Source organism: Klebsiella sp. HMSC09D12, assembly GCF_001808475.1.
Taxonomy (GTDB): domain Bacteria; phylum Pseudomonadota; class Gammaproteobacteria; order Enterobacterales; family Enterobacteriaceae; genus Klebsiella; species Klebsiella oxytoca.
Map to the genome: position 1 here is coordinate 159,057 of NZ_KV793483.1, position 57,503 is coordinate 216,559.

The 57,503-nt window shown below is 56.2% G+C and carries 54 protein-coding genes (1 of these 54 only partly in view); 23 read left to right on the plus strand and 31 right to left on the minus strand.

The window, feature by feature from the left end; all coding sequences use genetic code 11:
• Positions 1–64 precede the first annotated feature (64 nt).
• Positions 65–967: a LysR substrate-binding domain-containing protein gene (locus HMPREF3178_RS15805; protein WP_004100304.1), complete on the minus strand. Its 903-nt coding sequence runs from the start codon at positions 965–967 to the stop codon at positions 65–67.
• 382 nt (positions 968–1,349) lie between these two features.
• Entirely contained in the window at positions 1,350–2,042 is a 693-nt protein-coding gene (locus tag HMPREF3178_RS15810) for a helix-turn-helix transcriptional regulator (protein ID WP_029496853.1), read from the minus strand.
• A gap of 378 nt (positions 2,043–2,420) precedes the next feature.
• On the opposite strand from HMPREF3178_RS15810, the gene otnK reads away from it, so the two are divergent.
• Genes otnK through HMPREF3178_RS15850 form a run of 8 tightly spaced genes read left to right on the plus strand, consistent with a single transcriptional unit; the run spans position 2,421 to position 9,172 of the window.
• Positions 2,421–3,677 (plus strand): 3-oxo-tetronate kinase, encoded by a 1,257-nt coding sequence (gene otnK / locus HMPREF3178_RS15815; protein WP_017146327.1) that lies wholly within the window; start codon positions 2,421–2,423, stop codon positions 3,675–3,677.
• A complete protein-coding gene (locus HMPREF3178_RS15820) occupies positions 3,674–4,318 on the plus strand; it encodes a 3-oxo-tetronate 4-phosphate decarboxylase (protein WP_017146328.1) in 645 nt (214 codons plus the stop codon). Before otnK ends, HMPREF3178_RS15820 begins: the two co-directional genes overlap by 4 nt.
• Before the next feature lie 6 nt (positions 4,319–4,324).
• Positions 4,325–5,134: a DeoR/GlpR family DNA-binding transcription regulator gene (locus tag HMPREF3178_RS15825; protein WP_017146329.1), complete on the plus strand. Its 810-nt coding sequence runs from the start codon at positions 4,325–4,327 to the stop codon at positions 5,132–5,134.
• Complete coding sequence (locus HMPREF3178_RS15830; protein WP_017146330.1) at positions 5,115–5,897, plus strand: hydroxypyruvate isomerase family protein; 783 nt, start codon at positions 5,115–5,117, stop codon at positions 5,895–5,897. Before HMPREF3178_RS15825 ends, HMPREF3178_RS15830 begins: the two co-directional genes overlap by 20 nt.
• Before the next feature lie 22 nt (positions 5,898–5,919).
• Complete coding sequence (locus tag HMPREF3178_RS15835; RefSeq protein ID WP_004100292.1) at positions 5,920–6,732, plus strand: beta-keto acid cleavage family enzyme; 813 nt, start codon at positions 5,920–5,922, stop codon at positions 6,730–6,732.
• Positions 6,733–6,753: 21 nt separating this feature from the next.
• Positions 6,754–8,097, plus strand: coding sequence for a bile acid:sodium symporter family protein (locus HMPREF3178_RS15840; RefSeq protein WP_070585303.1), 1,344 nt, complete (start codon positions 6,754–6,756; stop codon positions 8,095–8,097).
• Between the two features lie 5 nt (positions 8,098–8,102).
• Complete coding sequence (locus HMPREF3178_RS15845; protein ID WP_017146331.1) at positions 8,103–8,522, plus strand: GlcG/HbpS family heme-binding protein; 420 nt, start codon at positions 8,103–8,105, stop codon at positions 8,520–8,522.
• Entirely contained in the window at positions 8,519–9,172 is a 654-nt protein-coding gene (locus HMPREF3178_RS15850; RefSeq protein ID WP_017146332.1) for an aspartate/glutamate racemase family protein, read from the plus strand. The genes HMPREF3178_RS15845 and HMPREF3178_RS15850 overlap by 4 nt, the downstream gene beginning before the upstream one ends.
• Before the next feature lie 97 nt (positions 9,173–9,269).
• Here HMPREF3178_RS15850 and sucD read toward each other — a convergent pair whose 3' ends face one another.
• The 8 genes from sucD to sdhC form a co-directional block, all read right to left on the minus strand.
• The gene (gene sucD / locus HMPREF3178_RS15855) at positions 9,270–10,139 is read right to left on the minus strand and encodes a succinate--CoA ligase subunit alpha (RefSeq protein WP_004100288.1); all 870 of its coding nucleotides are present in this window, start codon (positions 10,137–10,139) and stop codon (positions 9,270–9,272) included.
• Positions 10,139–11,305, minus strand: a complete 1,167-nt coding sequence (gene sucC / locus HMPREF3178_RS15860) for an ADP-forming succinate--CoA ligase subunit beta (protein ID WP_004100286.1) — start codon at positions 11,303–11,305, stop codon at positions 10,139–10,141. The genes sucD and sucC overlap by 1 nt, the downstream gene beginning before the upstream one ends.
• A gap of 103 nt (positions 11,306–11,408) precedes the next feature.
• Positions 11,409–12,629: a 2-oxoglutarate dehydrogenase complex dihydrolipoyllysine-residue succinyltransferase gene (odhB, locus tag HMPREF3178_RS15865; protein WP_004100284.1), complete on the minus strand. Its 1,221-nt coding sequence runs from the start codon at positions 12,627–12,629 to the stop codon at positions 11,409–11,411.
• 14 nt (positions 12,630–12,643) lie between these two features.
• A complete protein-coding gene (sucA, locus tag HMPREF3178_RS15870; protein WP_004100282.1) occupies positions 12,644–15,451 on the minus strand; it encodes a 2-oxoglutarate dehydrogenase E1 component in 2,808 nt (935 codons plus the stop codon).
• 380 nt (positions 15,452–15,831) lie between these two features.
• Positions 15,832–16,548 carry a succinate dehydrogenase iron-sulfur subunit SdhB gene (sdhB, locus tag HMPREF3178_RS15875; protein ID WP_004100281.1) on the minus strand — a complete coding sequence of 239 codons (717 nt, stop codon included), beginning with the start codon at positions 16,546–16,548 and terminating at the stop codon, positions 15,832–15,834.
• A gap of 15 nt (positions 16,549–16,563) precedes the next feature.
• Positions 16,564–18,330 carry a succinate dehydrogenase flavoprotein subunit gene (gene sdhA / locus HMPREF3178_RS15880; RefSeq protein ID WP_017146333.1) on the minus strand — a complete coding sequence of 589 codons (1,767 nt, stop codon included), beginning with the start codon at positions 18,328–18,330 and terminating at the stop codon, positions 16,564–16,566.
• Positions 18,330–18,677, minus strand: a complete 348-nt coding sequence (gene sdhD / locus HMPREF3178_RS15885) for a succinate dehydrogenase membrane anchor subunit (RefSeq protein ID WP_004100278.1) — start codon at positions 18,675–18,677, stop codon at positions 18,330–18,332. The genes sdhA and sdhD overlap by 1 nt, the downstream gene beginning before the upstream one ends.
• A complete protein-coding gene (gene sdhC / locus HMPREF3178_RS15890) occupies positions 18,671–19,075 on the minus strand; it encodes a succinate dehydrogenase cytochrome b556 subunit (RefSeq protein WP_004100277.1) in 405 nt (134 codons plus the stop codon). The genes sdhD and sdhC overlap by 7 nt, the downstream gene beginning before the upstream one ends.
• Before the next feature lie 640 nt (positions 19,076–19,715).
• Between sdhC and gltA the strand changes: the two genes are divergently transcribed.
• The gene (gltA, locus tag HMPREF3178_RS15895) at positions 19,716–20,999 is read left to right on the plus strand and encodes a citrate synthase (RefSeq protein ID WP_004100276.1); all 1,284 of its coding nucleotides are present in this window, start codon (positions 19,716–19,718) and stop codon (positions 20,997–20,999) included.
• 45 nt (positions 21,000–21,044) lie between these two features.
• On the opposite strand, the gene nei is transcribed toward gltA, so the two are convergent.
• The 8 genes from nei to HMPREF3178_RS15935 all read right to left on the minus strand — a co-directional run bounded on the left by nei (position 21,045) and on the right by HMPREF3178_RS15935 (position 27,367).
• Positions 21,045–21,836, minus strand: a complete 792-nt coding sequence (nei, locus tag HMPREF3178_RS15900) for an endonuclease VIII (RefSeq protein ID WP_017146334.1) — start codon at positions 21,834–21,836, stop codon at positions 21,045–21,047.
• A 15-nt stretch (positions 21,837–21,851) separates the two neighbouring features.
• The gene (pcp, locus tag HMPREF3178_RS15905) at positions 21,852–22,496 is read right to left on the minus strand and encodes a pyroglutamyl-peptidase I (protein WP_017146335.1); all 645 of its coding nucleotides are present in this window, start codon (positions 22,494–22,496) and stop codon (positions 21,852–21,854) included.
• A 9-nt stretch (positions 22,497–22,505) separates the two neighbouring features.
• Positions 22,506–23,501 (minus strand): DUF979 domain-containing protein, encoded by a 996-nt coding sequence (locus HMPREF3178_RS15910; RefSeq protein WP_017146336.1) that lies wholly within the window; start codon positions 23,499–23,501, stop codon positions 22,506–22,508.
• The gene (locus HMPREF3178_RS15915; RefSeq protein ID WP_004100271.1) at positions 23,498–24,223 is read right to left on the minus strand and encodes a DUF969 domain-containing protein; all 726 of its coding nucleotides are present in this window, start codon (positions 24,221–24,223) and stop codon (positions 23,498–23,500) included. The genes HMPREF3178_RS15910 and HMPREF3178_RS15915 overlap by 4 nt, the downstream gene beginning before the upstream one ends.
• A 66-nt stretch (positions 24,224–24,289) precedes the next feature.
• Positions 24,290–25,036 (minus strand): 5-oxoprolinase subunit PxpA, encoded by a 747-nt coding sequence (gene pxpA, locus HMPREF3178_RS15920; protein ID WP_004100269.1) that lies wholly within the window; start codon positions 25,034–25,036, stop codon positions 24,290–24,292.
• Positions 25,026–25,958, minus strand: coding sequence for a 5-oxoprolinase subunit PxpC (gene pxpC, locus HMPREF3178_RS15925; protein WP_004100268.1), 933 nt, complete (start codon positions 25,956–25,958; stop codon positions 25,026–25,028). Before pxpC ends, pxpA begins: the two co-directional genes overlap by 11 nt.
• The gene (gene pxpB / locus HMPREF3178_RS15930) at positions 25,952–26,608 is read right to left on the minus strand and encodes a 5-oxoprolinase subunit PxpB (protein ID WP_004100266.1); all 657 of its coding nucleotides are present in this window, start codon (positions 26,606–26,608) and stop codon (positions 25,952–25,954) included. Before pxpB ends, pxpC begins: the two co-directional genes overlap by 7 nt.
• A 15-nt stretch (positions 26,609–26,623) precedes the next feature.
• Positions 26,624–27,367: a type 2 GTP cyclohydrolase I gene (locus tag HMPREF3178_RS15935; RefSeq protein WP_004100265.1), complete on the minus strand. Its 744-nt coding sequence runs from the start codon at positions 27,365–27,367 to the stop codon at positions 26,624–26,626.
• A 270-nt stretch (positions 27,368–27,637) separates the two neighbouring features.
• On the opposite strand from HMPREF3178_RS15935, the gene dtpD reads away from it, so the two are divergent.
• The gene (gene dtpD / locus HMPREF3178_RS15940) at positions 27,638–29,119 is read left to right on the plus strand and encodes a dipeptide permease DtpD (RefSeq protein ID WP_004100264.1); all 1,482 of its coding nucleotides are present in this window, start codon (positions 27,638–27,640) and stop codon (positions 29,117–29,119) included.
• Here dtpD and phrB read toward each other — a convergent pair.
• Both phrB and HMPREF3178_RS15950 read right to left on the minus strand, forming a co-directional pair.
• A complete protein-coding gene (gene phrB, locus HMPREF3178_RS15945) occupies positions 29,088–30,530 on the minus strand; it encodes a deoxyribodipyrimidine photo-lyase (protein WP_017146337.1) in 1,443 nt (480 codons plus the stop codon). The genes dtpD and phrB overlap by 32 nt on opposite strands.
• 254 nt (positions 30,531–30,784) lie before the next feature.
• On the minus strand, positions 30,785–30,991 hold the full coding sequence (locus tag HMPREF3178_RS15950) for a DUF2517 family protein (protein ID WP_004100261.1): 207 nt from the start codon (positions 30,989–30,991) through the stop codon (positions 30,785–30,787).
• A 310-nt stretch (positions 30,992–31,301) separates the two neighbouring features.
• Between HMPREF3178_RS15950 and kdpF the strand changes: the two genes are divergently transcribed.
• From kdpF to kdpE, 6 genes are read left to right on the plus strand one after another with little or no spacing between them, the layout of a single operon-like run.
• Positions 31,302–31,391, plus strand: coding sequence for a K(+)-transporting ATPase subunit F (gene kdpF, locus HMPREF3178_RS30030; protein ID WP_016807944.1), 90 nt, complete (start codon positions 31,302–31,304; stop codon positions 31,389–31,391).
• A complete protein-coding gene (gene kdpA, locus HMPREF3178_RS15960; RefSeq protein WP_017146338.1) occupies positions 31,391–33,070 on the plus strand; it encodes a potassium-transporting ATPase subunit KdpA in 1,680 nt (559 codons plus the stop codon). Before kdpF ends, kdpA begins: the two co-directional genes overlap by 1 nt.
• 21 nt (positions 33,071–33,091) lie before the next feature.
• Complete coding sequence (gene kdpB / locus HMPREF3178_RS15965; RefSeq protein WP_017146339.1) at positions 33,092–35,140, plus strand: potassium-transporting ATPase subunit KdpB; 2,049 nt, start codon at positions 33,092–33,094, stop codon at positions 35,138–35,140.
• Positions 35,141–35,150: 10 nt separating this feature from the next.
• Complete coding sequence (gene kdpC / locus HMPREF3178_RS15970; RefSeq protein ID WP_016807942.1) at positions 35,151–35,726, plus strand: potassium-transporting ATPase subunit KdpC; 576 nt, start codon at positions 35,151–35,153, stop codon at positions 35,724–35,726.
• A 1-nt stretch (position 35,727) separates the two neighbouring features.
• Positions 35,728–38,415, plus strand: coding sequence for a two-component system sensor histidine kinase KdpD (gene kdpD / locus HMPREF3178_RS15975; protein WP_016807941.1), 2,688 nt, complete (start codon positions 35,728–35,730; stop codon positions 38,413–38,415).
• Positions 38,412–39,089, plus strand: coding sequence for a two-component system response regulator KdpE (gene kdpE / locus HMPREF3178_RS15980; protein ID WP_004100256.1), 678 nt, complete (start codon positions 38,412–38,414; stop codon positions 39,087–39,089). The genes kdpD and kdpE overlap by 4 nt, the downstream gene beginning before the upstream one ends.
• Before the next feature lie 156 nt (positions 39,090–39,245).
• Here kdpE and araD read toward each other — a convergent pair whose 3' ends face one another.
• From araD to seqA, 11 genes are all read right to left on the minus strand, one after another.
• Entirely contained in the window at positions 39,246–39,941 is a 696-nt protein-coding gene (gene araD, locus HMPREF3178_RS15985; RefSeq protein ID WP_004100255.1) for an L-ribulose-5-phosphate 4-epimerase, read from the minus strand.
• Positions 39,931–40,830, minus strand: a complete 900-nt coding sequence (locus HMPREF3178_RS15990; protein WP_004100254.1) for an L-ribulose-5-phosphate 3-epimerase — start codon at positions 40,828–40,830, stop codon at positions 39,931–39,933. Before HMPREF3178_RS15990 ends, araD begins: the two co-directional genes overlap by 11 nt.
• Entirely contained in the window at positions 40,827–42,305 is a 1,479-nt protein-coding gene (locus tag HMPREF3178_RS15995) for an FGGY-family carbohydrate kinase (RefSeq protein WP_017146340.1), read from the minus strand. Before HMPREF3178_RS15995 ends, HMPREF3178_RS15990 begins: the two co-directional genes overlap by 4 nt.
• 27 nt (positions 42,306–42,332) lie before the next feature.
• The gene (locus HMPREF3178_RS16000) at positions 42,333–43,319 is read right to left on the minus strand and encodes an ABC transporter permease (RefSeq protein ID WP_004100252.1); all 987 of its coding nucleotides are present in this window, start codon (positions 43,317–43,319) and stop codon (positions 42,333–42,335) included.
• 10 nt (positions 43,320–43,329) lie between these two features.
• Entirely contained in the window at positions 43,330–44,814 is a 1,485-nt protein-coding gene (locus HMPREF3178_RS16005; RefSeq protein WP_004100251.1) for a sugar ABC transporter ATP-binding protein, read from the minus strand.
• A gap of 105 nt (positions 44,815–44,919) precedes the next feature.
• On the minus strand, positions 44,920–45,786 hold the full coding sequence (locus HMPREF3178_RS16010) for an ABC transporter substrate-binding protein (protein ID WP_049595825.1): 867 nt from the start codon (positions 45,784–45,786) through the stop codon (positions 44,920–44,922).
• 282 nt (positions 45,787–46,068) lie between these two features.
• Complete coding sequence (locus tag HMPREF3178_RS16015) at positions 46,069–47,142, minus strand: erythritol/L-threitol dehydrogenase (RefSeq protein WP_004111420.1); 1,074 nt, start codon at positions 47,140–47,142, stop codon at positions 46,069–46,071.
• A gap of 114 nt (positions 47,143–47,256) precedes the next feature.
• On the minus strand, positions 47,257–48,054 hold the full coding sequence (locus tag HMPREF3178_RS16020) for a DeoR/GlpR family DNA-binding transcription regulator (RefSeq protein ID WP_017146343.1): 798 nt from the start codon (positions 48,052–48,054) through the stop codon (positions 47,257–47,259).
• Between the two features lie 321 nt (positions 48,055–48,375).
• On the minus strand, positions 48,376–48,795 hold the full coding sequence (locus HMPREF3178_RS16025; protein ID WP_004100239.1) for a hypothetical protein: 420 nt from the start codon (positions 48,793–48,795) through the stop codon (positions 48,376–48,378).
• A 56-nt stretch (positions 48,796–48,851) separates the two neighbouring features.
• Positions 48,852–50,492: a phosphoglucomutase (alpha-D-glucose-1,6-bisphosphate-dependent) gene (gene pgm / locus HMPREF3178_RS16030; RefSeq protein ID WP_017146344.1), complete on the minus strand. Its 1,641-nt coding sequence runs from the start codon at positions 50,490–50,492 to the stop codon at positions 48,852–48,854.
• 32 nt (positions 50,493–50,524) lie between these two features.
• Positions 50,525–51,073 carry a replication initiation negative regulator SeqA gene (gene seqA, locus HMPREF3178_RS16035; RefSeq protein ID WP_004111417.1) on the minus strand — a complete coding sequence of 183 codons (549 nt, stop codon included), beginning with the start codon at positions 51,071–51,073 and terminating at the stop codon, positions 50,525–50,527.
• Positions 51,074–51,257: 184 nt separating this feature from the next.
• On the opposite strand from seqA, the gene ybfF reads away from it, so the two are divergent.
• The 7 genes from ybfF to tcuB form a co-directional block, all read left to right on the plus strand.
• Positions 51,258–52,031, plus strand: a complete 774-nt coding sequence (gene ybfF / locus HMPREF3178_RS16040) for an esterase (protein ID WP_004100236.1) — start codon at positions 51,258–51,260, stop codon at positions 52,029–52,031.
• A gap of 133 nt (positions 52,032–52,164) precedes the next feature.
• Positions 52,165–52,458 carry a LexA regulated protein gene (gene ybfE / locus HMPREF3178_RS16045; RefSeq protein ID WP_004100235.1) on the plus strand — a complete coding sequence of 98 codons (294 nt, stop codon included), beginning with the start codon at positions 52,165–52,167 and terminating at the stop codon, positions 52,456–52,458.
• Positions 52,459–52,607: 149 nt separating this feature from the next.
• Positions 52,608–53,138, plus strand: a complete 531-nt coding sequence (fldA, locus tag HMPREF3178_RS16050) for a flavodoxin FldA (protein ID WP_004100234.1) — start codon at positions 52,608–52,610, stop codon at positions 53,136–53,138.
• A 291-nt stretch (positions 53,139–53,429) separates the two neighbouring features.
• Complete coding sequence (gene fur, locus HMPREF3178_RS16055; protein ID WP_004100233.1) at positions 53,430–53,882, plus strand: ferric iron uptake transcriptional regulator; 453 nt, start codon at positions 53,430–53,432, stop codon at positions 53,880–53,882.
• Between the two features lie 127 nt (positions 53,883–54,009).
• Positions 54,010–54,936, plus strand: coding sequence for a tricarballylate utilization LysR family transcriptional regulator TcuR (gene tcuR, locus HMPREF3178_RS16060; RefSeq protein WP_004111412.1), 927 nt, complete (start codon positions 54,010–54,012; stop codon positions 54,934–54,936).
• Between the two features lie 97 nt (positions 54,937–55,033).
• A complete protein-coding gene (tcuA, locus tag HMPREF3178_RS16065; RefSeq protein WP_017146345.1) occupies positions 55,034–56,437 on the plus strand; it encodes an FAD-dependent tricarballylate dehydrogenase TcuA in 1,404 nt (467 codons plus the stop codon).
• Positions 56,424–57,503 carry the 5' portion of a tricarballylate utilization 4Fe-4S protein TcuB gene (tcuB, locus tag HMPREF3178_RS16070; RefSeq protein WP_004111410.1) on the plus strand. The gene runs 60 nt beyond the window's last position, so only the first 1,080 of its 1,140 coding nucleotides appear in the window; the start codon lies at positions 56,424–56,426; the stop codon falls past the right edge of the window. Before tcuA ends, tcuB begins: the two co-directional genes overlap by 14 nt.

A 57,503-nucleotide genomic window follows, 5' to 3' on the forward strand; every position in this document is an offset into this window, starting at 1 on the left:
ACGCGCCTTGCCCGGGCTACGGGTTCACCGCCGTTTGCGGGCCAGAAGCCCGGGTAAAGCGCCGTCAGGCAGCCGACACCACCGATTTTTGCAGCAGCCAGTCGCGAAATACCTGCAAATGACGGGATTCCGTTTTATCCTCCTGCCACGTCATAATAAACCGGTTACCGGTACGAATCGGCACATCGCAGGGGATCACCATCTCACCGCTATCCAGGTCATGCTGAATGGCAAAACGCGGCAGTAGCGCGACTCCCAGATTTGAACGCACTGCCGCAATCAGCATCGAGAGCAGATCGAAACGTGGACCGATGTTGATCTGCGGGCTGGTGATATTCGACAGCGCAAACCACTCCTGCCAGCCGTGAATCCGCGTGCTTTGATGCAGCAGCGGAAATTCGCCCAGCAGCTCCTCCACCGCCAGCTTTTGCCCGGGTTCCGACAGCAGTCCGCAGCCGCACACCGGCAAAATTTCCTCTTCAAACAGATACTCCACTTCAGACCACGGCGAGCAAAAATCCTCGCGCATAATGGCGGCATCGTACTCGCGGCTCAGAAAATCACTCATGCTGGCCAGCGAATGAATATTAACGATGATGTCAGGATTTAATTTATTAAACTCGCGCAGGTTGGGGATCAGCCAGTGGGTGCTAAAGGTGGGATTAACGGCCAGTTCAAGAACCTGCACCGTCGGTTGCCAGGTCATAATCGAATTGGTATCACGCTCCAGTTTGTTCAACGTTTCTTTAACGATAGACAAATAATGCTTGCCGGCCTCATTTAAAAAAATCCTTTTTTTAGCATGATTAAATAATGACGTATGGAGGAAATCCTCCAGCGCCGTGACCTGTCGGAACACGGCGCTTTGTGTTAAAGCCAACTCTTCCGCTGCCCGGGTATAACTTTCATGGCGAGCCACAACCTCAAAAGTCACCAGTAATTCAGTTTTCGGTATTTTTCCTCTCATAACGTCTTCCATTTACGGCGTGCAAAAATTGTTTAATAGATAAAAAAAGCGCGCAAGGACATCAGGTTAGCCCCCGGTGTTATATTTTATTTTACCGTCAGGTGTCATTGATCTATTCCATGATTAATGCATACTATCACTGATCAAATAATAACCAATGATACCCAGGCGCTACAATAAAGACAATTTAAACAACGTGATTGCTGCACAATTAAAAGCATTAAGTTGTCAATATTTTTTCACGTTAACTTGTTTATTAGCGAAGACATGAAGAGAGCCAATGGGAATTAATTACCTGGCCATGGGCATAATTGAAAAATTCCGCGATCGGGCACACATTATGAATGCTCCAGGAAAAATCTGTATTAGCCTGAATTCGAGGCTAACCGATGCGAGGTGAAGATCTCCAGAGGTTCCGTTCGCGGAACGACTGGGGGGTCGTGCGGTGAGCAGCGCGGAACACCCGGCAAAAGTAGCTGGTTTGCGCAAACTGAAGCTTACGCGCCACGCTGTCTATGGAATTAGCCGGGTCCCCGAGCAGCTCTCCGGCACGCTGCATTTTCTTCTGATTGACCCACACCTTAAAATTTACGCCCTGACGCTTTTTAAAAAAACGGCTGAAGTAGTTAGCGCTGAGACAAACATGGGCGGCAACAGATTCCAGAGACAGCTCATCATATAAATGTTCATCAATATAGCGCAGCGCAGCCGCCAGTTTTATTTCATGCGGCGATTTTTGCGCATAATAAAAAGTGCTCTTTTGTCGCGCCTGTCTCGCACCTTCCTCCTCTGCTTCTTCCATCGCTGAGTAATGACTAACGATGAAATGCAGTAGCCTTATCGCCGCCGAGCGATGATTATTATCGGTTGCTGCTCGATGGTCAAAAATAATATACCCGCATATTTCATTGCTCTGAACCAGCGGTAGGGAAAAGAACTCTGCCCCTGCATAGCAATCGGGCAAGCGACCGTCGGTTACCTTAATAACTGTCGCCGTCAGCCCCGTTGCCCGCGAAAAAACATCTGTTAACGAACTAAAAAAAACGATGCCATTATCCCTTTTATTTTCCGCCATCTTATTCTCCGTAAGCTTTTGCAAGCGGTTAATATGCAAAATATTATGGATAAAAAGGATGATGACTGACGCAAAAAATAATCTCATTTAAACAGATGAATATGATCAAAATGCACAACCGTTACGCCGGTTCAGGAGGACGATGCCTGAGAGCTGCCCGCGCTCAGGCGGCCAGCGTTCTCAAACTTTAACGAATCTTCACAGAAAACTGTGAGCACAAATTTCTGACCGACAAATGATTAATTATTATATTTCATACAGTTATAAAAATACCATGCGTTTTCGTGATGTTGTTGTTTGTGAGAATCATCATGTGAATGTGAAATGCCCTCCTGAATAATAGGTTCAATGTGAAAACAACTTGAACGGAGTGGATCCATGGCCGTCACTACAGGCGTTATCGCCGACGATTTTACCGGCGCAACGGATATAGCAAGCTTTATGGCTGAACAGGGCTGGCGAGTCGCGCTGCTGCCCGGCATGCCCGATATCACTCAGTGCTGGAACGAAGAGGTTGACGCTATCGTCATCTCGTTGAAGAGCCGCGCTTTACCGGCAGAACAGGCCGTCGCCCAGTCCCTGGCCTGCGCCCGCTGGCTAAGACAAAACGCCGGCGTCCGCCAGCTCTATTTCAAGTATTGCTCAACCTTTGATTCCACGCCGGCGGGCAACATCGGCCCGGTAAGCGATGCGCTGATGAACGACATTCAGGCCCCACTAATCGTTCACTGCCCCGCTCTGCCGCAAAACGGGCGCACGGTGGTCCACGGCCATCTGTTTGTGAACGGGGTGCTGCTTAACGAATCCGGTATGGAAAAACATCCGCTAAATCCGATGACCGATGCCAGCGTACCGCGCCTGCTGGCCGCGCAGACGGCCAGCCCGGTTGGGCACATTGCTCTCAATACGATTCGCAGCGGTGTGGAAGCGGTCACTTACGCCTTAGAACGCTATCAGATTGAAGGAACGCGCCATGTGATTGTCGATACGCTGGACGACACCGATCTCCATACCCTGGCTCAGGCGCTGCAGGAGTATCCGCTGCTGGCCGGAGGTTCCGGTCTCGGCGGCGCGCTGGCCGCTAACGCTGGTGGTCATCCTGTTGCGTCGCCGCACCGCTTTCCCTCTCCCGCCAGAGCAGTCGTGTTCTCCGGCAGCTGTTCGACGATGAGCAACCGCCAGGTCAACCGCTATAAAGCCCAGGCGGCATCCTGTTTGCTTGACGTTGCCCGCTGCCTGTCGGATACCGAAAGCTACAGCGACGAGCTGTCTACCTGGGCGATGGCGCATATCAACGACCCGCTCGCGCCGCTACTTTATGCCACCCAGCCGCCAGAGGCGCTACAGCGCATTCAGCAGGAATACGGCGAACAGGCCGCCAGTCGGGCAATCGAACGCACTTTCGCCCGGCTGAGCGCCAAACTTCTGGCCGCAGGCGTCAACACCTTTATTGTCGCTGGCGGAGAAACCTCCGGCACCGTCGTGGAAGCGCTACAGGTGAAGCGCCTGGCCGTCGGCAGAGCGATCGCGCCGGGCGTACCTTGGGTCTTCTCCTCCGGCCTGGCGCTGGCCCTGAAGTCAGGCAACTTTGGCGACGAAGATTTCTTTTTTACGACCCAGGAGTATCCATCATGAATCCGGTGAGTGAACACCAACTCCGCGAACAGCTGGTCCACTATGGGCGCTCGCTGTTTATGCGCGGCTACAGCAGCGGCGGTTCCGGCAATCTCAGCGTGAAGCTGCCGGACGGCGGCTATCTGGTGACCCCAACCAATTCCTGTCTGGGTGAACTGCAGGCCGCCACCCTGAGTCGACTGGATGCCGATGGCGTGCATCTCAGCGGCGATAAGCCGTCAAAAGAGGTCCCTATGCATCTGGCGTGGTACCGCCACCGGCCTTCCTGCGGGGCCGTAGTACATCTGCACTCTCCGTGGCTGACCGCGCTCTCCTGTCTACCGTGCGCCACGCCGGAAAACTGCCTGCCGCCGCTAACGCCGTACTACGTGATGCGCGTCGGACGGCTGCCGCTGCTGCCCTATTTCAAACCCGGACACGAGGGCATTGCCAGCGCGCTCAGTGACATCGCCGCAGACCATACGGCGGCGCTACTGGCCAACCACGGGCCGGTAGTGAGCGGTCGCTCGCTGCGCGAGGCGGTGTTTAACGCCGAAGAACTGGAAGACAGCGCCCGTATCTGGCTGACCTTAAAACCGCTCGGCTATGTCCCGCTCTCAGAAGCAGCGGTGGCCGAACTCGAACAATCCCGACCGGCCTGAGGTGCGATGATGATCCCGGAACAACGGCGCGACTTTATTTACCGCTACGTGCATGAAAAAAACGCCGCCTCCTTCAATGAACTGGCGGAGCTGATGAGCGTGTCGCATATGACGGTACGCCGCGACATTCAGTTGCTGGAAGAAGAAGGCAAGGTTATCGCCATTAACGGCGGCGTAAAGCTCAATAACCTGCTTAAATCCGAGCTGCCGTGGCGAGAGAAAGCGGAGTTGCATCATGAAGTAAAACGCAAAATGGGCCAGCTGGCGGCGATGCTCATCGAGCCGGGTCAAACGCTCTACCTCGATGCCGGCACCTCGTTGTTTGAAGTGGCGAAAGCGGTGGCCGCCAGCCGCTGTTTTAACCTGACGGTCGTCACCAACGACTTTTCCATCAGCCACTACCTGATGGATATGCCGCATATCACGCTCTATCACACCGGCGGCCTGGTGGACCAGCGCAACCGCTCAAGCATTGGTAAAAGCGCCGCCAGCTTTCTTCGCACCATTAATATTGACGTGGCGTTTCTGAGCTCCTCTTCGTGGGATACCGAACGCGGGATGTCAACGCCGAGCGAAGGGAAAGCCTCGGTCAAGGAGGCGGTGCTCACCGTTTCCCGGCGTCGGGTACTGGTCTGCGATAGCAGTAAATTTGGCAAATACGGCATGTTCCATATCTGCGGGCTGGAGCAATTGACCGATATTGTTTCTGATAACCGGCTACCGGAGGATGCGCAACACACTATTGCCAGCCAGGGGGTGAAACTGCATCTGGTAGATAGCCGGGAGGGAGCGCATCATGCTGAAGCTCGCGGCTAACCTCGACTGGCTATTTACCGATTTACCGATAGCGGCCCGTTTCCAGGCGGCAAAAGCGGCCGGTTTTCACGGTATTGAAGGGCTATTTCTCTGGCAACACCCGCTGGAACAGCTGCAGGCGGCACAGCGGCAAACGTCTCTACCGCTGGTGCTGATGAACGCTCCGGCAGGCAACTGGTCTCAGGGTGAACGCGGGCTGGCAGCGCTACCCGGGCGCGAAGAGGAGTTTCACCGCAGTCTGGAGCGGGCTCGTCATTATGCCACGGCGTTGGGCTGCCGCCGGGTTCACGTTATGGCGGGCTTGCGCTGCGACGCTCTGACGCATCAGGCCCAGCTTGAGCTCTTGCGCAACAGGCTGCGTATCGCCTGCGATGTGCTGGCTGTTGCGGGAATAGACGTGCTGATTGAACCATTAAACTCGCAGGATATGCCCGGCTATTTTATTGATAGCTTTCCGCTGGCCGCAGCAATCATTGACCAGGTCGCCAGGAACAATATCGGTTTACAGTTTGATATTTATCATTGCCAGAAAATTCACGGCAACGTCGCCAAAAATATTGAACGCTACTTTACGCTTATCAAACATATTCAAATTGCTTCCGTTCCTTATCGCCATGAACCTGGGACCGGCGAATTAAATGAAGCATGGTTATTCGATTTTATTAAAAAAATGAACTACAGGGGCTGGATTGGTTGTGAATATCAACCCTCAACATCAGGCCCCGAATCATTACGCTGGATAACGCCTTACCTGGAATTTTAATCTCTCTGTACCGGAGGAAAATATGTCGGATACCGTTATTATCTCGCTGGCACCCGTTGCCGCGGATTGCCCTCGAGTCATACCCGAAGAACTGGCGCAGGAAATACTCGCCAGCGTAGAATATGGCGCGGCGATTGTTCATCTGCACGTCCGTGATAAGCAGGGGCGTCTGACGCCGGACACCGTCGATTTTCAGGCCACAATCGACCCTGTGATGCGCCACTCAAACCTGATAATTCAGGCCTCTACCGGCGGCGTCTCTTCGCTGTCCATCGCCGAACGCTGCGCGCCCCTGGCCTGCTCAGGAGTGGAGATGGCGTCGCTTAACGTCGGCTCCGTTAACCTTGGCGATGCCGTTTACTTTAATCCCGGCCCGGACGTCGAATATTGTGCAAGACAAATCATCGCGCATAACATAATTCCCGAGTTTGAAGTTTTCGAAATTGGCATGATTAATAATATCCTTGCTCTGCAGGAAAATATAAAATTCAAAACCCCGATGCTGTTTAATATTGTACTGGGGCATCGCGGCACTACCCCCGCCACGATTGATACATTAATTGCCATGCGCAGCATGCTCCCCCGCGAGGCCTTATGGGGAATAACGCATTTTGGCAGAAAGAATTTCGACATTATCGCTGCCGCAGTCGCCATGGGCGCCAGCGAGGTTCGAATTGGCTTTGAGGATAGCTATTATTTAAGCGCGGAAGAAAAAGCCCAGAATAACCATCAGCAGGTCGCCAAACTCGCCACCCTGATTCGCAGCATGGATAAGAAAGTCGCCACGCCCGACATTGCGCGGCAAATGTTATCTATTCCCCCCCGGCAGCAATAACAACAGAAAGGACATTTCGCTATGACTATGACCACTGTTATTCACAAAACCGGTCTCGGCGTCAGCATCGCCGGTGCCGCCCTGGTGGCGGTTGGCGCGCTGATGCATTCACCCGCGCTCTGGCAGCCTGGGCTGGTGATGTTCACCGCCGGTTTTGCGGCGGGAGCAGGATACTGGCCGGGGTTACGCAGCTATCAGTTTACCTTGTGGATCATCGCCGGTTTCGTTGCCGCGATGACCTGGTCTACGGATCTGATCGTCTGGGGCGGCTTTAACATCACCCATAAATGGATCGTTTTCCTGGTCATCCAGGCCACTATGTTCAGCATGGGCACCAAGCTGACGATCCAGGATTTTATCGATGTCGCCAAAATGCCATGGGCGGTGTTTATCGGTACCTTCTGCCATTTTGTCATTATGCCCCTGCTCGGCCTGACCATTACCCTGGTCTTCAACTTTCCGCCGGAAGTCGCGGTGGGCATCCTGCTGATTGGCGCGTGTCCCAGCGGCCTCTCTTCGACGGTGATGGTTTACATCGCCAACGCTAACCTGGCGCTGGCGGTATCGATAGCGGAAGTATCAACCCTGGCGGCCACGGTGATGACGCCGCTGTGGGTTAACCTGCTGGCGGGCTCGATGATCGATATTCAGCTGACCGCAATGGTGATGGACGTGGTGAAAATCGTGCTCATCCCGATCGGCGCGGCGATCTTACACGACTACCTGAAAACCTACGCCAGTATACGCGGCCGCCGTATTGTGCAGGGACTGGCCGGGCTCGGCGCCCTGTGGCTGCTGTATATGAGCGCCGGAGGCTGGAACACGCTGTTCGCCAGCGCCGGCGCCGAAGCGCAAATGTACGCCGTGGTTGTCAACTTCGTGGCTGGCGGTCTCGTCTGGGCGCTGTTTTACAACTGGCTGTATGGTCGCGTTGAAGGTATTAAGAAAATCATGCCGACTATCTCGATGATAGGGATTATTTTCTTCACGACCACCGCCGCCGCTGCGGGACGCGACAACCTGGTGCAGGTCGGCTTCCTGCTCTGTTTCGCCATGCTGATGCATAACCTCGGCGGTTTCCTGATTGGCTATCTGATGAGTCGCTGGATCTTTCGCATGGACGTACAGTCCGCCCGTACCGTGGCCTTTGAAGTCGGACTGCAAAACGGCGGAATGGCGTCGGGGCTTGCCGCCGCGATGGGCAAGCTGGCAACAGTGGGCCTTGCTTCCGCGGTGATGACTCCGCTTGGCAACGTCAGCGGCTCGCTGCTGGCGAACTACTGGCGCAAAAAGGACGCCCGACAGGCGCAGGCCGCCGCGAACAACCCCGCTCAAACCGTTTCTGAACATCTTTCAAAAGGATAATCACCATGACGACTATCACTCTGGAACAGGCTTTACGCGCCGTAGCGTTCGCGCTTGACCTCGCTGACTCCTGCTATGCAAAGCGCCCGCTAAGCGTAGCGGTGTGCGACGCCAGCGGGGAGCTGCTCAGCTTCGCGCGGATGGACAATGCCAAATTGTTAACCATTGAACTTACCCAGCGCAAGGCGCATACCAGCAGTCGCCTCGGCTGTACCACGCAGGCATTTTTACAGCGCCTGCAAAAAGAGCAGCTGGACATCAGTTACTTTGCCGATCCGCATTTTACCGCCCTGCCCGGCGGGGTCCCGCTTCTGTACGACGGTAAATGTCTCGGCGCCGTCGCGGTAGGCGGGCTATCGGCACAGGAAGATCACGACGCGGCGCTGGCCGTCGCAGAAAATTTGCTTAAGGAGATAGCCCAATGAAAAAGATCGCTATGCTGCACACCAGTTCAGCGACGCTCGCGATGATGCAGCAGCTGATTGCCGATATCATGCCGGAAGTGGAAGTCATGCATCTGGTGGAAGAATCCATGATCAAGCAGGTAATGAAGGCCGGAGGGGTAACGCCGAATATTGCCGCCCGCATCGCCGACTACGTGCATATTGCCGAAAAAGCGGACTGCGATATTTTCATTACCGCCTGCTCTTCTATTGGCACGGCGGTGGAACAGTGCCAGTTTCTGACGCCGCTTCAGCTCGCCCGTATTGACAACGCGATGGTCGAAGAAGCGATTGAAAAAGGCGAGCGTATCGCCGTGCTGGCAACCGTAGCGACCACGCTAAAGCCGACGCTGGATTACGTCCAGCGCAAAGTACAGGAGAGCGGTAAGCCGCGCGCCATTACCCCCATATTAATGGAAGAGGCATTCCACGCGCTGCTGGCAGGCGATATGGATACCCATGACCGAATCGTCAGTGAAGGGCTACAAAGCGCGTTTAGCCAGGCGGATGTAGTGATGCTGGCGCAAGCCTCAATGGCCCGGGTATTGCAGCAGCTCCCTGCCCCGCCGGTACCGGTCATGACCTCACCAGAAAGCGGGATTCGCTGGCTGAAAGCGCTGGCGGAGAGCTGAGTTACGGGCAAAAAAAAGGCCATCATCAGATGGCCAACCATGTCGAAACTGGACCAGCCCTTGACCATGCAGAAAGTCAGGGCTGTTTTTTTACTTATTACTTAATGACGGTTTTCAGCGCTTCGCCGATATCGGCCAGGCTGCGAACGGTTTTCACGCCAGCGGCTTCCAGAGCGGCGAATTTTTCATCCGCCGTCCCTTTACCACCCGCAATGATGGCACCCGCGTGCCCCATACGTTTGCCTTTCGGCGCGGTCACGCCGGCGATGTAGCCGACAACCGGTTTGGTCACGTGATCTTTGATGTAAGCGGCCGCTTCTTCTTCCGCGCTACCGCCGATCTCACCGATCATCACAATCGCTTCGGTCTGCGGATCTTCCTGGAACAGTTTCAGGATATCGATGAAGTTGGATCCCGGAATCGGGTCGCCGCCGATGCCCACGCAGGTGGACTGACCAAAGCCGTAGTCGGTGGTCTGCTTAACCGCTTCATAGGTCAGGGTACCGGAACGGGAAACGATGCCCACTTTACCCGGCTGGTGAATGTGGCCCGGCATGATGCCGATTTTGCATTCGCCCGGAGTGATCACGCCCGGGCAGTTCGGCCCGATCATGCGCACGCCCGCTTCGTCGAGCTTCACTTTCACGGTCAGCATATCCAGCGTCGGGATACCTTCGGTGATGGTGATAATCAGCTTAATGCCAGCATCGATAGCTTCCAGAATAGAATCTTTGCAGAACGGCGCCGGAACGTAGATGACGGATGCGGTTGCGCCGGTGGCTTCGACCGCTTCGCGAACGGTATTGAATACCGGCAGGCCCAGATGCGTGGTGCCGCCTTTGCCCGGGGTGACGCCGCCGACCATTTGCGTACCGTAAGCGATGGCTTGTTCAGAGTGGAATGTGCCCTGGCTACCGGTGAAACCCTGGCAGATAACCTTGGTGTCTTTATTAATTAAAACGGACATTATTTCCCCTCCACTGCGGCAACAACCTGCTGAGCTGCATCCGTCAGACTTTTCGCTGCAATAATATTCAGGCCGCTGTCAGCCAGTTTCTTCGCGCCCAGTTCGGCGTTGTTACCTTCCAGACGTACGACTACCGGTACGTTAACGCCCACTTCGGCAACCGCGCCGATGATGCCGTCGGCAATCAGGTCGCAGCGTACAATACCGCCGAAGATGTTAACCAGAACCGCTTTTACGTTGTCATCAGAGAGGATGATTTTGAACGCTTCAGTAACGCGCTCTTTGGTTGCGCCGCCGCCAACGTCAAGGAAGTTAGCCGGTTCGCCGCCGTGCAGCTTAACGATGTCCATGGTACCCATCGCCAGGCCCGCGCCGTTAACCATGCAACCAATGTTGCCGTCCAGCGCGACGTAGTTCAGCTCCCACTGCGCAGCCTGCGCTTCGCGCGGATCTTCCTGCGACTGGTCGCGCATTTCGCGCAGATCCGGCTGGCGGAACAGCGCGTTGCCGTCAGCGCCCAGCTTGCCGTCGAGGCAGATCAGATCGCCCTGTTTGGTGATAACCAGCGGGTTGATCTCGATCAGCGCCAGGTCACGCTCAAGGAAAATGGTCGCCAGGCCCATGAAAATTTTAGTGAACTGCTGAACCTGTTTACCTTCCAGACCCAGTTTAAACGCCAGTTCACGACCCTGGTAAGGCATCGGGCCCGCCAGCGGATCGAGGGCGATCTTATGGATCAGATGCGGAGTCTCTTCCGCCACTTTTTCGATTTCCACGCCGCCTTCGGTGGAGGCCATGAAGACCACGCGACGGGAGCTGCGGTCAACTACCGCGCCCAGGTATAGCTCTTTATCGATATCGGTCGCGGCTTCAACCAGAATCTGGTTAACCGGCTGGCCGTTCGCATCTGTTTGATAGGTGACGAGGCGTTTGCCCAGCCAGTGCTCAGCAAATGCGCGAATGTCTTCTTTGCTTTTTACTACCTTCACACCGCCCGCTTTACCGCGGCCACCAGCGTGAACCTGACATTTCACTACCCACGGACCCGCGCCGATTTTAGAAGCGGCTTCTTCTGCTTCACGCGGAGTAGTACAGGCATAACCCACCGGCGCCGGTAAGCCATAGCGGGCAAAAAGTTGTTTTGCCTGATATTCATGTAAGTTCATGTGTTCAGTCCATCCTTCAGGGAATAATTATCTTTAAACCTGTAGGCCTGATAACGGCGCCAGGGCGCGTTATCCGGCCTACGGTAGGTAATACTCTTGCTGACTACACGTCCAGCAGCAGACGAGTCGGGTCTTCCAGCAGCTCTTTAATCGCTACCAGGTAGCCTACCGATTCACGTCCGTCGATCAGACGGTGGTCGTAGGAGAGCGCCAGGTACATCATCGGCAGAATTTCTACCTTACCATTCACCGCCATCGGGCGATCTTTAATGGCATGCATACCCAGAATCGCGCTCTGCGGCGGGTTGATGATCGGCGTGGACATCAGTGAACCGAATACGCCGCCGTTGGTAATGGTGAAGTTACCGCCGGTCAGATCGTCTACGGTCAGCTTGCCGTCGCGGCCTTTTACTGCCAGCTCTTTAATTTTCTTCTCGATATCCGCCATGCCCAGCAGGTCGACATCGCGCAGAACCGGCGTTACCAGGCCGCGCGGCGTAGAGACCGCCATGCTGACGTCGAAGTAGTTGTGGTACACCACGTCATCGCCATCGATAGAGGCGTTCACTTCCGGGTAGCGCTTCAGCGCTTCCACTACCGCCTTCACGTAGAAGGACATAAAGCCCAGACGGATACCGTGACGTTTTTCAAACGCTTCGCCGTACTGCTTACGCAGATCCATAATCGGCTTCATGTTGACTTCGTTGAAAGTCGTCAGCATGGCGGTAGAATTTTTCGCTTCCAGCAGACGCTCGGCAACGCGCTTGCGCAGACGGGTCATCGGCACGCGTTTTTCAGAGCGATTGCCCAGCTGTGGAGCCGGAGCAGCGGCTGGCGCTGCGGCCGGGGCCTCCGCCTTCGCTGGCGCTTTCGCCAGGTGTTTCTCAACGTCTTCGCGGGTCAGACGGCCGCCAACGCCGGTGCCTTTAATGGCTGCCGCGTCGAGACTGTGTTCCGCCAGCAGACGGCGGATTGCCGGGCTCAGCGCATCGTTATTTTGCTCTTCCAGAGAAGCCTGCTGACGCTGGGCCGGAGTCGACTCTTTAGCATCAGCTTTCGCACCGGACTCTTTGCCCGCGCTGTTACCTTCGCGCAGGCGGCCGAGGATCTGACGGGAAAGCACGGTGGCGCCTTCGTCTTCAATCACCGCGTCCAGAATGCCATCCGCTGAAGCCGGTACTTCCAGTACCACTTTGTCAGTTTCGATTTCTACCAGCACTTCGTCACGAACAACCGCATCGCCCGGTTTTTTATGCCAGGTGGCAACCGTTGCGTCAGCTACGGACTCAGGCAGGTCGGGAACCAGAATATCTACGCTACTCATTATGTATCCTTTAATTAATCGACGTTCAGCGCGTCATTGACCAGATCTTGTTGCTGTTTCTGGTGAACGGACAGGTATCCTACCGCCGGAGAGGCGGAGGCCGGGCGGCCTGCATAACGCAGAGAGGCCCCAAACGGAATCACTTCACGGAAGTGATGCTGGCTGCAGTACCACGCGCCCTGGTTGAGCGGTTCTTCCTGGCACCAGACAAAATCATGCACGTGCGCATAAGGCTTCAGCGCTTCCTGTACCGCCTGATGCGGGAACGGATAGAGCTGCTCTATGCGAACGATAGCGACATCTTTTTGCTCGTTTTTACGACGCTGTTCCAGCAGGTCGTAGTAAACCTTACCAGAGCACAGCACAACCCGCTTCACTGCTTTCGGATCGAGCTGGTCGATTTCACCGATCGCTGGCTGGAAAGTGCCGTTAGCCAGTTCGTCCATGCTTGATACCGCCAGCGGGTGACGTAGCAGCGATTTCGGCGACATCACGATCAGCGGACGACGCATGCCGCGCAGCGCCTGGCGACGAAGCATATGGTAAACCTGCGCCGGGGTGGACGGTACGCAAACCTGCATATTCTGCTCAGCGCAGAGCTGCAGATAGCGCTCCAGACGCGCGGAGGAGTGCTCCGGGCCCTGGCCTTCGTAGCCGTGCGGCAGCAGCATCACCAGGCCGCACATACGGCCCCATTTCTGCTCGCCGGAGCTGATGAACTGGTCGATGACCACCTGCGCGCCGTTGGCGAAGTCGCCGAACTGCGCTTCCCAGATGGTCAGGGTGCGCGGCTCAGCGGTGGCGTAGCCGTATTCAAACGCCAGCACTGCTTCTTCCGACAGCACGGAGTCCCAGACTTTAAAATGGCCCTGGCCGTTGTGCACGTGCTGCAGCGGCGTATAGGTTGAGCCATTTTTCTGGTTGTGAATCACCGCATGGCGGTGGAAGAAGGTTCCGCGCCCGGAGTCTTCGCCGGACAGACGCACCGAAATGCCTTCATCGACCAGCGTGGCGTAGGCGAGGTTTTCCGCGCCGCCCCAGTCAAACATCTTCTCGCCGGCGGCCATAAGCTGACGATCGCCGTAGATTTTCGCCACGCGCGACTGCATTTCAACGGCTTCCGGCACCGTACTGATGCGTTTTGCCAGCTCCTGCAGACGCTTAGGTTCAACTTTGTCTGGATAGCTCTCATCCCACTCGTGGTTGAGGTACGGAGACCAGGTAAAGGAGTGCATATTCATCGGACGCCACTCCTTCACCACGCATTCGCCGGCATCCAGCGCGTCGCGGTAGAGGTTAACCTGCTCAGTGGCGTCTTCCAGCGTCGCGACGTTATCCGCTTCCAGCTTGTCAGCGTAGATTTTGCGCGGGGTCGGATGCTTTTTGATTTTCTGATACATCAGCGGCTGGGTTGCGCTCGGCTCGTCGGCTTCGTTGTGGCCGTGACGGCGGTAGCACACCAGGTCGATGAAGACATCGCGTTTAAAGGTGTTACGGAAGTCCAGCGCCAGGCGAGTCACGAAAGCGACCGCTTCCGGATCGTCGGCATTCACGTGGAAAATAGGTGCCTGGACCATTTTACCAATATCGGTACAGTACGGGGTAGAACGCGCATCCAGCGGGTTGGAAGTGGTGAAACCCACCTGGTTGTTGATAACGATGCGTACGGTACCGCCGACTTCGTAACCGCGCGCTTTGGACATGTTCAGGGTTTCCTGAACCACGCCCTGGCCGGTTACCGCGGCGTCGCCGTGAATGGTGATCGGCAGAACTTTGTTGCTGCTCGGTTCGTCGAGACGATCGAGACGAGCGCGGACGGAGCCGATAACCACCGGGCTGACGATTTCCAGATGCGACGGGTTAAACGCCAGCGCCAGGTGCACCAAGCCGCCTTCGGTTTCCATATCGGAAGAGAAGCCCATGTGGTACTTCACGTCACCGGTGCCGAGGTGTTCTTTATGTTTACCGGCGAACTCGTCGAACAGGTCCTGCGGTTTTTTACCCAGCACGTTGACCAGCACGTTCAGACGTCCGCGGTGCGCCATACCCAGCACCACTTCGCGGGTGCCGCTCTTACCCGCGTGGCGGATAATCTCTTTCAGCATCGGGATCAGCGCGTCGCCGCCTTCCAGCGAGAAGCGTTTAGCGCCCGGGAATTTCGCGCCGAGGTAGCGCTCCAGGCCTTCCGCCGCGGTCAATTCGCTGAGGAAGCGTTTTTTCTCTTCGGCGCTAAAGTTCGCTTTGCCTGCTACCGACTCAATGCGCTGCTGGATCCAGCGTTTTTCTTCGGTGGAGGTAATATGCATATATTCCGCGCCGATGGAGCCGCAGTAGGTCTGCTTAAGGGCGGAGATCAGATCGCCCAGCTTCATCGTATCTTTGCCGATGGCGAAAGAACCTACGTTATAGATCTCCTGGAAATCGGCCTCGGTCAGATCGTGGTAAGCCGGATCGAGATCCGCCACTCTCTCTTGCTGCCACAGTCCCAGCGGATCGAGATTCGCATGCTGGTGACCACGGAAGCGGTATGCGTTGATGAGCTGCAGGACTTTAACCTGCTTCACATTGGTGTCAGGGTCGGAAATCGAAGAAGTGTAACGCGAGGCATCCTTCGCCAGGCGGCGGAAATAATCACGCGTTTTGGAATGAAATTGATCCGGTTTGACTCCGGTGCCAGGTAACTGCTGGAACATAGAACGCCAGTTGGCGTCAACAGAGTCAGGATCGGTTAAGAAGTCTTCATAGAGCTGTTCTATCCAGCTCTGGTTCGAACCAGAGAGGTAAGAAGAGTCCAGCCAGGCTTTCATTGCGCCGTTCTGCATCGTGATCCCTTAAGCATTTATATGCTTATTTCGCCGTAGAAACTACCACGCACAGAAGTTGTACGTGCCGGGGTTCACTTGTTGCGGAGGAGTTGTGGTTTCGTCCGCTAAGGAACCTTTAAAAACTGCCATTAATCTTCGGCGTTCAGGCTGCGGTTGCGTTAGCTGCCTTCACTTACCCCGGTCACATAGTTCATTATGCTCCCGGGGATGCGTTCAGTTGCCGCCTTACCTCGCTCTGAACGCCTTGATTACTGGTACATATTTGGCGGTTTTTAAAGATTTCCTGCTATATCCCCCGGCGGCGCGAACGCTTGCCGGGGCTACTGCTTCGGATTGCCCGGATACGCGGTAGCGCCATCCGGGACAGACCGGGTTACTTACGCACTGCGCTGCAGCAGCATCGACTTAATATGGCCGATGGCGCGCGTCGGGTTCAGCCCCTTAGGACACACACTGACGCAGTTCATAATGCTGTGACAGCGGAATACGCTGAAAGCATCGCTCAGCCCTTCGAGGCGATCGCTGGTTTCGGTATCGCGGCTGTCGATCAGGAAGCGATACGCGGCCAGCAGGCCAGCCGGGCCGATAAACTTGTCCGGGTTCCACCAGAACGACGGGCAAGAAGTCGAACAACATGCGCAGAGAATACACTCGTACAAACCATCGAGTTTCTCACGCTGCTCTGGCGTCTGCAGATGCTCACGAGCCGGAGGATTTTGCCCATTATTCAATAAGTAAGGCTTAATCTTCTCATATTGTGCATAGAATTGCCCCATGTCTACCACCAAATCACGGATAACCGGTAATCCTGGCAGCGGACGGATAACAATTTTCTTACCCGGCTGATTCAGCGCGGAGATCGGCGTGATGCACGCCAGACCATTTTTACCATTCATGTTCAGACCGTCGGAACCGCATACCCCTTCACGACAGGAGCGACGGAACGACAGCGACGGATCTTTCTCTTTCAGCTGGATTAACGCATCCAGCAGCATCATGTCACGACCCTCTTCCGCTTCCAGGGTGTAATCCTGCATACGCGGAGCATCGTCTACGTCCGGGTTATAACGATAAACTGAAAACTCGAGTTTCATATTCCTGTCTCCGCATTAATAAGTACGAATCTTCGGCGGGAATGCCGGACGCAGTTTCGGTTCCATATTGACGCTACGACGCGTCATGGATTCCGACTCTGGCAGATACAGGGAATGGCACAGCCAGTTTTCATCATCACGATCCGGGAAGTCGAAGCGGCTATGCGCGCCGCGGCTTTCGGTACGATAATTTGCAGACATTGCGGTGGCGTAAGCGGTTTCCATCAGGTTATCCAGCTCCAGGCACTCAACGCGCTGGGTGTTGAACTCGCTGGAAGTATCATCCAGACGGGCGTTTTTCAGGCGCTCGCGGATGGCTTTCAGCTGCTCAAGGCCCTTCGCCATCGCATCCCCTTCGCGGAATACCGAGAAGTTATGCTGCATACACTCTTGCAGCGCTTTGCGGATTTCGACCGGATCTTCGCCATTCCGGGTGCCGTTCCAGCGGTTCAGACGTTCCAGAGAAGCGTCGATCTCGTCATCCGTCGCATCGCGCAGTACGCCCTGCTCGGCGATAGACTCTTGCAGATGCAGACCTACCGCGCGGCCAAAGACCACCAGGTCAAGCAGCGAGTTGCCGCCCAGACGGTTTGCGCCGTGTACCGATACGCAGGCGATTTCGCCTACCGCAAACAGCCCCGGAATCACCACGTCTTCGCCCTGCTCGTTGACGGTCAGCGCCTGGCCGCTCACTTTGGTCGGAATACCGCCCATCATATAGTGGCAGGTTGGAATGACCGGAATCGGCTCTTTCACCGGGTCGACGTGGGCAAAGGTACGGGAGAGTTCCAGGATACCCGGCAGGCGGGACTCAAGCACTTCTTTACCGAGGTGATCGAGTTTCAGCTTGGCGTGCGGGCCCCACGGACCGTCGCAGCCGCGACCTTCACGGATTTCGATCATGATGGAACGCGCCACCACGTCGCGACCCGCCAGGTCTTTCGCGTTCGGCGCATAACGCTCCATAAAGCGCTCGCCGTGTTTATTCAGCAGATAGCCGCCTTCGCCGCGGCAGCCTTCGGTCACCAGAACCCCCGCCCCGGCAATACCGGTCGGGTGGAACTGCCACATTTCCATATCCTGTACCGGAACGCCGGCGCGGATCGCCATGCCAACGCCGTCGCCGGTATTGATATGCGCATTGGTGGTGGACTGATAAATACGGCCGGCGCCGCCGGTCGCCAGCACGGTAGCGCGGGCTTTGAAGTAAACCACTTCACCTGTCTCGATGCACAGGGCGGTACAGCCGACCACCGCGCCATCGGCGTTTTTCACCAGATCCAGCGCGTACCACTCGGAGAAAATCGTGGTGTGATTTTTCAGGTTCTGCTGATAGAGAGTATGTAGCAGGGCGTGACCGGTACGGTCAGCCGCCGCAGCGGTACGTGCCGCCTGCTCGCCGCCGAAGTTTTTCGACTGGCCGCCGAACGGGCGCTGATAAATCGTGCCGTTATCGAGACGCGAGAACGGCAGACCCATATGGTCCAGCTCCAGAATCGCTTCCGGGCCGGTTTTACACATATATTCGATGGCATCCTGATCGCCAATGTAGTCCGACCCCTTAACGGTGTCGTACATGTGCCATTCCCAGTTATCTTCATGGGTATTACCGAGCGCGACGGTGATACCGCCCTGTGCGGAAACGGTATGGGAACGGGTCGGGAAAACTTTGGAGAGCAGCGCACAGCTTTGGCCGCTCTGGGAAATCTGCAGCGCCGCGCGCATACCTGCGCCACCGGCACCAATCACAACTGCATCAAATTCTCTGACAGGCAATTTCATTACACACCCCACACCACAACAAATCCATAAAGAACGTAAGCCACCAGCGCAACAACGATCAGCAGTTGCAGAATTAAGCGCACGGCCAGTGGTTTAACGTAGTCCGTTAACACCTGCCACATGCCGATCCAGGCGTGGATCAGAATGGAAACGAGAGCCAGCAGGGTGAAGACTTTAGTGAACGCAGAGGAGAAAAAGCCCGTCCAGACTTCCCATGAAATTTCACCGGTGGTGGCAAAGAAGCCAACCATATAGATGATGTAGAGGGTCAGAACGATAGCGGTAGCACGGACCAGAATAAAGTCATGTACGCCGTTGCGTCCTAGTGCTGAGGCGTTGCTTACCATACGAGGACTCCTGCGAGAAGTGAAAGCACGACAGTAATAACAAAAGAAATTTTGGCGGAGCGTGTCCCTGATTCGAGAGTTTCTGCAAGATAGCCAAAATCCATCAGCAGATGGCGGATACCGACCACTGCGTGATACGCCAGCGCGGTCAGGATGCCCCACATGATGAATTTCACAAAGAAGCTATCCATAATGGATGCCGCTGTGAGGAAACCTTCGGGAGAGGAAAGGCTGGTGCCCAGCAGCCAAAGCAGAATCCCGATCGCCACGAAGGTGATCACTCCGGATACGCGATGGAGAATGGACGCTATCGCCGTGATTGGGAACCGGATCGTTTGCAGATCCAGATTGACAGGTCTTTGTTTTTTCACATTTCTTACCATGAATAACGCCCACATGCTGTTCTTATTGTTTCCTTCCTCCGGTCTGCTTGCGGGTCAGACAGCGTCCTTATCTATAACTAAAAGTCATGTTAAAACGCCTTTCCAGGAGTTAAAGCGTGACAAAATAACGCTGGGTGGCTCGGGATTGCAGGGTGTTCCGGAGACCTGGCGGCAGTATAGGCCGTTCACAAAATCATTACAATTAACCTACATATAGTTTGTCGGGTTTTCTCCCGAACAGTGATCTATGTCACGATAACAACATATTTTTAATTTTTAATCATCTGATTTGACAAATATTAAACATTATTGTTACAACCATTACCAGATAAATGCAATAATACGCAAAAGTTATGGGGTCACTCTTTTACCTGAGAATAAGTTATGCAACAGTGAGAGAGTATTGACCGATGTAATCAGGACAGTTATTAGTGGTATATAGTTTTATAATATTCGGGCTGCTAAAACGCTGATTTGCTGCTGTTTCATCGTAGGCTGAAGACGTACCATCAAGCGCCCTTGCTCTGTACCCTGCCCCTTTCGCGACGCAGAGCGATGTGCAACATAACAAACTGGTAACGTCATCTGCTACGGGCCGAATGCAAATCCACCACCCCGGCAGTCTTAAGCAATAAAGGCGCTAAGGAGACCATAAATGTCTGATGCTAAAGCAAAAATCACCCTGGGTGGTGATACTGCTATTGAACTGGATGTGCTAAAGGGCACTCTCGGTCAGGATGTTATTGATATTCGTAGTCTTGGTTCAAAAGGCGTATTTACTTTTGACCCTGGTTTCACCTCAACCGCATCCTGCGAATCTAAAATCACCTTTATCGACGGTGATGAAGGTATCCTGCTGCACCGCGGTTTCCCGATCGATCAGTTAGCAACCGACTCTAACTATCTGGAAGTATGCTACATCCTGTTAAACGGTGAGAAACCGACCCAGGCGCAGTACGACGAATTTAAAACCATCGTGACGCGCCACACCATGATTCACGAGCAGATCACTCGTCTGTTCCACGCGTTCCGCCGCGATTCTCATCCGATGGCCGTAATGTGCGGTATTACCGGCGCGCTGGCTGCGTTCTATCACGATTCGCTGGATGTAAATAACCCACGCCACCGCGATATCGCCGCATTCCGTCTGCTCTCCAAGATGCCGACGATGGCGGCAATGTGTTACAAATATTCCATCGGCCAGCCTTTCGTTTATCCGCGCAACGACCTCTCCTACGCGGGTAACTTCCTGAATATGATGTTCTCCACGCCGTGTGAAAAATATGAAGTGAACCCGATTCTGGAACGCGCAATGGACCGTATTCTGATCCTGCACGCCGACCACGAACAGAACGCTTCCACCTCCACCGTGCGGACTGCCGGCTCTTCCGGCGCCAACCCGTTCGCCTGCATCGCTGCAGGCATTGCTTCCCTGTGGGGACCGGCACACGGCGGCGCCAACGAAGCGGCGCTGAAGATGCTCGAAGAGATCAGCTCCGTTGAACACATTCCGGAATTCGTCCGTCGCGCGAAAGACAAAAACGACTCTTTCCGCCTGATGGGCTTTGGCCACCGCGTGTACAAAAACTATGACCCGCGCGCCACCGTGATGCGTGAAACCTGTCATGAAGTGCTGAAAGAACTGGGAACGAAGGACGATCTGCTGGAAGTGGCCATGGAGCTTGAGCACATTGCGCTCAACGATCCGTACTTCATCGAGAAGAAACTCTACCCGAACGTCGATTTCTATTCCGGTATCATCCTCAAAGCGATGGGCATTCCGTCTTCGATGTTTACCGTTATCTTCGCGATGGCGCGTACCGTGGGCTGGATTGCGCACTGGAACGAAATGCACAGCGACGGCATGAAAATCGCCCGCCCGCGTCAGCTCTATACCGGCTACGAAAAACGCGACTTCAAGAACGATATCGCCCGCTAAGTCAGCTTTCGCAGCGACAAAAAACGCGCCTGAAGGCGCGTTTTTTTATTGCTGGCAGCCCGGGCACCAGTAAAACGGCCGCGACGATAGCATGGTCCTCTCGATAATCCCGCCGCAGCGCTCGCAGACCTCACCCTGGCGATGAAAAACCTTAAAGCGAAACAGCGCGCCGTGGTGCTTATTGTCGTCCACCAGACCGCGCGTGTTATAGGACAAACGCGGGAGCTCCAGCAGCGCATGGGCCAGCGCATCGAGCTGCTTTTCATCCAGTTCAGAGGCTTTATGACGACCGGTTAGCCCGACCTGCCAGAGGATCTCCACGCGCAGATAGTTGCCCAATCCGGCAAGAAACGCCTGATCCAGCAGCAGTCCGGAGAACTGGCGGTTGCGGAATTTCGCCGACAGCAGCCGCTCTTTAACCTGTTCAACGCTAAGGCTCATATCGAGCACATCCGGTCCGACCCGCAGCAAAAATGGGTGTCGGGCGAGCTGCTCGGGCGTCAGCATTTCAATATCGGAGGCGCTGTAGAGCAAAATCGCTCTACGCGCCGTCTGCAGCCGAACGCGCAACACGCGCGTGGTTTCTGGCTGCGCCCCCGCATCCACCACTCGCCAGACGCCATACAGCTGGTTGTGGCTATACAGCGTTAATCCGCCGGAGAAATGGGTCAACAGCGCCTTACCGCGTGTTTCAATGCGCGTCACTCGCTGGCCGACAAGCTGAGATTGGTAATGTTGTAACTGCGGGAAGGCGAACCACGCCTCAGTCAGGGGTTCGCCTTTAATCGCCGCTTCCAGGCTATCCGCCGCACGGCGAATTTCCGGACCTTCCGGCATAATAATATCCTTGTGTTAATGCGTTGCGCCGCCGCCGATTTTTACGTCGCCATCCTGCTGCAGGGCAACGGCGATAGCCGTTTCCAGCGCCGCACGCACCGTCTCTACCGCCATACTGGCGGCCCCGGGGTGAGCCGCGGCCTGCTCAGGCAAATACGGAATATGGATAAACCCGCCCTTCACGCCGCTGCTGTTATGCAGGCTATGCAGCAGACCGTACATCACGTGATTACAGACAAACGTCCCCGCCGTCTGCGATACCGACGCCGGGATCCCCTTGCTGCGCAGCGCGGCAACGATCGCTTTGATCGGCAGCGTGCTAAAGTACGCCGCCGGACCGTCAGCCACGATCGGTACGTCAATGGGCTGCAGACCTTTATTGTCCGGGATCCGCGCATCATCGACGTTGATCGCTACCCTTTCAACGGTGATGTCGACACGACCGCCCGCCTGACCAATCGCCAGGATCAGGCGCGGCTGCAGCTCATCCAGCGCGGCGTTCAGCGCCGTCAGGGCATCGCCGAAGACGCAGGGCAGCTGCCGCGCCACCGCCGGTTGCCCGGCAATGATAGCGCCATCCAGCTGCTTTACCACTTCCCACGAAGGGTTAACCGCTTCGCCGCCGAACGGTTCAAAACCGGTAATCAATACGCCAGCCATCATCCCTCCTTACAGGAACATCAGGAAATAGAGCAAAAATACGTTCACGATAAGCAACATAATGCCGGTCGGCACCTGGGCTTTGATCACCGCGTTTTTGTCCGGCAGCTCCAGCAGCGCGGCCGGGACGATATTGAAGTTCGCCGCCATAGGCGTCATCAGCGTTCCACAGTAGCCGGAGAACATGCCAATTGCCGCCATCACCGCCGGGTTACCGCCGTGCTGCAGCACGAGAATCGGGATCCCGACCCCTGCCGTCACGATGGGGAAAGCGGCAAACGCGTTGCCCATCACCATCGTCAGCAGCGCCATCCCAAGGGTATAGACGGCGACGGCGATAAACCGGCTGTCCACCGCCAGATAGTGCTGCGTCAGCCAGGAGATGCTGTTGCCGACGCCCGCGGCGGTAAACAGCAGCCCAAGAACCGCCAGAATTTGCGGCAAAATAAACGCCCAGCCCACAGAATCCAGCAGACGGCGAGCTTCCTGTAACGGCTGAACCGCCGTTTCATGGGTCATGCGGATAGCCATCACCAGACCAATCAACGTGCCCGCGGTCATTGAAAACAGCGTAATCAGCGTGGCGTGATTGCCCGGGCCAAAGATAGCGACCTGCAGCGAGGGCAAATTATTAAACAGCAGGACGCCGATCACCGTCACTACCGGGATCGCCAGCGCCGGGAAAAACAGCCGATTGCCGAGGCGCGCGGCGCTGGCGCTGCGTTCTTCCTGCGAGCTCTGGTGATAACGACCGAGACGCACGCCGCCAAATCCGGCGATCAGCGCCAGCACCACGACCACCACGCCAACGCCGATGTTGACGAGGCGCTTGTCGCCGACCAGGGCATAGGTCCAGTCGCCGAACAGAAAGACCACGCCGTACAGACCCCAGAACAGACCGGTTGTCAGCCTGCGCGGATTAGCCTTATCGCGCCATGACATCACCGCTACCACCAGCAGAACGACGCCCGCCAGCCAGTACAGCCAGGTTTGCTGAAAATTCATACGGCACCGCCTTTCGCCTGCCCGGCGTTAACCTTGTCCAGCTCGCGCTGGAGATGACGGTCGAGGCGCCACAGGCGGGCAGAGTGGATCAGGAAGGCGCATACCGCCGTTGGGATCCCCCACAGGGCAATATGCAGCGGCTCAGTCTGAATGCCCCCCGACTCCAGCATAAAGTTATGCATAAAGATAATCGCCCCGAAGGCAACGAAAATATCTTCGCCGAAGAACAGGCCCACGTTGTCGGTGGCCGCCGACATCGCGCGCAGGCGATAGCGGACATTTCCCGGCAAGGCGCCAAAGTTTTTTTCCGCCGCCCCTTCCGCCATCGGCGCCAGAAGCGGGCGCACCATCTGCGGATGACCGCCCAGGCTGGTAAGGCCCATCGCCGCGGTCACTTCACGCACGAAAAGATAGACGATTAGCAGACGACCGGCGGTGGCGCTGCGGATTTTCGCGATCCACGTCTGCGCGCGCTCTTTCAGACCGTGCCGCTCCAGCAGGCCAATCACCGCCAGCGGCAACAGAAGAATAAACGGCAGATTGCGGGTATTGAGAAATCCTTCACCCAGCTTCTCCAGAATGGTCGCGATCGGCATATGCGCCGTCAGACCCGTGATGATCCCGGAAACAATAACCACCAGCACCGGGTTAAAACGCAGAACAAATCCGACCACGATCGCGGCAATGCCGATCAGCGGCCAGAGAGATAATGACTCTCCCATAATTACATCCTGTATGTTGTTGTGAAGTGTTGTTTGTTGTTAATTTATTGATTAATAATATTATTTTTATTCTTCTGCTTCCGCGCTCACCTGAATGTTACGTCCGGCGAACGCCGCGCGCAGGCGACGCGCAAAATCCAGCGCATGCTCGCCGTCGCCGTGCAGACAAACGGTTTCCGCCACCACGTGCGCCCATTCGCCGGTGATGCTGCGTACCCGGCTGTGCTGCACCATTTCCAGCGTTTGCGCCAGCGACTGCTCTTCACTCTCGATCAATGCCCCAGGCTGGGTGCGCGGCACCAGGCTACCGTCCGCCAGATAGCCGCGGTCGGCGAAGACCTCCTGGCGGGTGGTCAGTTGATAACGCTGCCCGGCGCGAATCAGCTCGCTGCCCGCCAGGCCCACCAGCACCAGACCGGCGTCAACGTCATATACCGCTTTGGCGATAGCGTCAGCAAGCTGCGGATCTTTTGCCGCCTGGTTATAGAGCATGCCGTGCGGTTTGACGTGCTGTAGTTCGCCGCCCTGCGCGCGCACCAGCGCCGCCAGCGCGCCCACCTGATACAGCGTTTGCGCATAAACCGTCTCCGGCGGCAGCTGCATCGCCGTGCGGCCAAAATTTTCCCGGTCGGGGAAGCTGGGGTGCGCGCCCACCGCGACGCCATATTTCAGCGCTTCGCGCACGCACTGCAGCATCATCACCGCATCGCCCGCATGGAAACCGCAGGCGATATTGGCGGAGGAGACCAGCTGCAGTAGCGCGCTATCGTTGGCGCAGCCTTCGCCAAGGTCGGCGTTTAAATCAATCTTCATCGTTCAGTCTCCATGCCAGTTGTTCAAAATAACGTTGCCGGTCGGCGCGCGCCTTCAGCGCCTCCTCCAGAGAGCAGGGAACAAAGTGGATCGGCTGCCCCAGCGGGATTTGCGCCAGCTGATACATATCGGCCTCGATAATCGTCGCGATGCGCGGGTAACCGCCGGTGGTCTGGGCATCGTTCATCAGTACGATAGGTTGACCGTTATGCGGAACCTGCACCACGCCAGGCAGCAGACCGTGCGAAAGCATCTCGCGATCGGTCGTCCGCTTCAGCGGTTGCCCCTGCAGACGATAGCCCATGCGGTTGCTCTGCGGGCTAAGCTGCCACGGCGAACGCCAGAAAGTGTCCTGCGACACGCTGTCAAACTCCTGATACTCGGGGCCGGGCAGCGCGCGGATGCGGTTGCCGATGGGCAGTTGCTTCACCCCGCGCGGCCCGCGGAACTGCTTATCCGATTTCCCCAGCTTCAGTCGGTCTCCATCCTGCAAACGTCGACCTTCCAGACCGCCAATACCCACTTTCAGATCGGTACTGCGCGAGCCCAGCACCTTCGGCACCGCGATGCCGCCCGCCACTGCCAGATAGCTGCGCACGCCGTGCTGTGGATTCTTGAGCACCAGACGCTGCCCGGCCTTGACCGCCGTCCGCCAGCCCACCCACACCGGCTCGCCGTCAAGCTTCGCCTCGCAGGCGGCGCCGGTGAGCGCGAACCAGCCGCTGCGTTCAAATTGAATATCCACCTGGCCCAGCGTGATCTCCAGAGCCGCGGCATTGGCCCCGTTGCCCACCAGCAGATTCGCGGTAACCAGCGCCGGTTTATCCATCGCACCGCAGCGGCTGATGCCCAGCTGACGCAGACCTTCACGCCCGCCGTCCTGCACCGAGGTATACATCCCGGCACGGATGATTTTTAACATACGCCCTCCTTTTGCGGGACGAAACGCACTCTGTCGCCGGAGCGCAGCAGCACCGGCTCCTTGCGCTTCGGATCAAATAGCGCCAGCGGCGTTCGGCCCAGCAGCTGCCAACCTCCCGGCGTCGCCAGCGGATAAATCCCGGTCTGCGCTCCGCCGATCCCTACCGAACCCGCCGGCACCAGCAGGCGCGGTTCCGCCCGCCGCGGCATCGCCAGGCGCTCCGGCAGGCCGCCGAAGTAGGGGAACCCCGGCTGGAAGCCGAGGAACCACACCACGTACTCCACCGATGAATGCAGCTCCACCACCTGCTTTTCGCTCAGTCCGCTGTGGCGAGCCACTTCCCCCAAATCCGGACCGCCTTCGCCGCCGTAAACGACCGGCACCAGAATCTCCCGCGATTCCGGTTCGAGCGTATCGCACTCCTCCCACCAGATTTGCAGGCGCTCGATCGCGTCCCACGCCGTCTGCTGGGGATTTCGCAGTATCACGGTAATGTTGTTCATACCCGGAACGGCTTCCACCACCTCGGTATGACCAACCAGCCGTTGGGCTAATCGCCAGATCCGCTTCTGACTCTCCAGCGTCACCGGAGGTTCAAGCTCCAGGACGACTGCCGTTTCACCTAATAAATAACAACGCGCTCGCTGCACTTTTACCTCCGTTCATCAGGCCGGGTTCGGGATATCAATAAAGGTGACATCCAGCTCGGTATTTTCCGTCAGCCATTCGCTTAACGCGCGAATTCCGCCACGCTCGGTGGCATGATGTCCGGCGGCGTAAAAATGCAGCCCCTGCTCGCGCGCCGAATGGATGGTTTGCTCTGAAACTTCGCCGGTAATAAATGCATCAACGCCAAAGCGGGCTGCGCTGTCGATAAAGCTCTGGCCGCCGCCGGTACACCACGCCACGCGGGCCACTTTGTCCGGCCCGGTGTCGCCGCACCACAGCGGTTTGCGCCCCAGCCGCGCTTCAATCCACGACGCCAGTTCCAGGCCCGAGACCGCCATCGACAGTTCGCCCCACGGCACCAGCGGTTCAATTTCGCCCATCACATTAATGCCGAGCAGCGACGCCAGCTGGGCGTTATTGCCCAGCTCCGGATGGGCATCAAGCGGCAGATGCCAGCCGTAAAGGTTGATGTCGTTAGCCAGCAGCGTTTTGAGGCGGTTACGCTTCATGCCGCGAATAATCGGCGACTCGCCTTTCCAGAAGTAGCCGTGGTGGACGATGACCGCATCCGCCTCAAGACGGACGGCCTCATCAAGCAGCGCCTGGCTGGCGGTTACGCCGGTGACGATTTTCCGAACCGTCTCGCGACCTTCCACCTGGAGCCCATTGGGTGCGTAATCACTGATGGCCGCGCTATTGAGTTTTTCATTAATCAGTTGTTCCAGTTCACTATTTTTCATTGCCGTTCCACCAGGTCATCGTTTTATGCAGAGGAATAACATAACGGTATCCGCCCAATCCGTCGATAGTCCTGCCGCGTCGCCGCCAATTTTGCCCATTCACAAAATCCCGCAATTTGTCTACTCACTCCCTCGCGCATTCGTGTATATTTATGCACTATTACAGCATATTAAATAACCAGAAAGCCTATAAGGCCATGAATATCACTAGCGAGTGGCTATTCATGCAGAAAGATCGACTTTCATTTTTATGGCAGGACAAAGCGTTTCATGAACACACAATCTTCACAGCCGCGGGCGATTTATTACGTCGTCGCGCTGCAAATCTGGGAATACTTCAGTTTTTACGGCATGCGCGCGCTGCTCATTCTTTATCTCACCAATCAGCTCAAGTATGACGATAATCATGCCTATGCGCTGTTCAGCGCCTACTGTTCTTTAGTCTACGTCACGCCGATTCTCGGCGGCTTCCTGGCCGATAAGCTGCTGGGCAACCGTATGGCAGTGATGCTCGGCGCGCTGCTGATGGCCATCGGCCATCTGGTGCTCGGCGCCAGCGAAATCGCCCCCACCTTTCTCTATCTGTCGCTGGCGATTATTGTCTGCGGCTACGGGCTGTTTAAATCCAACGTCAGCTGTCTGCTCGGTGAACTGTATGAACCCACAGACCCGCGTCGCGATGGCGGTTTTTCGCTGATGTACGCGGCGGGCAACGTCGGGTCTATCGTCGCGCCAATCGCCTGCGGCTACGTACAGCAAGAGTACAGCTGGGCGATGGGCTTCGCGCTGGCGGCCGTTGGCATGATTGCCGGGCTGGTGATTTTCCTCAGCGGTAATCACCATTTCCGCCACACCCGGGGCGTGAATCGCGAAGCGCTGCGGGCGCGGAGTTTTGTCTTACCGAACTGGGGCTGGCTGCTGGTTCTGCTGATCGCCGCGCCGCTGCTGATCACCGTGCTGTTCTGGCAGGAGTGGTCGGTGTACGCGCTGATTGTCGCGACGGTGATTGGTCTGGCGGTACTGGCGCGGATCTACCTGCGGGCAGAGACCGCCAGGCAGCGTAAAGAGCTGCGCCTGATTATGGTGCTCACCTGCTTCAGCCTGCTGTTCTGGGCCTTTGCGCAGCAGGGCGGCAGCTCCATCAGCCTGTACATCGACCGTTTTGTTAACCGTCATTTTATGGGCTATGAGATTCCGACCGCGATGTTCCAGTCGGTCAATGCCTTTGCGGTGATGCTCTGCGGGGTGGTTCTGGCGTGGCTGGTGAAAGAAAACATCAACGGCAACCGTACCGTGCGCATCTGGGGTAAGTTCGCGCTGGGCCTTGGCCTGATGAGCGCCGGGTTCTGCATCCTGACCCTTAGCGCACGTTGGTCAGCCGCCTATGGGCACTCCTCAATGCCGCTGATGGTGCTGGGCCTGGCGGTGATGGGGTTTGCCGAACTGTTTATCGACCCGGTGGCGATGTCGCAGATTACCCGTATCGAGATCCCCGGCGTGACCGGCGTGCTGACCGGCATATATATGCTGCTCTCCGGCGCTATCGCCAACTATCTGGCTGGGGTTATTGCCGATCAAACCTCGCAGGGATCGTTCGACGCCGCCGGAGCCATCAACTATTCAATTAATGCCTACATTGAGGTGTTCAGCCAGATAACCTGGGGCTCGCTGGCCTGCGTCGGCCTGGTGCTGGCTATCTGGCTGTATCACTCCGTTAAGATCAGGGCTCGCCGCCTGGCGATGGAGTCTTAACTTCTCTGGCGGCTTCCCAGGCCGCCAGCGTCTCCAGCCGCGCCTGTTTGTGATCGACAATCGGGCGCGGATAATCCAGCGTTACGCCCTGTTTCTCCGCCCACAGCCACGGTTGATGCAGCGCTTTCTCAGGCACCCCGGCCAGCTCCGGTAGCCATTGACGAATAAACTGCCCCGCTTTGTCGAAGCGCTCTCCCTGGGTCGTAGGGTTAAAAATACGAAAATAGGGCGCGGCATCGGTGCCGGTCGAAGCCGCCCACTGCCAGCCGCCGTTATTCGCCGCCAAATCGCCATCTATAAGCTGTTCGATAAAATAGCGCTCCCCCAGCCGCCAGTCGATGCGCAGATCTTTCGCCAGAAAACTGGCGACAATCATCCGCAGGCGGTTATGCATCCAGCCGGTCGCATTAAGCTGACGCATCGCGGCGTCGACAATCGGGAAGCCGGTTTGCCCACGCTGCCAGGCCTGAAGCGCGGTTTTATCGTCCAGCCAGGCAACCTTATCGGTCCAGCCAATAAAAGGCCGACCTTTACACAAGTCCGGGCAGTAAACCATCAGGTGGCGATAAAACTCGCGCCAGATAAGCTCGTTGAGCCATACCGCTCCGGCTTCGCCATCCAGCGCCCGCGGCAGCTCCACCAGTAAGCGGTGCAGACACTGGCGCGGCGAGAGCGCGCCCACCGCCAGGCACGGCGACAGCCGGCTGGTCCCTTCGATGGCCGGAAAATCGCGCTGCTGTTCATATTCGGCGGCCTTTTGCTGGCAGAAGCCGCGAAGCCGGGCGATAGCGCTTTTTTCATCCGCGGCGAACAGTTCGCTATCAAATGACGTCTGTGGAAAATCTATTTTTACTGCAGACGAGGCTGTGATGGGCCCACCCGCACGGACTTTCGGCGCGGCGACGCACTCCGGCAGCGCCTCCTGTAAACGCCGAATAAAAGCATTTTTAAACGGCGTAAATACCTTATACATTTCGCGGCTGCCGGTCAGCACGCTGCCGGGCGACAGCAGCACGCTGTCATCAAACCCCTGACAGGTCACCTCTGCTAAGGTTCTCTCCACCGCCGCATCGCGCTGGCGCTCATTGATTTCATACTGGTAGTTGTAAAACAGATGCGTCACCTGCTGCTGCCGGCAAATGCTGACGAGTAGCTCTACGCTGGCGGTGAAATCTTCAGCATGTTCAATCTGCAGCGGGATCCCCTTTTCGGCCAGCGCCGCTTGCAGGCTGTGCAGATGGCTGACCATAAACGCCGCCTGGCGCGGCGCCATACCGTGCTGACGCCATTGCCCTGGCGTGGCGATGAATAATCCCAGCACCCTGGCATGCGGATCGCGGCAGGCGGCGGCGAGCGCCAGGTTATCGTGGATGCGCAAATCCGCGCGAAACCAGACCAGATGGGTGGCCATAACATTCCTTTCATCATGAAAATTGATAAGTTCGACGTATATTTAATCCTCCCGCAGGTTAACCTTCGGGGAGTGAATAAGTGTAAGCCACTCATGGCAAAAAAAAACCGCCGGATAAACCGGCGGCATGATGATAAAGCAATCTGTTGGCATGCTGTGTCGCGAGTCTGGCGGAGGAGACAGGGTAAATAAACCGCAATCTCAATACATTAGCCTGTTTCCACGGCGCGCACGCGCTGAGCCATAAGCCGTTATTAATAAAAATCTGCGGAGGCTTTTTCGGCCTGCGCCATCCATACCGGCTGTTCGCTGGTCTTTGCCCACACGCGGTGCAGCCAGCTGTAAAAACGGGCGCGATCTTTCCAGAACAGCATCACCGGCAGCGCCAGTACGCCAGCCGCCACGGCGAAAGCGCGACGCGCAAAGATGATATGAGCAGGATAAGTTTTGTACAACGCCATAATTTCTCTCCCCTTTGTCAGGCCGGCAAGTAAAGCCGGTAAAGTTAATCTGTTTCTCTGCTTAAAATAGTACCGCTTTGGCTGTAATTTTACTACTCATCCGACCACTAAAAAACGCCTATTCAGGATTTATTTACATTCATCCGGTAATTAAGTTACATAAAGGTTAAATTAATACTAATCATTAGTTAAATTGTGGTTTTGGCCATTTTTATATTTTTTTTACACCCCCGTGGCTGATTTTTGCGAAATCTTTGCGCCCGACTTCCTATTCTCCTCGTAAATCAAAAAAGACATCCGGAGGTGGATTGTGACTACAGGCGTAATCGCTGGCGTAGCGCTGGTGTTCCTGTTGCTGGTTTATCTGGTTTATGCCCTGATACATGCGGAGGCATTCTGATGGCCGCTCAAGGTTTTTTACTCATCGCGACTTTTATTCTGCTACTAATGATCCTCGCTCGTCCGCTGGGTACGGCGCTGGCGACGATGATCAATGATATGCCGCTACCGGGTCTGGCCCGGATTGAACGCGGTTTATGGCAGGCAGCGGGGATTCGTTCGCAGGAGATGAACTGGCTCCAGTATTTAGTGGCGATTCTGCTGTTTAACGCGCTGGGTCTGGCGGCGCTGTTCGCTCTGCTGATATTTCAGGGCTCTCTGCCGCTCAACCCGCAGCATCTGCCCGGTCTGTCATGGGATCTGGCGCTGAATACGGCGGTGAGCTTTGTCAGTAACACCAACTGGCAGGCCTATGCCGGTGAAGCCACCATGAGTAGCCTTAGCCAGATGGCCGGGCTGGCGGTGCAAAACTTCCTCTCCGCCGCTACCGGCATCGCGGTGATCTTTGCCCTCACCCGCGCATACGCCCGGCAGAAAGTCACCGCTCTGGGCAACGCCTGGGTCGATCTGACCCGCATTACTCTCTGGGTGCTGCTGCCGATTTCGCTGCTGATTGCGCTGTTCTTTATCCAGCAGGGCGTGCCGCAAAGTTTATCGCCGAATCAGGAATTTACCTCGCTTGAAGGGGTACGCCAGATGCTGCCGTTGGGGCCGGTGGCTTCGCAGGAAGCGATAAAAATGCTGGGTACCAACGGCGGCGGCTTCTTTAACGCCAACTCGGCGCATCCCTTTGAAAACCCCACCGCGCTGACCAACCTGGTGCAGATGCTGGCGATCTTTCTCATTCCGGCGGCGCTGTGCTTCGCTTTCGGTGAGGCGGTGGGCGATCGCCGTCAGGGTCGGGCGATTCTGTGGGCGATGACGCTCATCTTCATCGTCTGCGTGGCGGTAGTGATGTGGGCAGAAACCCGCGGCAACCTTCACTTGCTGAGCCTTGGCGCCGACAGCAGTAGCAACATGGAAGGCAAAGAGAGCCGGTTCGGTATTCTCGCCAGCAGCCTGTTTGCCGTGGTCACCACCGCCGCGTCCTGTGGGGCAGTCAACGCCATGCACGACTCCTTTACCGCGCTGGGCGGGATGGTCCCTATGTGGCTGATGCAGATAGGCGAAGTGGTCTTCGGCGGCGTCGGCTCGGGTCTGTACGGCATGCTGCTGTTCGTGATGCTGGCCGTGTTTATCGCCGGGCTGATGATTGGCCGCACCCCGGAATACCTCGGGAAAAAAATCGACGTCCGCGAAATGAAAATGATCGCGCTGGCGATCCTCGTTACCCCGACGCTGGTACTCCTCGGCACGGCGCTGGCGATGCTGACCGAGGCCGGTCGCGCGGGCATGTTTAACCCCGGGCCGCATGGCTTCAGCGAAGTACTGTATGCCGTCACCTCAGCGGCGAACAACAACGGCAGCGCCTTTGGCGGCCTCAGCGCGGCAACACCGTTCTGGAACCTGCTACTGGCATTCTGCATGCTAGTCGGCCGCTTCGCGGTGATTATCCCGGTGATGGCGATTGCCGGTTCGCTGGTGACGAAGAAAATTCAGCCCGCCGGCAGCGGCACGCTCGCCACCCATGACGCGCTGTTTATCGGCCTGCTGATCGGCACCGTACTGTTGGTCGGCGCCCTGACCTTTATTCCCGCGCTGGCGCTCGGCCCGCTGGCAGAACATTTTTCCTTACTTTAAGCGATTGCGGAGCAACCTGTTATGAGTCGCAAATCATTAGCCCTGCTGGAGCCGACGCTGGTGCGTCAGGCCCTGCTCGACGCCGTGAAAAAACTGAGCCCTGCCGTACAGTGGCGTAACCCGGTGATGTTTATCGTCTGGATCGGCAGCCTGCTCACCACCCTGCTGGCCATTGCCATGGCGAGCGGGCAAATCGCCGGCAGCGCCGGATTTACCGCCGCTATTAGTCTCTGGCTGTGGTTCACCGTCCTGTTCGCCAACTTCGCCGAAGCGATGGCGGAAGGCCGCAGTAAAGCGCAGGCCAACAGCCTCAAAGGTGTCAAAAAGACCGCCTTTGCCCGTAAGCTGCGCGCGCCGCAGCACGATGCGCAAATTGACCACGTCCCCGCCGAAGAGCTGCGTAAAGGTGACGTGGTGCTGGTGGAAGCGGGAGATATTATCCCCTGCGATGGCGAAGTTATCGAAGGCGGCGCATCGGTAGATGAGAGCGCCATTACCGGTGAGTCCGCGCCGGTTATCCGCGAATCCGGCGGCGACTTCGCCTCGGTGACCGGCGGGACGCGTATTCTCTCCGACTGGCTGGTGATCCGCTGTAGCGTCAACCCGGGCGAAACCTTCCTTGACCGGATGATCGCCATGGTTGAAGGTGCTCAGCGCCGCAAGACGCCGAACGAAATTGCGCTAACCATCCTGCTTATTGCCCTGACGCTGGTATTCCTGCTGGCCACCGCCACTATCTGGCCCTTCTCCGCCTGGAGCGGTAATGCGGTCAGCGTAACGGTACTGGTGGCGCTGCTGGTATGCCTGATCCCCACCACTATTGGGGGCCTGCTGTCGGCCATCGGCGTTGCCGGGATGAGCCGCATGCTCGGCGCGAACGTCATCGCCACCAGCGGCCGCGCGGTTGAGGCGGCGGGCGACGTCGACGTCCTGCTGCTGGACAAAACCGGCACCATTACCCTCGGCAACCGCCAGGCTTCGGCATTCCTGCCTGCGCAGGGCGTGGAAGAGAAAACCCTTGCCGATGCCGCCCAGCTGTCGTCGCTGGCCGATGAAACGCCGGAAGGCCGCAGCATCGTCGTCCTGGCCAAACAGCGCTTTAACCTGCGCGAGCGCGATCTCCAGTCGCTGCATGCCACCTTTGTGCCGTTTACCGCCCAGACCCGGATGAGCGGCATCAACATCGACCAGCGGATGATCCGCAAAGGTTCCGTAGATGCCATCCGCCGCCACGTTGAGGCCAACGGCGGCCACTTTCCGGCCGATGTCGATAAGCAGGTTGAAGAAGTGGCGCGTCTTGGCGCGACGCCGCTGGTGGTCGCCGAAGGCGAGCGGGTGCTGGGGATTATCTCGCTGAAAGATATCGTGAAAGGCGGCATCAAAGAGCGTTTTGCCCAACTGCGTAAAATGGGGATTAAAACGGTGATGATCACCGGCGATAACCGACTGACCGCCGCCGCTATCGCCGCGGAAGCCGGAGTGGACGACTTTCTCGCCGAAGCGACGCCGGAGGCCAAGCTGGCGTTGATCCGCCAGTATCAAGCGGAAGGTCGGCTGGTGGCGATGACCGGCGACGGTACCAACGACGCCCCGGCGCTGGCGCAGGCCGACGTGGCGGTCGCGATGAACTCCGGTACCCAGGCGGCGAAAGAGGCGGGCAATATGGTGGATCTCGACTCTAACCCCACCAAACTGATCGAGGTCGTACATATCGGTAAACAGATGCTGATGACCCGCGGATCCCTGACCACCTTCAGTATCGCCAACGACGTGGCGAAGTACTTTGCCATCATTCCGGCCGCCTTTGCCGCCGTCTATCCGCCGCTGGCGATGCTCAACGTGATGCATCTGCACTCGCCCTCTTCGGCGATCCTGAGCGCGGTGATTTTTAATGCGCTGATTATCATCTTCCTGATCCCGCTGGCGCTGAAGGGCGTGAGCTATAAGCCGCTGACGGCCTCGGCGATGCTGCGCCGCAACCTGTGGGTCTACGGCCTGGGCGGACTGCTGGTGCCCTTTATCGGTATCAAAGCTATCGACCTGTTATTGACCCTGACCGGGCTGCTGTGAGGAAAAAACCATGTCATTCATTCGTCCTGCCCTTGTACTGTTTATTCTGTTAACGCTGCTCACCGGCGGCGTCTACCCGCTGTTGACCACCGCGCTGGGACAATGGTGGTTCCCACAGCAGGCCAACGGCTCGCTGGTGCGGATTGACGGCGAAGTGCGCGGTTCCCGTCTCATCGGGCAGAACTTTACCGCGCCGGGCTATTTCCAGGGCCGCCCTTCCGCCACGGCGGAGATGCCGGATAACCCGCTGGCCTCCGGCGGCAGCAACCTGGCCGCCAGCAATCCGGCGCTGGACAACGCCATCAGCGAACGGGTGCAGGCCCTGCGCGCCGCCAATCCGGACGCCAGCGCCACGGTTCCGGTGGAGCTGGTCACCGCCTCGGCGAGCGGACTGGATTACAGCCTGACGCCTGCCGCCGCCCTGTGGCAGGCGCCGCGCGTCGCCAAAGCGCGACAGCTCAGCGTGGAGCAGGTCACGCAACTGGTGAACGAGGCAACGCAAAAACCGTTGCTCAGTTTTCTCGGCCAACCTGTGGTAAATATACTGCAGCTGAATATGTCGCTGGATGCCCTGAAGGATAAGTAAGATGAGTGATGAGCCGCTGCGTCCGGACCCTGATCGCCTGCTGCAACACGCCGCCGCCCCGCATCGCGGTAAGCTAAAGATATTTTTCGGCGCCTGCGCTGGGGTCGGTAAAACCTGGGCGATGCTGGCGGAAGCGCAGCGGCTGCGCGCCCAGGGGCTGGATATCCTGATTGGCGTGGCGGAAACCCACGGGCGTAAAGAGACGGCGGCGATGCTTGAGGGGCTGAGTACCCTGCCCCAGCGCCGCCTTTCCCACCGCGGGCGCTACGTGAAGGAGTTTGACCTTGACGGCGCCCTGGCCCGCCGCCCGGCGCTGATCCTGGTCGATGAGCTGGCGCACAGCAACGCGCCCGGATCGCGTCATCCTAAACGCTGGCAGGACGTCGAAGAGCTGCTGGAAGCCGGCATCGACGTGTTTACCACCGTTAACGTTCAGCACCTCGAGAGCCTGAACGATGTCGTCAGCGGCATCACCGGCGTGCAGGTTCGCGAAACCGTCCCCGATCCGTTTTTCGACGCCGCCGACGATGTGGTGCTGGTTGACCTGCCTCCGGACGATCTGCGTCAGCGGCTCAATGAAGGTAAAGTCTATATCGGCGGTCAGGCTGAGCGGGCCATTGAAAACTTCTTTCGCAAGGGCAATCTCATCGCCCTGCGCGAGCTGGCGCTACGCCGTACTGCCGATCGAGTCGATGAGCAGATGCGCGCCTGGCGCGATCGCCAGGGCCAGGAAAAAGTCTGGCATACCCGCGACGCCATTTTGCTCTGCATCGGCCATAACACCGGCAGCGAAAAGCTGGTGCGCGCCGCAGCCCGGCTGGCCGCCAGATTGGGCAGCGTCTGGCATGCGGTGTATGTTGAAACCCCGTCGCTGCACCGCCTGTCGGAGGCGAAGCGGCGGGCGATTCTCGCCGCGCTCAGGCTGGCGCAGGAGCTGGGAGCGGAAACCGCCACCCTCTCCGATCCATCCGAAGAGAAGGCCGTTCTGCACTACGCCCGCGAACATAATCTCGGCAAGATAGTGATTGGCCGCCAGCAGAAAAGGCGCTGGTGGGATCGCGGCGGCTTCGCCGATCGGCTGGCCCGTCACGCCCCGGATCTCGATCTGGTGGTGATCGCGCTGGATGAAAAAGCCGCCTCCCTGCCGGCTCGCGCCAGCGATAGCCGGACGGCGATGGATAAATGGCGTCTACAGCTCCAGGGCTGCGTCGTCGCCATCGCGCTGTGCGCGGTGATTACCGTTGTCGCCATGCAGTGGCTGATGGCCTTTGAGGCCGCCAACCTGGTGATGCTGTATCTGCTTGGCGTGGTGATTATCGCTCTCGTGTATGGCCGTTGGCCGTCGGTACTGGCGACGGTGATTAACGTGGTCAGCTTCGATCTGTTTTTCGTTGCGCCGCGCGGTACGCTGGCGGTTTCAGATGTACAGTATTTACTCACCTTTGGCGTGATGCTGACCGTCGGGCTGCTTATCGGCAACCTCACCGCCGGCGTTCGCTACCAGGCGCGGGTGGCGCGCTATCGCGAGCGGCGCACCCGGCATCTGTACGAAATGTCCAAAGCGCTGGCGGTGGGCCGCAGCCGTGAAGATATCGCCGCCACCAGCGAACGGTTTATCGCCTCGACGTTTCAGGCGCGCAGTCAGCTACTGCTGCCCGATGAGATGAACCGGCTCTCTCCATTGACTCAACCCACCGCGGCCATCACCTGGGACGACGCGATCGCCCGCTGGAGCTTCGATAAGGGGCTGCCCGCCGGGGCGGGTACCGATACGTTACCCGGCGTCCCCTACCAAATCCTGCCGCTGAAAAGCGCCGCCCGTACCTGGGGGCTGGTGGTGGTGGAGCCGGCTAACCTGCGCCAGCTGATGATCCCCGAACAACAGCGCCTGCTGGAAACCTTTACCCTGCTGGTCGCCAGCGCGCTGGAGAGACTGACGCTCACCGCCAGCGAAGAGCAGGCGCGGCTGAACAGCGAGCGGGAAAGCCTGCGCAACTCGCTGCTGGCGGCGCTGTCTCATGATTTACGCACCCCGCTGACGGTGCTGTTCGGCCAGGCGGAGATCCTGACCCTCGATCTTGCCAGCGAAGGGTCGAAACACGCGCCGCAGGCCAATGAGATACGCCAGCACGTACTGAACACCACCCGGCTGGTGAATAATCTGCTGGATATGGCGCGGATCCAGTCCGGCGGATTTAATTTGCATAAAGAGTGGTTAACCCTCGAAGAGGTGGTCGGCAGCGCGCTGCGCATGCTGGAACCGGGGCTCGGTGGGCGGCATATTCAGCTCGATCTGCCGGACCCGCTGCTGCTGGTACACGTCGATGGCCCGCTATTTGAACGGGTGCTGATTAATCTGCTGGAAAACGCGGTGAAGTACACCGGGCCGCAGGCGCAAATCGGCATCGCGGCGCATGTCGACCCGCACCATTTATTGCTTGAGGTGTGGGATAACGGGCCGGGTATTCCTCCAGGGCAGGAACAGGCTATCTTTGATAAATTCGCCCGCGGCAATAAAGAGTCGGCGATCCCCGGCGTAGGCCTCGGACTGGCGATTTGTCAGGCCATCGTTGAAGTGCACGGCGGAACGATTAGCGCCGAGACGCGCCCGCAAGGCGGCGCCTGTTTCCGTGTTACACTGCCGCGAGAAGCGCCCCCTGAACTGGAAGAGTTAGCCGAGGAAATGTGATTAACGTTCTGATTATCGAAGACGAAAACGCTATCCGCCGCTTTCTGCGCACCGCGCTGGAAGCCGACGGCATGCGCGTATTTGAAGCAGAGACGCTGCAGCGCGGGCTGATCGAAGCCGCGACCCGCAAGCCGGATTTAGCTATTCTCGATCTGGGTCTGCCCGATGGCGACGGCAACGCGTTTATTCGCGAGGTTCGCCAGTGGAGCCAGATGCCGATTATCGTGCTGTCGGCGCGCACCGAGGAGCAGGACAAAATCGCCGCCCTTGACGCAGGAGCCGATGACTATCTCAGTAAACCCTTTGGCATTGGCGAGCTGCAGGCGCGACTGAGGGTGGCGATGCGTCGCCATGCCGGCGCCCAGGCCGACGAGCCGCGGGTGCGTTTTGCCGATATTGACGTTGATATCCCCGCCCGCCGCATCGTGCGCGGCGATGAAGAGATCCACCTGACGCCGATTGAGTTTCGCCTGCTGGTGGTCCTGCTCAACAACCCTGGCAAAGTGCTGACCCAGCGACAGCTGCTCAACCAGGTCTGGGGGCCAAATGCGGTGGAGCACAGCCACTACCTGCGGATTTATATGGGGCACCTGCGGCAAAAGCTGGAGGCCGACCCGGCCCGTCCGCAGCACTTGCTGACCGAAACGGGGATCGGCTATCGGTTTATGCCCTAGCCGTTGTCCCCGGCTCGCGCTTCGCTTAGCCGGGCTACAGTTCCTGCGCTGTTTCATCGCGGTGGCGCTGCGCTGACCGGGCTACGGGTTCACCGTCGACTGCGGACCGGTAGCCCGGATAAGGCGTTTACGCCGCCATCCGGGGAATGCAGACAATTACTGCCCGTAGTAGGCCCCCGCGCCGTGTTTACGCAAATAGTGTTTATCCAGCAGGGTCGCAGAGACCGGCTGTTCGTCAGCGCTTAACTGGCGGGTCCACATATTCATATAGGCAATCTCTTCCAGCACCACGGCATTATGCACCGCGTTCGCCGGATCTTTTCCCCATGCAAATGGGCCGTGGCCGTGAACCAGCGCGGCGGGCACGCTGAGTGGATCGGTATGCTGCGCGCCCAGCGTTTCGATAATCACGTGACCGGTATTGGTTTCATAATCACTGCGGATTTCATCATCGCTAAGGGGACGGGTACACGGGATCGGCCCATAAAAATAGTCGGCATGGGTGGTGCCCATCGCCAGCAGCGACCTCCCCGACTGCGCCCAAATCGTCGCATGGCGCGAATGGGTATGCACAATTCCGCCCACGCCGCTGAATGCCTTATACAGCTCGAGATGGGTCGGCGTATCCGACGAGGGCTTATAGCGTCCCTCCACCACGCTGCCGGTCGCCAGCTCCACCACCACCATATCGTCAGCGGTCATCACGGCGTATTCCACGCCGGAGGGTTTGATCACCACCAGCCCGGCGTCGCGATCGATGCCGCTGACGTTGCCCCAGGTAAAGGTCACGAGATTAAATTTCGGCAGCGCCAGATTGGCATCAAGAACCGCCTGCTTGAGGTTATCCAACATACTTCACTCCTGAATTCACAATGCCTTCATAGTGCGGTGGACGAAATGTCTGCTGGTATTTATCCGTTAGCCACGCTTTAGCGTCGGCGATTCTCTCGCTATCCAGCCCGTCGTTTTTGGCCCACATCTCAATCAGCCAGGCGCCGCGATAGTTCAGCGCCGAGAGCGTACGAAATATCTCCGTGAAATCGACGCAGCCGGTACCGAATGGCACATCGCGAAACTGCCCCAGCGAAGCGTGGGACACCGGCTGCGTATCCTTCAAATGAATGGCGGTGATTTTATGAATTCCCTTACTCAACTCTTCGGGAACATCGTTTTGCCATGCGCTTAAGTTGCCGACGTCCGGATAGACGCAAAACCACGGACTACAGACCTTCCTTTCGAGATCCAGCCAGCGGGAGATATTGCTCATAAAGGCGGTATCCATAATCTCCATCGACAGCATCACCTGCGCTTTCGCCGCTTCGGCTACCGCCCAGTTGATGCCCTCAATAAAGTATTCCCGGGTCTGCGCCGAAGAGGATTCGTAATAGACGTCATAGCCTGCCAGCTGGATGTTGCGAATACCGACGTGGCTGGCAAAATCCAGCGCATCAAGCATCAGTTCCCGCGCCTTGAGCCGGGTCTCACGATTGACGCTACCAAAGGGATGGCTGCGGTGCGCGGAGAGGCACATGCTCGGCACATCGATACCGCTGTTAATTTTGTCGGCCACAAATGCCAGCCGCTGTCCACGGTTCCAGCGCAGCCTGGCCTGGCGTTCAGGACTCTCATCAACGGAGATTTCGATAAAATCAAACTCCAGGCCAGCCGCCATTTCGAAGCGTTTCGGCCAGTCCAGCGCAGCGGGAAGCGCTTTTTCGTAGATACCAAGTCTCGGTTTCATTGCGCCGCCCCCGTTGCCCTGGAGAGGCTTTGCGCGACCTCTACGTAACGGGCATAACCTTCGCGCAGCTGCTGATGCCGCTTGCCGTCCGGTTGATAACTGACCACCTCGGGCTGCGTGGCCGCTATCGCTTCGCTGAAGTTGGCGTAGGCTCCGCTGCCGGCGGCTGCGCACAGCGCGGCGGCTCGACATCCCGCCTGTTCGATGTCCACGACTTCCAGAGGAAGATTGGCCGCGTCGGCGTACATCTGGGTCCAGCCTCTCGACTGGCTCGGCCCGCCGGTAAAGCGAATTTTTTCAATACCCCGATTGAGTTCAATAATGCGGTCCTGATGTATCAGGTGAGAAAAAACGATCCCGCGGTAGATGGCCGCAATAATATCCTTTTTCGTATGATGTCCCGCCAGACCTACCAGCGCACCCGGCAGATCCATCGCCAGATTGGAACCGAACAGATAAGGTAAAAAAATCAGGTTGCTGTCGGTATCTTGCGCAATCCAGCTTTCGAAATGGTCGTAGCAGCGGTCATCGTCAGGGAAAAACTGTTTCACAAACCAGGAGAGATTGCTCGCCGAAGTGGGGCTGCCCTCATGAACAAAATATTTGCCCGGAATGCAGTATTTTCCCCAAATGTAGGGATAGTCGCTGGCAATAATGCTGTCCGTCACCGAGGTGGCGATGCTCCATGTACCGGCCACAGCGCTCAGGGTATCCGCCCGGTCAATGCCCGATGAGACGGCGGAGGCCACCACGTCGAAAAAGCCACCGAATACCGGCGTTCCCGGACATAATCCGCAGTCCAGCGAGGCCTGCAGGGTAATGTGGCCCACGCAGTCCGTCGAGTTGACCACCGGCGCGGTCTTATCCGCCACTTCCTCAATGCCGAACAGCGCCATCATGTCGCGGTCGTAGCGGGAGGAAAGCTGGTTATAAAAATTGCTGCCGGAAATATTGGTAATTTCCGCCGTCGCCTCGCCGGTCAGACGAAAGCGAATATAGTCGTGCACCATTAAAACGGCGTCGATTCTGTCGTAGTTGGCGGGCTCATGTGCTTTTAACCACGCCAGCAGCGATACCGGGTGCCCGGTCCACAGCTGCTGCAGCCCTTTGGGATAGGCCAGTTTATCGACCCCTTCGCGGTACCATTTTTTGACGAACGCCAGCGCCCGGGTATCGGATGAGATTATTCCGTTGCGCACCGGCTCGCCTTTTTTATCAATTGCGTACAGCCCTTTGCCGTGCGAGGAGAAGCCGATCCCGCCAATACTTAACGCTGGCACCTGGCTTTCAAACAGCGCTTTTTTTATTACGCTGCAAACGGTATCCCATAGCTCATGCATGTTCCTCTCGGTAAAACCCGGCTGTTCGGATAATACCTGTGCATATTGCGAAGCCACGTGGATCTCCTGCCCGCACTCAGTATATATCCCGGCTTTGGTGACCGTACCACCGATATCCACTCCGATAAAATTCATATCCCTTCGTCCCATAATTAATATAAGTTAACGTCTGGCTGAGCTAATAAAGGTGGCGCCCCAAATAATAAGCCCTTTCACCACGTACTGAACGTAAGGTGAGATCCCTAACAGGTTTAATCCATTATTCAGTACGCCGAGCATCATGGCGCCGATCAGCGTGCCAATAATCATTCCGCGCCCACCGGCAATCGATGCCCCGCCGAGCACCACGGCGGCAATAGCATCCAGTTCAAAACCGACGCCCGCATTAGGCTGACCGCTCATCACCCGTGAGGTAAAAATAAGACCGGCAAAACTGGCGGTAAAACCGCTGATCACATAAACCAGCAATTTATAATATTTAACCCGCAGTCCGCTCAGGCGCGCCGCTTCTTCATTGCCGCCAAGAGAATAAACATAGCGGCCAAACGGCATATGATTCAGCACGATATAAAAGATGAAATATAAAACCACCATCAGAATAATAGGTACCTGAATACCGAACAGATATTCACGGCCCCAAAAAGCGAATGAATCCGGTAAGCCGGAGATGGGATAGCCGCCGGTATAGATCAGTGCCAGCCCCTTCGCAATAATCATCGCGCCGAGGGTTACGATAATCGGCGGCATTTTGCCGTAGGCGGTTAAAAAGCCGTTCAGCGCGCCAAAGGCGACGCCGGAACCCAGGCCGATAAGAATGGCTAACCACGGATCTAAACCATAGTACTTCATTAATCCCGCCATCAGCGTACCGGCCAGGGCCATGACCGCGCCGACGGAGAGGTCGATCCCGCCGGTCAGGATGGCAAAGGTCATTCCGATGGCGATGATGGCATTGATCGAGACCTGACGGGCGACGGTAGATAAGTTATCAACCGTTAAGAAGTAGTCATTAAAAATGGCCATACAGGAAAACAGGAGTACCAGACCAACGAATGGCAGGAATGCAGGCATTTTTAATAAACTATGCAGCATCTTTTTATTTTTATCAGGAGACACGGCTGGCGCTAATGATACGTTTTCATTACTCATTTAATACTCCCTAAATAATATTACCGGCAGCATGCAGCATAATGACGGTGGAATTAATTTGGTCGTTCTCAAGCTCCGCAACGATATTACCGTCGCGAAAAACCATCACCCGGTCGCTGACGCCTATGACCTCTGGAAGCTCAGATGAAATCATAATTATCGCAATCCCCTGGGCGGTGAGGTCGCGCATAATCTGGTAGATTTCTGATTTTGCTCCGACATCAATACCGCGAGTCGGCTCGTCAAAAATAAGAATATTGACGTCATGATTTAACCAACGAGAAATAACGACTTTCTGCTGGTTACCGCCGCTCAACGTCCCCACCGCGGTCCCGGCATCTGGCGTTTTCACACCAACGTGGCTAATTAAACGCTCGGCGGTCAGGCGCTCTTCGTTATCGCGGATTAGCGAGAACTGGCAGGCGTGTTTGTTAAGCCAGATATTGTCTTTGACCGAAAAAGGCAGTACCAGTCCCTGCGTTTTGCGGCTTTCCGGCAACAGGCCGATACCCAGACGCAGAGCCCGATCGGTTGAATTTATCGTCACCTCTTTTCCGGCCAGACGGACGCGTTTTTTGTAGCATTTATCCGCGCCGGTCAGAGCCAGAATCGCTTCGGAACGCCCCGACCCCACCAGCCCGGCAAGGCCTAAAATCTCCCCTTTGCGCAACGTCAGCCGATTAACCTGACTACTTTCGGTCAGCTGAATTTCCGCCTCCAGCAGTATTTCATCATGCGCCAGCGTCCGCCGCTCGGGATAGATGTTCTCCACCTCACGGCCGACCATCATCTGGATCATCTCTGCGATATCGATATTGTCGACCTTTGCCGATCCGATATATTTGCCGTCGCGCAGAATACTCAGGCTGTCGCAGATTTCATATATCTCCTCCAGATGATGCGAGATAAAGAACATGCCGACGCCTTTGGCCTTTAAATCGCGCATCACGCGGAAAAGATGTTCCGCCTCGCCAGGAGTTAAGGTCGCGGTGGGTTCGTCCAGAATGAGAATTCGCGCATCCAGCGACAGCGCTTTGGCAATTTCCACGAACTGCTGCTCGGCGACGCTGAGATGGCAGATTTGCTCGTCGGGATCGAGCGTGACGCCGAGCTCTTTAAAAATGCGTAACGCCTCCCGACGCATCGCTTTACGATCTAGCAGACCAAAACGATTTACCTTTTCGCGATTAAGGAAAATATTCTCATAAGCGTTCAGATAGGGAATAAGAGAAAACTCCTGAAAGATAATCCCTACGCCGCAGGCAATCGCGTCACGATAGTTATGAAAATGTTGCTGCTTACCGTCAATAAAAATATTACCGGCGTCAGGTTGATAGATCCCGCACAGGATTTTCATCAGCGTCGATTTACCCGCGCCGTTTTCACCTAATAAAGCGTGAACTTCTCCACGAGCAAGGGTGATATTAACATTATCCAGCGCCTTGACTCCGGGGAAGCTTTTACTGACGTTTTTGACTTCCAGTAGGCTGGGCATAAACATCGCTCCATAATGGCTCGATAAAATAGCGAGCCATACTTTAATAAGAATCCGGCACGGCTCACCTGAATAAGCGAGAGCCGCTGTGGCGTAATAACGCGATTACCAGTGGAAATCTTTGGCGTTGTTTTTATCGATAAGCTTCACATCAACAGGAATCTCTTTAGGAATATTCGCCCCCCAGTGTTTTGCCAGGGCAATACCTAAGCCAATACGCAGCTGATCGCGCGGGAACTGTGCTGCGGTAGCAATAAACGGCGTATTACCTTTGGCAATTTCAGCCACCGCTTCCGGAGATCCATCGACGCTGACCAGCTTGACATCGCGTCCAGATGACTGAATAGCCGCCAGGGCACCGAGTGAGCCAACATCATTGACGCTGAAAATACCGTTGAGCGTCGGGTTGGATTGCAGCATATTTTCCGTCACGCTCATGGAGGTATCGCGCTCTTGTTTACCATTCAGTTTGGTAAGCACTTTAATATTGGGATGCTTTTTCATCGCATCTTCAAAGCCGCGCACGCGCTCCAGAATAGGCACCACCGGAATTCCGTCGAGAATCGCCACATTGCCTTTATCTCCCAGCGCTTTGGCTAAATGCTCTCCGGCAATAAAGCCCGCATCATAGTTTTTTGAACCCACAAAAGAATCAATCGGACCGTTAGCCTGAGCATCTATCGCCACCACCACCACGCCGGCTTTTTTGGCGGCCAGGACGGCGGTTTCCGCGCCAACGCTATCTGCCGGGTTAATCAGCAAAATATCAATTTTCTTTTGCAGCATATCCTCAACATCGCTAATCTGCTTGGAGACATCATGCGCCGCATCCGCAGTATAGACGGTGGCGTTAATATCTTTTGCCGACTGTTCAAGTGACTCTTTCATGGTCACGAAATATTCGTTGTTTAATTCCTGGAAGGACATGCCGATAGTCAAAGGTTTAGCATTAACGCAGGCGACCATGCTCATAGCCAGAAGTCCTGAGAGTAATACTTTGGTATTAAATTTAACAGGCATTCAATATCTCCTTATTGAGTTGTGCGCTGCGGAATATAAATTATTCAGCAGCGTTTTCATGGTACTAATGTTGCCTGATTTACTGAGCAATAAATTCACCACTGGTAATTAGCAGAGGCTACCGACATTTATCTCAGCAATCCCCATGATTGAAGAAATCCAGTATTGATTTAGCAGCCATTTATGAAAGTGCAGAACAATAAATATAAATGACGCGAGTGAATGATGATAAATTTATGGCTTGATAACGACCTTGATGGAATCCAGCGATTTGGCCATCTCAAAAGCGGCTTTCCACTCATCGATAGAATAGAAATGCGTTACCACGCCTTTGGCGGTCAAGAGGCCACGCTCAAAAAGATCGATAGCGATTTCATAGCTATAGGGGCCGAGATGCGCACCGCGAATATCGAGCTCTTTGCGGTCGCCGATGATCGACCAGTCGGCGGTGGTTTCTTTCCCAAACACGCTAAATTCAACGAAGCGCCCCAGCTTGCGTATCATCTCCAGTCCCTGAGTCACGCCAACAGGCGCGCCGGTCGCTTCGATATAAACGTCGCAGCCGTATCCGTCCGTCATGGACTTAACGATGGCGACGGCGTCCTCTTTCGCCGCGTTGATGACCACGTCGGCGCCAAACGCTTTAGCCAGCGCCAGGCGATCTTCCATGGTATCGATGACCACCAGTTTCTTCGGCGTCTTAAGATGAGCGACCTGCACCATGCACAGCCCCAGCGGCCCGGCGCCGGCGATAACGACCACATCATCCAGATCGATATCCCCGCGGCGTACCGTATGAATTGCACAGGCCATAGGTTCGATCAGCGCCGCATCTTCTTCACTTAATGATTCAGGAATTTTATGAATAATCGCGCGTTCGGAGAAACGCATATATTCAGCCATACCGCCATCGGCGACATCTTTCTGGAAGCCGTAAATATCATGGGTTTCACACATCCAGTATTTTCCGGTTTTACAGAAACGGCACTCATGGCAGGGAACAATCTGTTCAGCGAGAATGCGATCGCCAATTTTTAATTTATATTTTTCAGCGGAACCCGGGCCTAATTCAGCAACCCGACCGTAAAACTCATGGCCGGGCACTACCGGCGTTTTTACCCACGGATTATCACCCCAGAACATCGGCGCACCGTCCTGGGCCTTGCAATCACCGGCGCATATTCCACAGCCGTCAACCTTAATGACCACTTCTCTTTCTTTGGCGATCGGGCGGCGAATTTTCTCAAAGCGATAATCCTGGGGACCGTGGCAGACAACCGCTTTCATATCTTCAGGTAATTGTTCCATCGTAAACCTCTTTTTCGGATAAATAATGAAGAGGGACAGTATTGCTAATGCAATACTCCTCCAACTGGTACAGAGCGATTAAATGATGATGCAATTAGATTATTATTCAGAGCCTTATTTGGTCTCTACAATATGTACCTGATGCTGGCGATAGATATCGCCGGGTAACTCATTAGTGATCAAGATATCAATATCCGCCAGATCGCATATTTTATAAAGCGAATAGCGTTCAAATTTACTGCTATCGACCATCAGAATTTTTTGATCGGCAACTTTCAGCATCTCTTGCTTTAGCCGGACGTTGACTTCATTACTGTCTTTAATTTCCAGACCGGAGTCCAGGCCCTGACAGGAAAAAAACAGCTTATTGACCTTAAAATTGTTGATAATGAACTCAGCAACCGGACCGTGAAAGTCACCGTGACGCTCAGAATATTCACCACCAACGCTGACAATTCTTATTTTTTTGCGACAGGCTAAGGTTTGAATAATATTCAAAGAATTAGTAATAACGGTCAATTCAATGTCAGGTAGCTGACGGGCTAAAAACCAGCAGGAGCTGCTATTATCCATAATGATGCACTCATGCTCATGAATAAATTGCAGCGCACCTTTGGCGATGCGCATCTTACGTTCTGGCTGTTCTTTCGTGCGCTTAATAAAGGCTTCGGCTTTATCGACAAAGTTTCCGTTATTTGCCGGCATATCGGCAGCTAAAAACGATGCCGTATTTTCGGAAATCATTGCGCCGCCAAAGCTGCGCACTATTTTCTTATTTCTGGCCAGCGCAGTTAAATCACGTCGAATAGTTTCCGGAGATACGCCAAATAATCGCGACAGCTCATTAACTCTGGCACCCCCCTTTTCTACGACATATTCCACAATTAATGAGTGACGTTTAACTTGTAACATATAAGTTCTCAAGAAAGCATCCAGGATTTAATGACATAAATATAACAAAATCATCCATATCAGTAAGTGACATAAATCATACAAAATCAAAACAAGCTTTTAGCTTTTTTTAATTTGAAGTAGATCATATATATATGGGAAATTTCATTTTAATCACGATAAATTTGTGACTAAAATCGCAGAATTAGCCGTGATTGTTCACCTGCTCCGGTAGTTAATTCGGCAAAACGGGCAAACCCGGTCAACGACCTGATACCCGTTTATGCCCGATTCGGTCACCGTGTTACCGATACCCCTGCCCCATGAAGATAACGCGAAAAGTTAAATCTTTCGCCATCGCCATAACGTCATCAATTTTGCCGCCTCAGAGACCAGCAGCAGAGCGATAAAGAAAGCCGCGCCTTTAACTCCCAGGACCTGCGCGCCCCATAGCACCAGCGAAAGTGAGGGCAGCATAAAGGCCAGCCGCAGTGGCGTTTGCGCACAGGCCAACCGCAGGGCATAGCGGCTCTGCCGCCAGAGGAGAACCATCGACACGGGAATAGTGACAATCAGCAGCACATTCAGCGGGAACAGCCAGGCGGCCGCGGGGCCAAGGGTGGGTACAAGCTGGAGATAAGAGAGGATGTCGTCGTAGAAAGGCAGGCGCTGATGGTAAAGATTCCAGCCGAGAAACTGGATGAGATAAAAGAGATCCATCCCGCCCCAGAACCGGAAGACGTGTTTACGTTTCAGTTTCATCGCTGCCTTGCGAAAAAAATCAGGCCCTGAAACGGGCCTGATTATCATGTGGGAGATTAGGCGTTTTTCAGCACTTCGCTGACAATCTCCACCGCTTCTTTTTCAATCTGCTGACGGTGTTCAGCGCCGAGGAAGCTTTCACAGTAGATTTTGTAGGCATCTTCGGTACCTGACGGACGCGCGGCGAACCAGCCGTTGTCGGTCATCACTTTCAGACCGCCAATCGCCGCCCCGTTGCCCGGAGCCGCAGTCAGACGCGCGGTAATCGGATCGCCTGCCAGGGTGCTGGCGCTCACCATTTCCGGAGAGAGCTTAGACAGCGCCGCTTTCTGGGCTGAAGTCGCGGAAGCCTGCAGACGATTGTAGCTTGGCGCGCCGAAGCGCTCTGCCAGCTCGTCGTAGTGCTGCTGCGGGTTTTTCCCGGTCACCGCGGTGATTTCCGCCGCCAGCAGGCACATGATGATGCCGTCTTTGTCAGTGGACCACGGCGTCCCGTCAAAGCGCAGGAACGACGCCCCCGCGCTCTCTTCGCCGCCGAAGCCGAAGCTACCGTCGAACAGGCCATCAACGAACCACTTAAAGCCAACCGGTACTTCCACCAGCTTGCGGCCCAGATCGTTGACTACGCGGTCAATCATCGCCGAGGAGACCAGGGTTTTACCCACCGCAACATCTTTGCCCCACTGCGGGCGATGCTGGAACAGGTAGTTAATCGCCACCGCCAGGTAGTGGTTCGGGTTCATTAACCCGGCCGGCGTGACGATACCGTGGCGGTCGTAATCCGGGTCGTTGGCGAAAGCCAGGTCAAACTTGTCGCGCAGCGCCAGCAGGCCCGCCATCGCGCACTCGGAGGAGCAGTCCATACGGATTGCGCCGTCTTTATCGAGGTGCATAAAGCGGAAAGTCTGATCCACGTGGTCATTCACGATAGTCAGGTTTAGGTTGTAATGCTCGGCGATACGCTTCCAGTATTCGATACCGGAGCCGCCCAGCGGATCGACGCCCAGCGTCAGTCCGGCTTTCTGGATCGCCGTCATGTCGACGATATCCGCTAATCCCTCAACAAACGGCTGCACCAGATCCTGCTCTTTGACGTGACCGGAGGCCAGCGCCGCATCAAGCGTCATACGCTTCACGCCCTGCAGACCCGCCGCCAGCAGTTCGTTGGCGCGGTTTTCGACCACTTTGGTGACGTTGGTATCAGCCGGGCCGCCGTTCGGCGGGTTGTATTTGATACCGCCGTCTTCCGGCGGGTTGTGGGACGGCGTAATAACAATACCGTCAGCCAGCGGGCCGCCCTTTTTGTTGTGCACCAGAATCGCATTGGAAATCGCCGGCGTCGGGGTGAATCCGTTGTTTTCCTGCACGATAACGTCAACCCCGTTCGCCGCCAGCACTTCCAGTACGGAAATAAAGGCAGGTTCGGAGAGCGCGTGGGTATCCTTCCCGACGTAGCATGGGCCGGTGATCCCGTTCTTCGCGCGGTCTTCAGCAATTGCCTGGGCAATCGCCAGAATATGCTGCTCGTTGAAGTTATGGCGCGCCGCGCTGCCGCGATGGCCGGAGGTGCCAAACTTCACCGCATGTTCCGCATTGCCTACTTCCGGCTTCAGCACATAGTACTGGGCAGTCAGTTGGGCGACGTTAATCAAATCACTCTGTTGCGCAGGTTGACCTGCGCGCTTATCGATTGCCATTGCCTGATCCTTCTGGTGCAAAAGTTAAATGACTAGATCGTACCGCAAACCTTTTCGATCAATTCCGCAGGGAACTGCATGGACTGCATGATGTGTTCGATCATGCTGCATTTGCGACCGGTATTGGTATTTGTGATAACCCACCACGGCGTACCGGGGACCTGCTTAGGCTTAGTCTGATTACCGTTTTTCTGCAGCGTGCGCTCATCTTCAGCGAAATAGACGCGGGTGCGCCCGTGCAGAGACTCGGTGGCCTCGGCAAACGCTTTGCTGTCTAAGGTGTAGAGGGTAGTCAGAACCAGCATGAATCGGTTTACCGCGCGCTTTTGTTCAGCATACTCATCAGATAACAGCAGCTCACGCATCGCGCGAACTTTATCCTTCAGAGGATTAGCGGGCTTCACGTCAACGACAGGCGTTGGCGCCGGTGCCGGAGCGGCTTTCGCTACCGGTGCGGCGGGCTGGGAAACGGCGGAAAACTTCAACATGCGCCGTAAAATGTCGGATGCACTCTCGCCAATATGCTTGGTGTGGCTGGCAATATAGCTATAGAGTTCATCATCAACTTCAATTGTTTTCATCTTAATCCAGTGCGATATCTTTTTCTGAATACAAGTTGTCGGGATTATAGGGACAAATCCCAACCGCGGATAGCGTCAAACCAGGATGACGGCAAAACTCAGAAATCTTCCGGGTCTTGCAGCCGGATGGCAGAATGTTCAACATAATACCCTAACCCGACGGAGCGAAAAAAAGAACTTTGCCATGAAATTAAATAGCCGAGCGCAATCTGCACAGAATCAGCACAATAATCCCCCTATCGTCCTGGTCCACGGCCTTTTTGGCAGCCTGGACAACCTTGGGATCCTCGCCCGCGATCTGGTTGTCGATCACGATACGGTGCAGGTCGACATGCGAAACCACGGTCTCTCCCCGCGCGCGCCGGAGATGACCTACGCCGCGATGGCTGAGGATCTGCTTGATACTCTCAATGAATCGCAGATTGAGAAAGCCACCTTTATTGGTCACTCTATGGGCGGCAAAGCGGTGATGGCGCTGAGCGCGCTGGCGCCAGAGCGCATCGCAGGCCTGGTAGCTATTGATATCGCTCCGGTGGATTATCACGTCCGCCGCCATGATGAAATTTTTGCTGCCATCAACGCCGTTACCGATGCGGGCGCCGCTACGCGTCAGCAGGCAGCGACGGTCATGCGTCAACACCTTAATGAAGAGGGCGTGGTTCAGTTTCTGCTGAAATCCTTTGTGGATGGCCAGTGGCGTTTTAACGTACCGGTGCTGTGGGAGCAGTACGACAACATCGTCGGCTGGCAAACCGTCCCGGCATGGCCGCATCCGGCGCAGTTTATCCCCGGCGGCAACTCCCCTTACGTGACCGATGCCTGTCGTGACGCGCTGCTGGCGCAGTTTCCCGAAGCTCGGGCGCACGTTATCGCCGGCGCCGGACACTGGGTGCATGCTGAAAAACCGGAGGCTGTGATCCGCGCCATTCGCCGTTATTTGACCTCTATCGCCGCGTAACTGCCTAAAATATACTCGACCGCGCGGCTTAATGTCCGCGGCCGTTGGCGCAGCCCGCCGCCTGATGTATTATGGCGCGCTGTCTGCGTCGGCTATGCCCGATAGCTTGTTTCCCCCGAAGTCACTCTGAATCATGGCAAAAGAACAAACGGACCGTACGACATTAGATTTGTTCGCAACTGAGCGTCGGCCGGGAAGACCGAAAACGAATCCGCTTTCGCGCGATGAACAGCTGCGCATCAACAAACGCAATCAGCTTAAACGCGACAAGAGCCGCGGCCTGAAGCGCGTGGAGCTTAAGCTCAATGCCGATGCGGTCGATGCGCTCAATGAGCTGGCCGAAGCCCGTAACATGAACCGCAGCGATCTGATTGAAGAGATGCTGATGACCCAGCTGGCAGCCCTGCGCGGCCAGGATAAAGCCTAAAACCCTCAAAAAATAAGCTTTCATGTAGCAGAGTGTGCAGTTGGGCGTGATTGCTGTTTCCGCGCCCTTCTCAGTTCTGCTATCATTGCCCCTATCTGCGGGCATTACGCCACTACCACATCATTAAGTTTCAAGAGGTTATTTTACTCATGGCAATCATCGGCATCTTTTTTGGCAGCGATACCGGCAACACCGAAAATATTGCAAAAATGATTCAAAAGCAGCTTGGTAAAGATGTTGCTGATGTTCACGACATTGCCAAAAGCAGCAAAGAGGATCTGGAAGCTCACGATATCCTGCTGCTCGGCATCCCAACCTGGTACTACGGTGAAGCCCAGTGCGATTGGGACGATTTCTTCCCGACGCTGGAAGAGATCGATTTTAATGGCAAACTGGTAGCCCTCTTTGGCTGCGGCGACCAGGAAGACTATGCTGAATACTTCTGCGATGCGCTGGGCACCATTCGCGATATCATCGAACCGCGCGGCGCAACTATCGTTGGCCATTGGCCGACCGCTGGCTACCATTTTGAAGCCTCTAAAGGCCTGGCCGATGACGATCATTTTGTCGGTCTGGCTATCGACGAAGACCGTCAGCCTGAACTGACTAACGAACGCGTCGAAAAATGGGTAAAACAGATTTCCGAGGAGCTGCACCTCGAAGAAATCAAGAATGCCTGAGTCTAAACGGCGTAATCACCATATTTCGCCGAATTGATAGATAAAAGCAATCAAAGTTATAGCTACAAGTTTTTAACTTTTAATCACATATCTGTACAATGTCCTCTGATTTAACGGGGTCGCGTGAAGCACTTTGTAGCGAGTGCCTCGTTTTTGACAGCATACAAGGCCCGATGCTTGCAGTTTTCATTTCACCATGGCAGTTCTATAATGAGACGCATTACATCGGGTGATTCTCTGTATTACTTCCGCTGATGGAAGTAGATCGTTTAGCAACAGGACAGATTCCGCATGACTGACAACAATACCGCATTAAAGAAAGCTGGCCTGAAAGTGACGCTTCCGAGATTAAAAATCCTGGAAGTGCTGCAAGGACCGGATAACCATCATGTCAGTGCGGAAGACTTATACAAACGCCTGATTGATATGGGTGAAGAGATTGGCCTGGCCACCGTCTACCGCGTACTGAACCAGTTTGACGACGCCGGTATCGTCACCCGTCATAATTTCGAAGGCGGTAAATCCGTTTTTGAACTGACGCAGCAGCACCATCACGATCATCTGATTTGCCTGGACTGCGGCAAAGTGATCGAGTTTAGCGATGATTCCATCGAAGCGCGCCAGCGTGAGATTGCCGCCAGACACGGTATTCGCCTCACCAACCACAGTCTGTACCTGTACGGCCACTGTGCAGAAGGCGACTGCCGCGAAGATGAACATGCCCACGACGCGGTAGAGAAATAATCACCGCATCGTTTATCAGCCAAAGCCAGCCTACGGGTTGGCTTTTTTTTGCCCGCCATCTGCCGCCTCTTCCTCTCGCGCCTGAATACGTTTACTGTCGGTGCATCCTGCTTTATACGGAGTGCTTATGGAGCTTCGCCAGCTACGCTATTTTGTGCGCATTATTGAAACCGGCAGTATGGGCCGCGCCGCGCTTGACCTGAATATCGGCGTCTCCGCGCTTAGCCAACAAATGGCGCGCCTGGAAAATGAACTCGCCATTCGCCTGCTACAACGGACGTCTCGCGGCGTAATGCCCACCAGCGCTGGCCTCGCCTTCTATTCACAGGCGCAGCTGGCGCTGCGTCACGCTGATGATGCGGTTCTTGCTGCGCGCGAGGCGCGGCTATCTGGCCACGTCAGCGTCGGCATGGCCCCCAGCACCGCCTCTGTGCTCGGCGTACCCTTTATCAACGCGATGCGCGAAAGCTATGCCGACGTCCGCCTGCATCTGGTAGAAAGTCTCTCCGGCAACCTTGAACGCATGATCAACACCCGTCAGCTCGATTTAGCGATCGTGTTCCAGAAGGAGAAGCTTGTGCGCTGGAGCGCCAGGCCGATTCTTGAAGAGCGTCTGTTTCTGATTGGCACCCATAAGGTACTGGCTCCCCTTCCCGACGATAGCATCTCGCCGGACCAGCTCTCCGCTGTCCCGCTGATTATGCCAAGCCTGGGGCATGGGCTGCGCGGCAGGCTGGAGGCGATGTGCCAGGAGCATGCGCTTAATGTCGATGTGGTCGCTGAAATCGACGGTCTGGCCCTGCTAATGCGCGCCGTGCGCGACGGCCTCGGCGCCACTTTGCAGCCGGGAGCAGCGATTTCTCATCTCGACGGCGAGCCCCTGAGAGTGATCGGCATCAACAATCCGATACTCAGTCGGCCTAATTTTCTCGTCAGTCTTTCCGATGATGAACTGACCCCATCGGGTCTCGCTGCGCGAGTCATACTGGCAAAAGTCATGCGTCAGCTGGTCGAATCTGGCCGCTGGCCTGGCGCCAGCCTTTACGCACACTAAACCCCTCTTTAGCAATACGCCATAGCGTCCTGCCGCCCTGAGCGCATACATTTCCATTACAAATTTAACAATAAAGCAAACCGTAATGGAGCCAAAAATGGTGGATGTACTGGTGATTGGCGGCGGCAACGCTGCGCTATGCGCCGCCTTGACCGCCCGGGAATCCGGCGCGTCCGTGCTGCTGCTGGAGGCCGCGCCGAAAGAATGGCGCGGCGGAAACTCTCAGCACACGCGGAACCTTCGCTGTATGCACGATGCTCCGCAGGATGTGCTGGTCGACAGCTATCCGGAAGAGGAGTACTGGCAGGATCTGCTGCGCGTCACCGAGGGTAATACCAACGAAGCGCTGGCGCGGCTGGTGATCCGTACCTCATCACAGTGCCGGGACTGGATGCGCCAGCACGGAGTTAACTTTCAGCCACCGCTCTCCGGCGCACTGCACGTCGCCCGCACCAACGCCTTTTTCATGGGCGGCGGCAAGGCGCTTATAAATGCTTATTACCGCAGCGCGGAGCAGATGGGTGTACAGATCCGCTACAACACCCCGGTCCAGGCGCTCGAATTGTATAACGGCGAATTCGTCGCCGCGCTGGCGGGTGAAGAAAGGATTGCCGCGAAAACCTGCGTCCTCGCCGCCGGCGGCTTTGAGTCTAACCGCGAGTGGCTGCGCGAAGCGTGGGGACAGAACGATCGTGGCGAATGGCCAGCCGATAACTTTCTCATCCGCGGAACCCGCTTTAACCAGGGCGTGCTGCTGAAATATATGATCGACGCCGGGGCTGACGTTATCGGCGATCCCTCTCAGTCACACTGCGTCGCCATTGACGCCCGGGCACCGCTCTATGATGGCGGGATCTGCACCCGCGTGGACTGCGTATCGCTGGGCGTGGTCGTAAACCGCGACGCCGAGCGCTTTTATGATGAAGGGGAAGATTTCTGGCCCAAACGTTATGCCATCTGGGGGCGGCTGGTCGCCCACCAGCCGGGACAAATCGGCTATTCAATTATCGACAGCAAAGCGATCGGTCACTTTATGCCGCCGGTTTTTCCCGGCGCCCAGGCCAATACTATCGAAGAACTGGCTCGCCAGCTGGGGCTGGACGCGGCGCGTCTGGCGCAAACCATCGCGCACTATAACGCCGCCTGCGTGCCGGGCCAGTTCGATCATACCTGCCTTGATAACTGCGCAACATCAGGCCTGACCCCACCGAAAACCCACTGGGCGCGGCCCATCGATTCGCCGCCTTACTACGGTTACGCCTTGCGCCCGGGGATCACTTTCACCTACCTCGGACTGTACGTCAATGAACGCGCCGCCGTCCATTTTGCGGGCAACCCCAGCCGTAACCTGTTCGTTGCTGGCGAAATGATGGCCGGCAACGTGTTGGGCAAAGGCTATACCGCCGGCGTAGGCATGTCGATTGGTACGACGTTCGGCCGCATTGCCGGCCAGCAGGCCGCCCGTGCGGCACAGCAGGAGATACATCATGAAGTCGCTTGAAAAGTTGATTATCGACGCGCAGATCATCACCGAGCCGGAAGCAGAAGTTGAACGGGTGATGCAGGTCTGTAACGCCTGCCGCTATTGCGAAGGGTTTTGCGCCGTGTTTCCGGCCATGACTCAGCGCCTGGCTTTTGGTAAAGCGGATATTAACTACCTGGCCAACCTGTGCCACAACTGCGGCGCCTGCCTGCATGCCTGCCAGTATGCGCCGCCGCACGAGTTTGCCATTAATGTCCCGAAAGCGATGGCGGAAGTCCGCCTGGAAACCTATCAGCACTATGCCCAGCCCGAGGTTTTCAGCAGCCTCTACCGTCGGGCCGGCGTGACCACGGTGCTGGCGCTGGTCGCCGGTTTGATCCTCTTTTTGCTGTTGGCGATGGGGCTCAATGGCTCGCTGCTTCATCCACCGCTGGCGGGCGATTTTTACCGGATATTTCCCCATAACCTGCTGGCCTGGATGTTTGGCTCGGTCTTCATTCTGGCCATAGGGTTACTGATGAGCGGGGTGATCCGCTTCTGGCGCGAGATTTCACCGGGTCAGCCTCAGGCTATCGACATCGCTACAGCCTCGCATAATGCGCTCACGCTGAAGTATCTCGACGGCGGGCACGGTAAAGGCTGCAACGAGGCTGATGACGCGTTTACCCTGATGCGCCGCCGTTTCCATCACTTTACCTTCTACGGTTTTCTGCTCTGTTTCGCCGCCACCGTGGTGGCTACGGGTTATCACTATATCGCCGGTTGGGAGGCCCCCTACCCGTTCTTCAGCGTACCGGTTGTACTGGGCACGCTCGGCGGTATCGGCCTGCTGGTCGGCCCGGCGGGTTTGCTATGGCTAAACCTGCGCCGCTCGCCGCTGCACGGCGATGCGCGGCAAAAGCCGATGGATCGCGGCTTTATTCTGCTGCTGTTTTTGACCAGCCTGACCGGACTGGCCCTGCTGGCAGGGCGCGATACCTCGTGGATGGGCGTCCTGCTCGCCATTCATCTCGGCGTTGTGATGGCGCTGTTTTTAACCCTGCCATACGGAAAATTTGCCCACGGATTTTATCGCTGTGCGGCG

Coding starts and splice junctions, on each gene's coding strand:
- tcuR (WP_004111412.1), top strand. CDS start 54,010: ATGGAGCTTCGCCAGCTACGCTATTTTGTGCGCATTATTGAAACCGGC.
- sdhA (WP_017146333.1), bottom strand. CDS start 18,330: ATGAAATTGCCTGTCAGAGAATTTGATGCAGTTGTGATTGGTGCCGGT.
- HMPREF3178_RS16010 (WP_049595825.1), bottom strand. CDS start 45,786: ATGAGCATGGTCGCCTGCGTTAATGCTAAACCTTTGACTATCGGCATG.
- dtpD (WP_004100264.1), top strand. CDS start 27,638: ATGAACACACAATCTTCACAGCCGCGGGCGATTTATTACGTCGTCGCG.
- HMPREF3178_RS15915 (WP_004100271.1), bottom strand. CDS start 24,223: ATGGGAGAGTCATTATCTCTCTGGCCGCTGATCGGCATTGCCGCGATC.
- pcp (WP_017146335.1), bottom strand. CDS start 22,496: ATGGCTGGCGTATTGATTACCGGTTTTGAACCGTTCGGCGGCGAAGCG.
- pgm (WP_017146344.1), bottom strand. CDS start 50,492: ATGGCAATCGATAAGCGCGCAGGTCAACCTGCGCAACAGAGTGATTTG.
- HMPREF3178_RS16000 (WP_004100252.1), bottom strand. CDS start 43,319: ATGAGTAATGAAAACGTATCATTAGCGCCAGCCGTGTCTCCTGATAAA.
- kdpB (WP_017146339.1), top strand. CDS start 33,092: ATGAGTCGCAAATCATTAGCCCTGCTGGAGCCGACGCTGGTGCGTCAG.
- fldA (WP_004100234.1), top strand. CDS start 52,608: ATGGCAATCATCGGCATCTTTTTTGGCAGCGATACCGGCAACACCGAA.
- HMPREF3178_RS15950 (WP_004100261.1), bottom strand. CDS start 30,991: ATGGCGTTGTACAAAACTTATCCTGCTCATATCATCTTTGCGCGTCGC.
- kdpA (WP_017146338.1), top strand. CDS start 31,391: ATGGCCGCTCAAGGTTTTTTACTCATCGCGACTTTTATTCTGCTACTA.
- HMPREF3178_RS16020 (WP_017146343.1), bottom strand. CDS start 48,054: ATGTTACAAGTTAAACGTCACTCATTAATTGTGGAATATGTCGTAGAA.
- pxpC (WP_004100268.1), bottom strand. CDS start 25,958: ATGTTAAAAATCATCCGTGCCGGGATGTATACCTCGGTGCAGGACGGC.
- pxpA (WP_004100269.1), bottom strand. CDS start 25,036: ATGAAGATTGATTTAAACGCCGACCTTGGCGAAGGCTGCGCCAACGAT.
- HMPREF3178_RS15850 (WP_017146332.1), top strand. CDS start 8,519: ATGAAAAAGATCGCTATGCTGCACACCAGTTCAGCGACGCTCGCGATG.
- sucD (WP_004100288.1), bottom strand. CDS start 10,139: ATGTCCGTTTTAATTAATAAAGACACCAAGGTTATCTGCCAGGGTTTC.
- HMPREF3178_RS15835 (WP_004100292.1), top strand. CDS start 5,920: ATGTCGGATACCGTTATTATCTCGCTGGCACCCGTTGCCGCGGATTGC.
- gltA (WP_004100276.1), top strand. CDS start 19,716: ATGTCTGATGCTAAAGCAAAAATCACCCTGGGTGGTGATACTGCTATT.
- HMPREF3178_RS15830 (WP_017146330.1), top strand. CDS start 5,115: ATGCTGAAGCTCGCGGCTAACCTCGACTGGCTATTTACCGATTTACCG.
- HMPREF3178_RS15805 (WP_004100304.1), bottom strand. CDS start 967: ATGAGAGGAAAAATACCGAAAACTGAATTACTGGTGACTTTTGAGGTT.
- tcuA (WP_017146345.1), top strand. CDS start 55,034: ATGGTGGATGTACTGGTGATTGGCGGCGGCAACGCTGCGCTATGCGCC.
- kdpD (WP_016807941.1), top strand. CDS start 35,728: ATGAGTGATGAGCCGCTGCGTCCGGACCCTGATCGCCTGCTGCAACAC.
- HMPREF3178_RS16015 (WP_004111420.1), bottom strand. CDS start 47,142: ATGGAACAATTACCTGAAGATATGAAAGCGGTTGTCTGCCACGGTCCC.
- HMPREF3178_RS16025 (WP_004100239.1), bottom strand. CDS start 48,795: ATGAAACTGAAACGTAAACACGTCTTCCGGTTCTGGGGCGGGATGGAT.
- otnK (WP_017146327.1), top strand. CDS start 2,421: ATGGCCGTCACTACAGGCGTTATCGCCGACGATTTTACCGGCGCAACG.
- HMPREF3178_RS16005 (WP_004100251.1), bottom strand. CDS start 44,814: ATGCCCAGCCTACTGGAAGTCAAAAACGTCAGTAAAAGCTTCCCCGGA.
- nei (WP_017146334.1), bottom strand. CDS start 21,836: ATGCCGGAAGGTCCGGAAATTCGCCGTGCGGCGGATAGCCTGGAAGCG.
- HMPREF3178_RS15910 (WP_017146336.1), bottom strand. CDS start 23,501: ATGAATTTTCAGCAAACCTGGCTGTACTGGCTGGCGGGCGTCGTTCTG.
- ybfF (WP_004100236.1), top strand. CDS start 51,258: ATGAAATTAAATAGCCGAGCGCAATCTGCACAGAATCAGCACAATAAT.
- ybfE (WP_004100235.1), top strand. CDS start 52,165: ATGGCAAAAGAACAAACGGACCGTACGACATTAGATTTGTTCGCAACT.
- sucC (WP_004100286.1), bottom strand. CDS start 11,305: ATGAACTTACATGAATATCAGGCAAAACAACTTTTTGCCCGCTATGGC.
- kdpC (WP_016807942.1), top strand. CDS start 35,151: ATGTCATTCATTCGTCCTGCCCTTGTACTGTTTATTCTGTTAACGCTG.
- HMPREF3178_RS15990 (WP_004100254.1), bottom strand. CDS start 40,830: ATGAAACCGAGACTTGGTATCTACGAAAAAGCGCTTCCCGCTGCGCTG.
- sdhD (WP_004100278.1), bottom strand. CDS start 18,677: ATGGTAAGCAACGCCTCAGCACTAGGACGCAACGGCGTACATGACTTT.
- phrB (WP_017146337.1), bottom strand. CDS start 30,530: ATGGCCACCCATCTGGTCTGGTTTCGCGCGGATTTGCGCATCCACGAT.
- HMPREF3178_RS15935 (WP_004100265.1), bottom strand. CDS start 27,367: ATGAAAAATAGTGAACTGGAACAACTGATTAATGAAAAACTCAATAGC.
- araD (WP_004100255.1), bottom strand. CDS start 39,941: ATGTTGGATAACCTCAAGCAGGCGGTTCTTGATGCCAATCTGGCGCTG.
- HMPREF3178_RS15820 (WP_017146328.1), top strand. CDS start 3,674: ATGAATCCGGTGAGTGAACACCAACTCCGCGAACAGCTGGTCCACTAT.
- sdhB (WP_004100281.1), bottom strand. CDS start 16,548: ATGAAACTCGAGTTTTCAGTTTATCGTTATAACCCGGACGTAGACGAT.
- HMPREF3178_RS15845 (WP_017146331.1), top strand. CDS start 8,103: ATGACGACTATCACTCTGGAACAGGCTTTACGCGCCGTAGCGTTCGCG.
- fur (WP_004100233.1), top strand. CDS start 53,430: ATGACTGACAACAATACCGCATTAAAGAAAGCTGGCCTGAAAGTGACG.
- HMPREF3178_RS15825 (WP_017146329.1), top strand. CDS start 4,325: ATGATGATCCCGGAACAACGGCGCGACTTTATTTACCGCTACGTGCAT.
- odhB (WP_004100284.1), bottom strand. CDS start 12,629: ATGAGTAGCGTAGATATTCTGGTTCCCGACCTGCCTGAGTCCGTAGCT.
- HMPREF3178_RS15810 (WP_029496853.1), bottom strand. CDS start 2,042: ATGGCGGAAAATAAAAGGGATAATGGCATCGTTTTTTTTAGTTCGTTA.
- sdhC (WP_004100277.1), bottom strand. CDS start 19,075: ATGTGGGCGTTATTCATGGTAAGAAATGTGAAAAAACAAAGACCTGTC.
- HMPREF3178_RS15995 (WP_017146340.1), bottom strand. CDS start 42,305: ATGAATTTTATCGGAGTGGATATCGGTGGTACGGTCACCAAAGCCGGG.
- sucA (WP_004100282.1), bottom strand. CDS start 15,451: ATGCAGAACGGCGCAATGAAAGCCTGGCTGGACTCTTCTTACCTCTCT.
- seqA (WP_004111417.1), bottom strand. CDS start 51,073: ATGAAAACAATTGAAGTTGATGATGAACTCTATAGCTATATTGCCAGC.
- HMPREF3178_RS15840 (WP_070585303.1), top strand. CDS start 6,754: ATGACTATGACCACTGTTATTCACAAAACCGGTCTCGGCGTCAGCATC.